Genomic DNA, 57671 nt, shown 5'->3' with positions numbered 1-57671 from the left:
CTGGCTCAAGCAACCCCGAAACGGCGATTTGTATGTTGCCGGTAAAGGAGGGATAGGGATTGAACCGCAGGCTCAGCCAGTCATCATCGCCCAAGTTGAATTGGAAATCAGCGGGCAAAAAATAACCATTCATCAACCGGCGCAATTTCGCTTCGCAGATAAGGCGCTTGGAGAAATCCGGCGCGAATTGAAAGTCGCCCCGGAAATCGCAGTCAAGGTTTCTCCGACACTATTGATTAGCCCGACCTCGAACAAAATAACCAATCGCGAAATTATCGTGACCTTGACCAATAACTCAAAAGATAAACAGACGGGAAGCCTGCAACTGAATTTTCCTTCAGGTATAAAGAGCGGTTCGTGGAGCATTTCACCGGAAAATACGGTATTTGATTTAACTCGCAAAGGTGAACAGGCTACGTTTACCTTGAACCTGAAAATTCCCGCGAATAGCCCGGTGGGGGATTACGAAATCAAAACAGTTGCAAAAACGACTGATGGCAGAAGCTTTTCAAAAGGCTATCAACTCATCGCCTATCCACATATCGAACCGCGATTGATTTATCAGGAGGCGGTAACGAAAGTAAAAGTGTTTGACGTTGCGGTCGCACAAAATTTAAAAGTGGGTTTTATCGAAGGCGCGGGTGATGAATTTGCCAATGCGCTTCTCAGGTTAGGCGTCGATGTTCATATACTGGATACCAAAGAAGTGGCATCCGGAGATTTGAATAAATATGACACTATTGTGACTGGCATTCGCGTCTATGAAGTTCGCCCTGACGTGATTGCCAATAACAAACGCTTGCTCGAATACGTTAAAAACGGTGGAACCTTGATTGTTCAATACAACAAAAATGAATATGCCACGGGAAATTTCGCGCCCTATCCGGTCAAAATGCCAACCCAGGGGTTTGAGCGCGTCACCGATGAAAATGCCCAGGTCGCCATCCTCGAACCGGCACACCCTTTATTTAACTTCCCGAATAAAATCACTGAAAAAGATTTTGAAGGATGGGGACAGGAACGCGGAGTTTATTTCTTAACCGAATGGAACGAGAATTTTAAACCGTTGCTTGCAAGCCACGATCCGGGTGAAACCGATAAAAAGGGCGGGGAAGTGATTGCGCAGTATGGCAAAGGAAATTATGTCTACACCGGTTATGCCTGGTTTCGGCAACTGCCCAACGGGGTGATGGGAGCTTATCGATTAATCGCGAATTTGGTAAGTTTGCCGAAGGCAAAAAGTGTTCAGAAAGCGGTTAAAAAATAAAAAAATTAAGTCGGATGGTTCTGCAAATCGCTTCAAGACGACAGTAATGAAATTTCGCATCAGTGATTGGCGGAGTTAAATAACCCTTTGACTCTCGGTTTATGCCATCATTTGTGAAACCGACACCAGATATTAACCAATAGGAGTATATTGTACGTTTAATCAAATAAATGATGCCGTTTGATTATTGTTTTGTGCAGTTAATAACCCCACAATGAATAATGTAGAAGTGTATTCATACATTATTTTTGGAGGGAATCACATGATGTCAACAGATGATCGGGATGTTCTTGAAGTCTTAAAAGCCGAACTTAACTTTTTGGAAAAAGGCGGATATGGGCGCTCGGTTAAAACCCCGCAAGTGCCAACCTCAATTTTTCTTGATTCGCTTAGCTGTATTAATTTTGCAGACCCGCAAAGAAGCCACCCTTGTCAGGAATGTTTGTTGATTGATTTTGTGCCGGTTGAATCGTTGAATGAAAAAGTACCCTGCCATCATATTCCGCTGAATCCCAAGGGAGAAACTATTGAGGTATTGGAGAGTAAAGACAATCAACAAGAGGTGGAGGAAGTCATGAAAGATTGGCTGAGGGCGAAAATCAGCGAGTTGGAAAAAACCGCTGAGCATTAATTGCCATCAAGCCGACAAAAATTGATTTTTGATTTTATGCTTCTGACAATCCTATACTGTGTTTGATGATTACAATTCAAAAAGCACCGGTCGAATTGTGTGGGATGACCGAAGATGAGTTGCAGGCATTTTTAATTTCACTTGATGAGAAGCCCTTTCGCGGAAGACAAATCTATTCGGCAATCTATCACCGGCGAATTACCGAATTTGATTCGATAACTGAACTCCCTAAAACCCTCAGACTAATCCTGAAAAATAAAGCCGTAATCACGCGCACCCAAATTGAGAATATCTTTACATCCAGCGATGGAACCCGACGTTACTTATTAAAACTCGCAGACGGGCAGGAGGTTGAATCGGTTTTTATGCCCGAAGAATTCCGCGACACCATCTGTATTTCCAGTCAGGTCGGTTGCCCGCTCGCCTGTGATTTTTGTATGACCGGGGTGTTGGGGTTAAAGCGCAATATGACTGCCGGTGAAATCGTTTCGCAAATCACCCTGGTTTTGAATGAGGTTTACGGCGAAGGCAACCTTCCGCCACATGGAACCAACATTGTAATGATGGGGATGGGCGAGCCGTTTTTGAATTATGAGAATGTGATGCAGGCGATTCGGTTATTTACCGATGCCGCAGGATTGGGCATCGCGCCGCGCCGAATCACGGTTTCGACGGCGGGTATCGTGCCGCGCATTTATGATTTTGCCAAAGAAGAAATCCGACCGAGGTTGGCGATTTCGCTTTCCGCTCCCAATGACGAAATTAGAAATCAACTGTTTCCTATTAACCGGAAATATCCATTGAGTGAATTAATGGCAGCGTGTCGCAACTACCCGCTTGATGAACGCGAACGATTAACCTTTGAATATGTAATGCTGAAAAATATTAACGATAGCGATAAGGATGCACACGCATTGGTTCGCCTGTTAGCCAATATCAAAGCCAAAGTGAATTTAATTCCGCATAACCCCGCGCCGGAACTTCCTTATCTCTCTTCACCGATGGAACGGATTTTAGAATTTCAAAAAATATTGGTAGCCGCAGGTTTACCTGCGTTTATTCGTCGCCCTCGCGGTCAGGATATTTCAGCGGCATGTGGGCAGCTTGCCGCCCGTCATCAGGCGAGCGGTTGAATTACCGTTTTGAAAGTAAAATCAACCCAAGTATACACAAGATGATACCTGTAACATTCCAGCGTGACAGCGATTCTCTAAACCATAGCAGACCAATCGGAATCAAAATCAAGGTTATCGCAATGTTGACATAAAGATTGGTTGAATTGATTCGCCAACCCGCGCGATAGGCGAATAAAAAACCGATTTCAATTGCCGCCGCTCCGATGCCAATCCCCACCATTGCCCAATGTAGATTTTTTAATTCAGGTAAAATCGGTTGATGGGGGTTGAAGATGAAAAAGCAGACCGTGACTACCAGAAGACTCGATAGATAGGCGATGATTAAAGCAAAAATCGGGTTCGCATCTTTTGGTACGGTTTTTTGCGCGACGTGATAGAGGATTCCACCCCCTACCGCCAGGATTATCGGAAGAAAATAATTTCGCATTTTAAATTTTCATCGGCTGTTAAATAATCAATAAATTCTGCAACCTGCGAGGTGAACATTAACAGGTTGGTATTTATATTTTCACTCATAATGTAGTGCGATAACCGGTGCGACTTTGGCTGCGCGCCTTGCCGGTAAAAAACTGGCAATCAAACCAACGATTGCCAGAGTCAAAGAGATGATTAAAAAGGTCATTTTATCTGTGGCGCTGATGCCGAAAAGTAAACTCGATAGCACAGGAGCCAATCCGAATGCGCCCAGTAAACCAACGCCGATACCGATTAGGATTAGCGCCATTGCCTGACCTACCACCAGTTTTAAAATGTCTTTTTGTTCTGCGCCAAGCGCCATACGGATGCCGATTTCATGGGTGCGCTGATTGACCCAGTATGAAATGACGCCGTAGATACCGATGATTGCAAGCAACAGCGCAAACACCGCGAACACAAAAAGTAAATACATAGCGAATCGTCTTTTCGCCAGGGAATCCGATAGCCGTTGTTCCATTGTATTTACATCATAAATCGGAAGCTCCGGGTCAATCTCTTGAATTGTAGAAGAGACAGCTTTAATTAATTCTGTGGAATTGTTTGAGGATTTAACCACCAAATAGCGGCTCCTGATTGGAAATTGGTTGATGGGATAATAAACGGTTATTGGTGGTTCGCTTTCCAGACTAAACTCTTTTTGGTTACTCACCACTCCAATCACGGTTCGCCAGGTGCCAGCGTTAGCGCGTTGGACACGTTTGCCAATCGCTTCTTCACCGGGCCAGAATCTTTGTGCGAGGTGTTCATTGACAATCGCGACCTCCTGAGCGCCTTTGATATCGCGTTCATCGAAAGGTCGCCCTTTGATTAATCGAATACCCATCGCGCTGAAATATTCCGGCGCGATGAAATTAACCGTAGAGATGATTAAATCCTCACCGGGTTTTGGAACATAACCGTCAATCACGGTCGGTTCCCATCCTGCCGAATTTGAACTGAGCGGTAACAGATAGCTTGATGCGACATTTTGGATGCCCGGTAATTCTTTTACTTTTTCATCCAGCCGTTTATAAAAAGCGATAACACTGTCAGGTGTGTTGTAACGGGTGCTTGGTAGTGAAAGTCGAAGTGAAAGGACATTTCGGGGATTAAACCCAAGATTGGCTTGTTCGATTCGCTGGTAACTGCGAATCAGGAGTCCGGCAGCAATCAAGAGAACCAATGATAAAGCGACTTCAGAAATAACCAGTAAATTGGTGAGTTTGTAATGCCCACGACCGAAACTCCCAGTACCACTCGAACTGCGTCCGCCATCTTTTAAGACGTTGTTTAAATCAACGCGTGTCGCTCTTAATGCCGGAACCAAGCCGAAAATAATACCGGTAAGAAATGAAATGAAAATGGTAAATAGCAAAACCCGTTCGTTGATTTCGATGTCATTTAAACGGGGAATATTTGCCGAGCCATAAATTTGAACAACTTTAATTGCCATATAAGAAAATCCTAAACCGATGCAGCCACCAACGATTGATAGGAGCAAACTTTCAATGAGCAATTGGCGAATAATCCGTAAGCGACTGGCACCGATTGCCGAGCGAATCGCCATCTCTTTCTGGCGTGTGGCAGCCCGCGCCAGCAGGAGATTTGCGACATTGGCGCAGGCAATTAACAGAACGCAAATAACCGCCCCGGATAAAATGTAAAGCGGCAGGCGAATATCTCCGACGACCTGTTCAAGCAAAGGAACCACACTGATGGTCAGCCCGCCATTTGACGGATAATTTTGCGGATATTGCTGCTTCATTTGTTCAGCGATGGCATTCATATCCTCTTGAGCCTTCGCAATCGAAACCCCGCTTTTCAGTTTGGCAAAAATATTAAAATCTTCGCCGTCTCTTTTGCTTCTGTCGCTTTCGTTGACCGTCAAGGGCAACAGGATGTCGGCTTTTAAAATGCCACTCACCGTTGGCATGAGTTCTTTATTCAAAACAAACTCTGCGGGCATCACGCCGACGATGGTGTAACTTTTATCGTTTAAAACGAGTGATTTTCCGATTGTATCCGCATCCCCGCCAAATCGCCTGAGCCAAAAACCATGACTGAGAATGACCGTCGTGGCTTTGCCTTTTTCATCCTCTTCGGGTGAAAAAATCCGCCCTCGAAATGGTTCAACTCCGAAAAGCGAAAATATTGATGAAGAGACCTGCGCGCCTTCAATGTGTTCGGGGATTCCATGCCCTGTGAAGTTGTAACTTCCACCAATCGTTACTGCGACTTCATCGAACACCTGATTTTCGCTTTTTATATCCAGATATTGACCCAATGAAAACCAGTCCTGGTCGATATTCAATCCGGGCGAGCGATTCCATAAAATCGCCAAACGATCAGCATCTTTATATCCCAATGAACTGAGTAACAGCGCATTGGTGACCGTAAAAATCGCGCTATTTGCGCCAATACCGATAGCCAGTGATAAAATCGCAACAATCGTCAATCCCGGTTTTTTAAGTAACGCGCGGATGCCGAAGCTGATGTCTTGTAGAACCGTCCCCATCAATTTCCTCGAGAATTTTTTGAAAATGAGAAGCTGGATTGCAGGCGATTATCCGGGATTATTTAGTAAAAATCCAGGCGATGATGAAACCACCGAAAGGAATAATAAATTTGCGGGAAGAATGGATTAAAGAAGTTTTTCCATAATCCAATCGGTTTGCATATCGTTGCCCAGTTTAAAGGGATGTTCGCCAACCTTTTGAAAACCCCATTTTTGATAAAACGACTGAGCCTTTAGGTTGTGCTCCCAAACGCCGAGGTAAATGGATTGGTGTCCTAAGGATTTGGCTTCATCCAAACACCGCTGCATTAATTTTGCGCCAACGCCTGAACCGATAAAATCCTGGCTAACATAAATACGTGCAAGTTCGATGGGGTTTTCGCTGTGAATACACTCCGGCGCATCACCTGTATGCAGTTGCGCATAACCCACGGCGATAGAACCTTTCTCAATCAGGAAAGAAATGAAACTGGCATCAGAAATCTCTACCGCCATTTCCGAGGGATTTAATGATTCCGCGAGGTAAGCGTTCATATCTTCCGGTGAATTGTCTTTAGCAAAGGTATCGTAAAAGGTTTTCGTAGCCAATTCGGATAGGACGAATGCGTCTTCAGGTTTTGCATAACGAATGGTGAATTGATTTTGGGCTGTCATAGCGATTCCTCAGTAAAATAAAACGCAGGTTGAATACCGGAGTCTCAGCGAGTTTCAGCCTGCGTTAGTCGATATAAAATTCAGTATCTCATTAAACACCGAGAACAATTTTGGCGATGGTGTTCAATTGCATGTTTGAGGTGCCCTCGTAAATCTTTCCGATCTTGGCATCCCGGTAATATTTTTCCGCAGGGTAATCTTTGGTGTAACCGTAACCGCCGTAGAGTTCAACCACCTGTGAGGTTACATGTTCGGCAACCTGCGAGGTGAACAGTTTTGCCATCGCGGCTTCTTTTACATAATCTTCACCGGCGTCTTTCAAACGCGCGGCGTTATAGACCATCAGTCTTGCGGCTTCGAGTTCGGTGGCGATTTGCGCAATTTGGAATTGCACACCCTGAAATTTGGCAATTGATTGTCCGAATTGTTGCCGTTCTTTGGTGTAACTGACGCCGTAATCGAGCGCCCCCTGGGCGAGTCCAACCATTTGCGAACCGATGCCGATGCGACCTTCATTCAAGGTTTCAATGGCAATCTTGTAACCTTTGCCAACTTCACCCAGGACATTTTCTTTGGGAACCATGCAATCTTCTAAAATCAGTTCAGTAGTGGAGCTGGCGCGGATGCCGAGTTTATTCTCTTTTTTGCCAACGGTGAATCCTTTGAAATCGCGTTCAACGATAAAACCGGTAATCCCGCGATAACCTTTGGTGAGGTCAATAGTGGCAAACACGATGAAAAGTCCGGCTTCACCGCCATTTGTAATCCAGAGTTTTTGCCCATTCAATAAATAATGATCGCCTTTATCCTCGGCGCGGGTTGCCAGCGCAAAAGCGTCGCTGCCGGAACCCGCCTCAGATAACGCATAGGCGCCGACGGTATCGGTTGAAAGTTTGGCGCAATATTTTTTCTTCTGTTCTTCGGTTCCCCAAAGCAAAATGGCGTTGTTTACCAGAGTGTTTTGCACATCAACAATGACACCTGCGGAGGGGTCAACGCGAGAGAGTTCTTCAACAGCGATAATCGCATTAAAAAATGAGCCGCCTTGTCCACCATACTCTTCGGGGATGGCGATACCCATCAACCCCAGATCAAAAAATTGTGAGATGAGTTCAGGTGAAAATTTTCCTTTTTCATCCATCTCAGAGACCAGTGGGCGGATTTGTTGTTCGGCAAATTCACGAACCGATTGGCGAAATAGATTTTCTTCTTCGCTCAGTGAGGTAAGAGGGCGAATCGTGTTATCAGATATTTTTGGCGCTGACTGTGACATAAAATTATTCTCCTGTTAATGTGGGGGTGAATGATGACGATTTGAATCTAACACGCTGAAAAAATCATCGCAAGTTTTGGAGATAATCCTTAAAATACTGGCTTTTCAACAAAAATTCGGCGGTTTTCAAGAGTGAATCGGGTCTTTGAATAATTGTTAATTGGGTGCAACCTGAATTCTGGAGTAAACGTAATCATAGGGTAATCGATCTCTTTGGAATATAAATAAAAATCCAACCAACCGATAGGTTTGAATAGGAAAGCGAGGAACTATGTTTTGTTCGACTTGTGGAGTTGAGGCAACTGTCGGAATGCAGTATTGCAATCGTTGTGGTGCCAATTTATCACCAACCAAACCAATGGAAGAACCTCTCCCGGTGGTTGCCAATGTCGGGTGGGCGTCGCTGTTTTTATCGGCGGCGGCGGTAATTATCACACTGGGCGGAATGGGAATCATTTTTTCATTCGTTACCAAACTGATGACACCTTCGTACCTTAATCCCGAACGCACCAATTTTGAACAAAATCTTCCGGTCGCGATTCCAATGATTGTATTTGGGTCATTGACGATTTTCGCGACCACTTTCCTTCTTCTACGCTTATTATCAAAATTGATGAATCTCCCACAAGAGGGAAAACGGTCTTTCCAAAATAGAAAAAAAGCGACAACCATTCAGCCTCCACCACAATTTCAACCGCCACCCATTGGCGTAACCAGCGTTACCGAACACACGACGCGGAATTTCAACCGCATGCCATTTCAAGGTGAGAAGGTTCACGAATAAGGAGCAAATATGTTTTGTCCAACTTGTGCTTTTGAAAATAATGAAGGCGTCAATTATTGCAAACAGTGTGGCGCGAATTTAAACCCGGTAAATCAAAAAACCGTTTCAGTCCTTGGGGTGGGAACATTCCTGGCAGTCATCGCTTTCATTACCATTTGTGGATTTGCCATCCCGCTAGCGGCAATGAGTGGACTTGCCCACGATAATTTCGATAAGGATGGATTGATGCTTCTGGCATTTTTCTTCGTTTCGGCAACCGTGACCATCGATGTGTTATTGATCAGATTGTTGTCGCGATTACTTGGAGTTGCCAAAAACCATCAGCGTGACTTGCATCCATTAATGACCAGAGCGCAAAAAAATCAAAACCCTATTACCTCGCCATCTCTGCCTGCACCGCCGATTGCGGTGTCAAGTGTTACCGAACATACGACCCGAAATTTTAATCCGGTGGGTTCAAGAGTTCATCAGGTGAGGGACACCGAATAATTTCTTGAATTTTGTAAATTTCCCGTATCTCATCAGGTTTGTCAGCCATTCCAAAAGCATCACGTCAAACCGAAAAATTTTAAGTGGGGAACCAGAATGAATATTGTTGAACTCAATCACGTCACCAAACGCTTCGATGAGTTTGTTGCGGTTGATGATCTCTCGTTTACGGTCAAGCAGGGAACCATCTTTGGGTTTCTGGGACCGAATGGCGCAGGTAAAACGACTTCGATAAGAATGATTGTCAACATTACCGCACCTGATGAAGGTGAGATAAAAGTGTTAGGCAATCATATCACTCCTGAAATCCAACAACGCTTGGGGTATTTGCCGGAAGAGCGCGGACTTTATAAAAAAATGAAGGTCGGTGAACAATTGATTTTTTTTGCCAGCTTAAAGGGCATTGAGGCAAAAGAAGCTGACCGCCGCGCCACTTATTGGCTTGAGCGTTTGGAAATTGGCAATTGGAAAAACAAAACGCCAGTGGAGATGTCTAAAGGGATGCAACAAAAGGCGCAGTTTGTTTCTACGATTATTCATGAACCGGATATTTTAATTCTTGACGAACCTTTCTCAGGACTCGACCCGGTTAGCACCGATGAATTAAAAAAAATCATTCTTGAGATGAAACAAAGAGGGAAAACCATCCTGTTTTCGACCCATCAGATGGAACAGGTCGAACAGATGTGTGATGACATTTGTCTGATCAACCAGTCAAAAAAGGTACTGATTGGAAGTTTGAAAGAGGTGAAACGCAGTTTCGGTAAAAATACGGTGATCATCGATTATGAAAGCGAGAGGGATTTTTTATCCGAAGAGATGATTAAACAGCAAAAACGTTTTGCGAATTATTCCGAACTGGTACTCAATGATGGTGTCGATGCGCAAATCCTCTTGCAACAGGCGGTGAGCGCCGGGGCGCGAATATACCGGTTTGAACTGGTTGAACCTTCCTTGACCGATATTTTTATCGAATCCGTTAAACGAACGAATGGGAATAAGAGGTGAATGATGAGAAATATTTTAATCATAATCAAACGCGAATATCTTACACGTGTGCGGTCAAAAGCTTTTGTTATAGGCACCTTTCTCAGCCCGTTATTTATTCTCGCGCTGGCAATCTTGCCAACTTTTTTGGCTGATCGAAGTAAAGGCAGTCGCTCGATTACGGTGTTTGATCTAAGCGGGGATGAGCAATTTTTTTCGGAAATAAAAAACCGGTTGGAATCACAAAACCGCAAATCGCTGTTCTCAACCACCGGCAACAAAAATGATGGTCAGGATGCTTCGCTGGATGAAAAACGGGGATTGGGTAACCTGCAATTCACGCTAACAAGAGTTGTCGTTCAGGAAGCTAGCCAATTGGCTGATTTAATGAGTGAACCCATTAAACGGATTGAACAAAAATCCAATGAAGCGGTTCTGGTCATTCCTAAAGAGGCATTGAGTGGACAACCGCTCGAATACTATGCAAAAAATCCCAGTGACCTGGCGGTGGCGATTGTTGAAAGCACCATCAATGATGTGATTAAAGAACGTCGCCTTGCGCAGGCGGGATTCAATAAAGCGAATCTTGAGGAATATCTGAAACCTGTACAAATGCAGAGGCGCAATCCGCGTGGGGAAGAAGAGAAAGGCATTCCACGTTTTGCAGTCGGTATGGTGATGCTGTTTTTTATCTATATTACAACCTTGTTCTACGGAATTTTTGTGATGCGCGGCGTAATCGAAGAGAAGCAATCGCGTATCGTTGAAGTTCTGATTTCCTCAGTAAAACCCTTTGAGTTAATGATGGGAAAATTAATTGGCATTGGCTTGGTGGGATTAACTCAATATGCGATTTGGATTTTATGTTTGGCATTGGTTTTGGTTTTTGGCGCTTCAGTGTTCGTCAATCAGGGCATCCCGTTACCGCAAATTCCCATCAGCCTGATTATTTACTTTGTGCTTTTCTTTATTCTCGGATACTTCCTTTATGCGTCACTTTATGCTTTGGTAGGAGCTATTGTTTCAAATGAAGAAGACGCTCAACAGGTGCAGATGCCGGTCACGCTATTAGTTGTCGTTCCGGTGATATTATTCCCTTTGGTCATGACCAATCCCGACAGTACCCTTTCAACCATTCTTTCAATGATTCCGTTTTTTGCCCCAACCTTGATGATGATGCGGGTTGCCATGATCAATCCGCCGATTTATCAAGTGGCGCTGGCGATGGTGGGAATGTTGATAACGATTCTCGCTTCAGTCTGGATGGTTGGAAGGATTTACCGAATTGGAATTTTGATGTATGGTAAACGCCCAAGCTTGATTGAACTGGGTCGCTGGATACGCTACTCATAATCCAAAGATGACCGGTAGAATGCGTGAAACCGTCGTGGGGAAGATGGAATGAAGCGTCTACTTTTATCCCTAAGCATTTCAATCTTATTTTGTGTGGAATCGGACACGCAATCGCTGACCACCTTTGAAAAATCAAACAACGGTGAGGCGCTATTATTGGGAATCGGCGAAGGGCGTCAGGCATTAGCCCTGGGTGACCTGAACGGTGATAACAAACCCGAGATCGTCGCCGTCAATCGCCAGAATAACTCAATAACCATTTTGGCGAATAACGGCAAAGGCGCTTTCGGTCTGAAAGGCAGTTATGCCACCGGTCTGGTTCCGCAAGCGGTCGTTCTGGGCGACCTCAATAACGATAAAAAACTCGATATGGTTATCGCCAATTCCGGGAGTAACACGATTTCCATTTTTGTTGGCACCGGGGATGGTCGCTTTATTAAAAAGACTGATTATTCCACGGGTGCTATACCTTTTTCGCTTGCTGTAGCCGATTTAAATAATGACCGGACTGTTGATTTAATGGTAGCCAATCGTTATGGCAATTCGGTTTCAATCTTTTTAGGAACCGGCGAGGCGACATTTCGATTATTCACCGATTACCCGACACACCCGCTCCCCAATTATTTCTCGGCTGCTGATTTTAATGGCGATGGGAAAATGGATTTTGCTGTTGCCAGCTCTTTTAACCACACCATCACGTTTTATTGGGGCAAAGGCAATGGGCTTTTCCTTAGAGGCGTTTCCCTGATGAAAAGTAAAAATCAACTGGGAGTTTTCGTGGCGGATTTGAATCATGATGGTAAGCCCGATGTCATCGAAGCGAATCGCCAAACCGGAACACTGGCGATTAGTTTTGGTTTTCAAAATGATGGTTCGGAATCGGAAAGCGCGCTGGCGTATCCATTATCCAAAGGCAGAGTTTGCGCAACGACCGGCGACTTGAATTATGATGGCATTATGGATATAGTTGTAGCCAGTTCCGGCGACTATCCAAACTATGCCGGTTCGATAACAGTTTTACTTGGCAGGAATGAAAACAAGTTTTTAATTAATAATCGTTTCCTTTCCGGGTATGCCACCCACTGCGTTTTTCTATGCGATGTAGATGGCGATAATATTCTCGATATCGTGATTGGAAATGGCGCTTATGATTTCGGCGGTGGGCTTTCGGTAATATTTGGCAATAAGGAAGGCACCTTTACGCGCAAAGATAACTATGGAATTGGGGGTTATCTTTTATGGGTTTCGTTTGAAGAAGACCGGAATCCAATAACCCAAACGAAAGATGTTTGGGTCGAAAAACAATAAGAAAAAGTGGGAATCAATTCAACTACCTTGCTCACCCGTCACCTCGCGCACACGCTATCCACTTTTTCTTAATTCATAGCTCGCAATTAACACACTAAATTTTTAATCGGCAATCATCCCAGATGCATTTCTGGAAAACAGCATTTAAGCGAATCAAAATTCAATTACCTTATTCATCCCTGGAAATACCTCCCTCCAGTCAGAAAAGAATAAATTTTGATACCGGCAGGGAATCATAAAACTACTGAAGTGCAGATTATAGGACTGCACCCGATTCAATTCATAGATTACGTTTACCCCTCTTTTTAGGTATGAACTCGACGAAGGAGGTTTCGGTATGTTACTGATTCCGAAAATCCGCTCACTGCTATTCAAACAGTTAGTTTGGCAGCGAGGGGTATTGGGTTTAAGTTTGGTGCTTGGGTTGTTTTTGATAATCCAGAGCCAAAGTCCAAGGGTGTCGGCAATCGTCACCTTCACCGTGACGACAACCAACGATAATGGGGACAATCTCAACCCCACACCGGGTTCATTAAGAAGAGCGATCATTGATGCGAATACCAATCCCGGTGCGGACATCATCAATTTCAATATTCCGGGAATCGCTCCCTTTACCATCTCGCCATTAAGCCCACTCCCGGATATCACTGAGGCAGTCACCATAAACGGAACCACTCAGCCCGGGTTTGCCGGAACTCCTGTCATCGAACTGAATGGAATCAGTGCCGGGGCAACCAGCGGGTTAACCATCACGGCTGCCAATTGTGTGGTGAGAGGATTAGTCATCAACCGCTTTAACGGAAACGGCATCGCCATCAGTGGCAATGGCAATTCCATTGAAGGCAATTTTATCGGAACATCGGTTTCAGGAAGCGTCGCGGTGGGCAACACCCTGGATGGCATCTTCATTTCAGGAGCGGGAAATTCCATAGGGGGCACCACGACTGCTGCGCGCAATGTCATTTCATCCAATCGGAATGGCATACAATTATTTGGCGCACCGGCAACCGGAAACCAGATACGCGGCAATTTTATTGGGACGGATGCCGGCGGCACGCTTGCTTTGGGTAATTCGCAAAACGGGGTACTAATCAACGGGGCAGGGAGTAATGCGATTGGCTCAGCCGCGTTGAATGCCAGTAACACCATTGCGTTTAATGGCAGCAACGGGGTTGCGGTGGTATCGGGTGTGAGTAACGCGATTTTATCCAATGCCATTTTTAGCAACAGTTCGCTGGGCATTGATTTGGGCAACAATGGAGTGACTCCGAATGACGTTGGGGATGCTGATAACGGTGCGAATAATGTGCAGAATTTTCCAGTTTTGACTACTGCAAACAGTGCGGGTGGCAGCACCTCAATCCAGGGAACCTTCAACAGTTTTCCCAATGGAACATTTAGAATTGAATTTTTTTCCAATAACTTTTCCAACCCCTCAGGATTTGGTGAAGGAGAAACGTTCCTGGGGTTCACCAGCGTAATAACTGATGCGAGTGGCAATGCCAGTTTCAATGTTACGATTCCGGGTAGCATCGCGCAGGGGAAAGTGATTACTGCAACGGCAACGGATTCTGCCAATAACACTTCGGAATTTTGTCGCGGTATTCAAGTAGGTGGCTTGGCAGGCGGACAACCTGCGGATTTAAGTGTGTTGATTACCATGCCGGTTTCGGCTCAAACCGGGTCGGAATTTACCAAAACCATTCTGGTTTCCAATGCGGGACCCAACATTGCTTCATCGGTTACGCTGACCGATTCATTCCCTTCAAACGTTTCAATCTTATCGTGTAATGCATCGGGTGGAGGCGTCTGTTCAGGAACGGGCACTAATCGAACGGTGACGTTTGCATCGTTTCCACCCGGAACCAGCGCGGTCATCACCATCGTTGCCCGATTAGGTTGTACGATTGCAAATGGCACACTAATCGGGAATACCGCAACAGTGTTTAGCGCGACAACCCCTGACCCGCTGTCGGGCAATAATATCGCCACGGTATCATTACTGGCGCTCAATCCGAATCCGACAATCACCTGTCCGGGAACCATTACCCGCTCCAATGACCCGGGACAATGTGCCGCCATCGTCCCTTATTCGGTTTTGGTCAATGATAACTGTCCGGGTGTAGCGGTTCTATGTTCACCACCTTCGGGTGCTTCTTTTGTTGTCGGAACGACGAACGTAACCTGCACGGCAACCGATTCCGGTGGCGCGACGGCAAGCTGTTCGTTCTCGGTCATCATCAATGATACGGAACCATTGAGCATCGCTTGTCCAGCCAATCTGATGGTCACGACTACATCGAGTCAATGTACGCCCGTTGTAAGTTATGCCTTGCCGAGAGCCTTCGATAATTGCCCCGGTGCGACAGTTACCTGTACGCCCCCACCCGGTTCAACATTCCCGGTCGGAACCACTTTAATAAATTGTGTGGCGACCGATGCGCGTGGCAGTCGCGCAACCTGTAGCTTTTCATTAACGGTTGTGGGACATACAGAGGCTTCGCTGATCATTGAAGGCGGTGGCGCTGCGCTTGAATATGGACCGGTAGCGGCGCGCGCCAAAAATAAAAAAGAGATTAAACAGCAGGGGCGCAATTTGACAGTGGAAAATACCGGTTGCGCGACCTTTACGCTATCGCTTGAATCCGTCAGGCGACTTGGAAACGATGTGAATAATGGGAGAATCGGCGACCCGGATGATAAAGACCTTTTCCCGGTCTATATCGTCAGCACCGATGGGGCATTAACGAAGATGGAAATTCTCAAACACCTAACCATCAATCCGGGGCAAAAGGCGAAATTCCGGGTGATTTTCAACCCGATAATCCCAACCCGGAACCGCGCGATCCGAGGTCTCCCGGCGATTCAAGTTTTACCGGATACGATTTCGTCCAGAATCACTTTTCGATTGAGTAGTGGCGCAGGAATTGAGGTTAATATTTTTGCAAGGCTGATCAAAGATGTGGTGCTCACACACCCGGAAGCGCCAAGACGTGGACCGCTGGTAACCTTCGCGCGAGTTGATGATGAATTCATTGTTGAATATACCATCTATGACCCCAACCTGGATGTGAATCGCGCCAGTTATCAATTTTTTGATAAAGATGGTCGTCTCGTGCAACAGGAATTGAGCGTTGATTTGGCGCCGCTGGTCAGCAATGGAAACTTTGTTCGAGGACAAAGTTTCACAGTCGTTCAACGATTCACCGGTGCAAAGGATAACAAAGGGATAGTTGGCATAAAGGTGACGGTGTTTGATAGTGAATCGAATGTTTCGGCAAATTCCGTACCCGGAGATACTGCCAACCTGATTCTCGAATCCGCAATTTTTCAACAAGATTGGCTTGCTAATAAATTACTTTTACCGGGAATCAATCTCACGAATTTCCCGCTAGCGCAAAAACCGGCAACCGGCAGGAAAATACGCCAGTGAGGCGAATATCGCCATATGTCAAAAGAGAAGAGGTGGAAGATGCAAACTAAACATTCACTCGTTCTATTGCTGATCGCCGCATTAACCATAATGCTAATCCCAAAACTCACCTTTGCAGATAATCGGGATGAGGAAAATCTGATACGGTTGTATGCCATAGCGACTGTTGCGCCGATTGGCGTTGTGAAAGGCGAGATCATCCGTCACAGTTCATTAACCATCAACGGTCGGCAAGTTTGGGGTGAACGAGCGATTTGGAACGGCGACCTGTTACATGGTCAAGGGCGCACACTGGTAGAGATGGATACAATCGGACAAGTAAAACTCGCCAGAGGAACGTTGGTTCGATTGGCGACCAACCATCAATCACCGAGCGAGCAAAAAGGTGGTGTATTAATTGCCTCATTGATGAGTGGAGAGATTTCTGTAGCTTTGAATAAAAATGCCACAGGGTTTATTCAAGCGGGTGGTCTGGTTTTCACTTCTACGCCGGGTGCCAGGTTTCATATCGACATTAAAGAAGGCAGGGCTTCATATGAATTAACCGAAGGGAACCTGACCGTTGAAGCCGGTTATCGGCAAAAAAAATATACCATTCAGGCAGTAGGTCGAGGTGATACTTATAAAGTGCCCTACGGACAATTGAGCAATATTCGTGTGCAGATTAGGGATGAAAATAATAAGCCGCTGGCTGAAGTGCCAGTCATGTTTTCATTAGCTCCGTCAACCGTCAAAGGATTGGGAACTTTGGGATTGGGAACGATGGCAAGCACGACTTTTTCCACATTAACCAATAACGAAGGAATTGCGACGGTTCCATTTAATGCCGGACGAACCAAAGGCACGACCTCAGTAACCGCGGTGATCGAAGCGACGGGCGACACCTGGACAGGACAAATCGAAGTCGATTCTTATTCCAATAAATCCAGAAATGGATGGATTGTGGTTGGCGTAGCTGCCGCCATCGGTGGAGGGGTAGCCGCTTATAATCTGACGCGCGAAAATGATTCAATAAAAGTCAGCCCACCAACGACGAAATAAAAATGCTCTGGAAATGTGAGTAAATACTCAACCTGAGCATTATTCAATAGAGGGGAAATAGCGATGATTCACTTTCAAAGGAAGGATTTTGTTTTATACGAAACATAACCATCGGTTGTTAAGCCGCAGTTCACAGAATGAGAAAAATTTTCACCCTACCTGAGTTATATCTGGCTCTCGTTTTAGTCGTGGCGTCGTTCTTATACATTTATTCAATTAGCCCGAACAGTTTTGGTTATTATCACGATGATAGTATTTATGTTGTAACAGCCAAAGCGCTGGCTACCGGACAGGGCTATCGAATCATCAGTTTGCCCAATGAACCTGTACAGACTAAATCGCCACCCTTGCATCCGCTCCTCCTCTCATTAATTTGGCGGATTAATCCCGATTTCCCCACAAATCTTGTTTTAATGATGAATATGTCGGTTTTGTTTGCCATTTTTTCTCTGGTGATTGTATGGATTTATTTAACGGGGTTGGGATATGCGACAAAATGGCGAGCCCTGATTATTATCGGTTTAACAGCTCTTAACTGGCGTACCATCGTTCTTTCCTGCGGTATTTATACGGAAATGGTTTATTCTGCAATTTCAATTACAGGGTTATATCTTGCCGAGAAATATGAAAAGAACGAAATATCCAGGTTCAATGGGATATTTGTTGGAATTGTCATAGGTTTAACATCTTTAACGCGGTCTCCGGGTATCGCGTTAATTGGTACGGTTGGAGCACTTTTTTTTTATCATAAAAAATTCCTTCAGGCAGGAATACCTTTAATTATTGCGAATATCTTTATTGTCAGTTGGGTGGTTTGGGGCTACTTAAACATGCCGACCTTTGCTGGCGTTAACACGGCTTATTTTGAATCCTATCTCCAAACCTTGGGCAATGTGATAGACGATGTACAACACCAAACAGGATACCCTGTAATCCTGATTTTAATAAAAATAGTTGTCAAAAATGCTATTGGTTTATTAGCAGCAATACCACTGGTGTGTATTGGGGCATCGAAAGAATATATTATGCATTTCGGTTTTGCTGCTGTTTTTGTGATCGTGAGTTTCTGTCAAACTTTTAAAAAAGAGATTCGCTTCCTCCATTTTTATATTCTCTTCTATCTGGGTCTGCATTTAATTTGGCCATATCGCGCGTATGATCGCTTTTTGATGCCATTACTTCCCTTTCTACTATTGTTTTTTATTCAAGGCATAGAAACTTTAACCTTACTTGTTCACAAAGAACTAACACTTGGAAAAACAACCCTGAATAAATTGATTGCTTTTTTCTTAGGAGTAATGCTCATCAGTATTTTGATCGTTGGATTCGTCAATTACTCGAAGGGAATTGGGGGTAGCCTGAGAAGTTCAAACAAATTAAGTAGTAGCGTGTTGGAGGATTCAGAATCCATTCGCTGGATAAAAAATCATACAGAGGTTTCTGATGTTTTGGTTTGTTACCATGATCCTCTCTACTTCATGTACACAGGTCGTAAAGCAACTCGCTCTACTCCGTTGAAGGAGGGGGGAAATTTGGTAAGCACAAATGTATCTGAAACGGAGATAGGGCAGGCGCTCTTTCGTATTATACGAGAGAACCACGCTCGATATTTAATATTATCTTCGACCGATTTTGAATTTGAAAATGACGGTGAGCTTTATAGAACAACCTACAGGAAATTAATTGAACAAAATCAGGAGACCTTTGTTCGTGTCTTTCAAACAACAGACGAACGGTGTGAAATCTACAAAATTATTGAAGAGACAAAATGAAAAAAGGGTTGCTTACAATAATGGTTGTTGCCTTTGCGATTTACATTAACGCAATCACTCCGCTTAGTTTTGGATTTTACCACGACGATGCCGTTTATGTGGCAACAGCAAAATCTTTAGCGACAGATCAAGGGTATCGAATTATCAGTTTGCCCGGAGAGCCTGTACAGACAAAATCTCCTCCACTCCATCCTTTTTTATTATCATTAATCTGGCGGGTAAACCCCACCTTTCCCGACAATATACCCGCGATGATGAGCTTATCAGCAATAGTTAGCCTGCTCTCATTTTTTATAATTTGGTATTACCTCACCAAACAAGATTATTCTTCTAAATTGATTGCTGTAATTACTATTGCCGTATTTGCCATTAACTTGCGGACGATTATTTTATCTTCGGGAATTTATGTGGAAATGTTTTATACGGCGATTTCAATAGGGGCTTTATACCTGGCAGAAGAGTATGAAAAAAAGGAATGGAATTGGGTAAAAGGAATTTTTGTTGGCGTAATCATTGGACTGGGATTTTTAACCCGGTCAACTGGTATAACGATTTTATGGTCTGTTGTCTTATATTATTTTTTTCGTGGGAAACTTCGGCGAGGGTTAATCCCCATTACAATCGGATGCGCCTTAATTGCGACTTGGGTAATTTGGGGATACATGAATAAACCTACGGACGGAGGGGCGAATGCCGCCTACTATGAAAGCTATTTCCAAACGTTGAATAATGTTATTCAAGATGCACAGGTACAGACTGGGCAATCATACGGGGTCACATTTTTATCAATTATTGGTAAAAATATTTTAATGCTTGTTGTCGTCTCAATTCCGCTAACCTGCTTAGGAATGCCTTATAGTTGGATACAAAATTACAGTCCTGAACAGATTATTCTGGTTGTCATTTTGTTGTTTCTTACTCTAATTTTCACAATAATCGGATTCATCAGGCAAATATCATCAAAGGGATTTCGGTTACTGCATTTTTATGTTTTGACTTATCTCGCGCTTCAATTGATCTGGCCCTATTCAGCCTATGATCGCTTTCTGGTGCCAATCCTGCCCTTTCTAATTTTATTTCTCATCTTGGAACTTTTAAATTTAGCGATGTTATTAAGAAAAGAGGTCAGTGCAGGGTTGACCATCTCCGGTGGAATGAGTGTTGGGGTCATCTTTATAATCATTAGTGTAATCATCGGATTTGGTGCCACTTATTATGGATTAGGCGTCTATTATTCGGTCACATCTCTAAAGAAAAAATATATTGAACGAGCCAACGAAGATTTAGAGGCGATATATTGGCTAACTGAAAATACCGAACAAGATGATATTCTTATGTGTTATCGCGACCCGCTGTACTATCTGTACACCAATCGTAAAGCAATCCGGTCATCTCCCTTAAAAGATGGAGGGAAAATTGTAGGGAATCAGTCTGATTTGGAAGAAAAAAAAGTAATAATCAATAACCTCATTACTAAAAACAATGTCAAATATTTGATACTTACATCAACAGATTTGGAATTAGAATCACAAGCGGATGAATATCAAAAAGCTTATAAATTACTTATAAAGGAATCTCCTCATTTATTTTTTCCGGTTTTTACCTCTAGTGATGGGCGGTGTGTCATTTATCTTATTCAGGCTTCTGCAAAGTAACCTTTCAGAATGTGGAAAGGGTTTAATCCTTATCATCTTTGGGCAAAAAAACAACATCTTTATGCTGAATTATGAGTCCCTGATTTTTGGGAGTATCTTTTAATAAAATGTTAGCCGTGGTGTCGGCATAAACCAGTTTCCATTTCCCGCTTGCTATGAGCAGTTGGCAGATGGGTGAATTGGCATTGAACATGACCCAACTTATATCATACTTATCCAATACTTCTTCATATCCGAGTTGAGCAGTTGCGACTTTGACGTATTCTTTAAGCAAAGGGACGCCGTACATATCTGAACGCCCATCCATGAACACTTTATAGTTGGGGTAGCTTTTATAAATGATATAGCCACCCCAACTATCATTGTTGAACATCCTTCCGGGGATTTCATTTTGTAAGACAAACTCCATCGCTTCTACAGGGAAACGGCTTTTGTCGTGTTGAAAAGCCCACAGTTGTTTGCCTCCTAATTTTCCGCCGTTTAATGCAATTGCCAAACACCCCAGAATGCCAACCCATATCCAGAGATGTTTATTAAAGCGGGTTTCCAATGAGGTAATGTTGGCAGAAATTTTTAAGAATATTTCTCGCAATTCACCAATTAATTTAACTGATGTTACATAATTGATAAGTCCGTCAAAAACTTCAGTAAATCGTATGGCAGCCATCGGGGTGACAATTAGCCCTAGAAGTGGAATGTATCTGGCTGAGTAAAGAGACATATGAACAAGCAGCAAAACCAGCAAACTTTCGATTAACCCCGGCTTTCGTTTTGAAAAAATTAAAATTCCAAGATAAAAAAGCAATACAAATTCAAATACACCATGTTTGTGAAAATTTGGCGATAACCATTCAGCCACATTATCCATAATGAATTGCCGTCCGATGAGATGAAATGGAAAATAGAGAATCGCCGGTCCCTGTGGATTGCAGAAGGTAGCCAGTAACGTAATGCCAAAAATCATGGCGAGTGACTTGCAGGATTTTTTGGCGGCTTCACGCCTTTCTGAAATGGTAAGAGCAATAATTAAATTGCCACCCAGATAAATTCCCACCAGCATCAATCCGAAGATATATCCACCATGCAGGTTGACCCAAACCAACATTAAAACCGGTAAAAACTTTAAATAATTTATTCCCTCACGCTGATGCAGTTCCAAAATGATGAAAAAAGCCAAGGTAAATAAAAAAGAGAAAATATGCGGACGCGCCAACCAGTGCAGTGAAGATGCCCACGCGCCGATTGCCGTAAAAAATACGGCGATCATCGGACTGACTTTTCTAAAGAGCAAAAAGCGATAAAGCAGAAAGTAGGTTAAAGCGATTAGAATAGCCGAAAATATCACCACTCCATTTAATCCCATCCATCGATGGATGAAAGCAAAAATAACTTCGGCTAACCATTCGTGGGCTGTCCATGCAGTTTCAGGTAAGGTGTGCGAGTAGGGGTCGTGAAAAGGAATTTGCCAGGTCTTTAAAATATTTTCGCCGGTTATCAAATGCCAGCCGGTATCCCCATCGTATAACAGCGCCGTTCCAACCGTAAGAATATTGAACAATATTCTTAAAAAGAGGACATCCCCAATTGATGGCATCAGCCAGATAAAAATTTTATTTTTCATCATGGATTATAGATGTTTCGCCAGTTAAAATTCTCAAGCCTATCCCGGACATTCGCCACCGAATACTTCACCTCGATTATTTAACTCGTCGATGTTTTGCCTGATGAAGGTTTTCATCAATCAACAAAAGCGATGTTCTCATCCTGTTGAGTTCAATACATTCTGGGGGAGGGGTTGCCAACGTGAATATGGGGACCGGTGGCTGAACCGCGCACGGCGCTACGAAAGACAATAAATGGCAAACCTTTTCCGCGTAAGTAGGTGATAATGGTTCGCCCTTCGGCGCTGTCCGGATGCACGGCAATATCGAATGAATTCCGGTGGTCATAATTCAAGCTCGTATGTAGAACGGTTTGACCGAAGGCGCTTACGGGAAGGGTTCGCCCATATTTGGAAATGAACAATTTATCCAATTCGTGTTTGACTTCGGTTTTACGAATCGGTATCCACACTCTGCGATTTTCTTTTTTGGCGTCGTTGGGTTTAATTTCTTCGGGCTTCACCTCTTCCGGTGGCGGGGGTGGCGGCAGATATTGCCAGGCAGTTAATTGCGTGTCAGGATTGCGCTCTAAAAAAACATCGCGCACATATCCGGTCACTTTTACTTGAGCAACCTCACGAACGCCACACCAGGTTCCCTCCATGCTGACAATCTCTAAAGCGATAATGACCACATCTCCCTTTTTCAGAGATTTAACCACGGCACTTTGAGTTGAGGCTTCGGTGTAGATGTTCAGTGAATCCGTTTTGACGATGGCTTGCCAATCGTTTTGATTATCTTGCATCAATGCACCCTTGGTGATTTGGGTGAACCCTAAGATAATCACCAGAAAAAGAAGACCGATGAGCCAGCGTGAAATAACGACCGGAATATTTTTTGCTTCCCACAATTTCATGAGATCGGTTTGTGCTTTACCCTTCCACAACGAACCAGGCATTGCCCAATCGCCTGGGAATTTCAAATCATCACTTCCTTATGGTCTACCCGTTCGCTGATGATAATATCAACAATCATTTCCCAGGGAATATGATGAGTATGTTTCACATTCGGCGTCGATATATCAGGAACAAATTTGTGAACCAGCAAAAAATCTTCCTGGGAAATATCCAGAGCGATGTCGAAGTTGGTCTCCGTCAATGAACAGTAACCGCTTGGGGAAGCGGGTTCGAGATTTTGCGAACGCATGCTGAACTCCCCGCCACCAAGTAGTATGTTTACGGTTATTCCTTTATTCGGTCTGTAGATGTGTTTCTCTCCGTTGACTGTGGACATATTTTTTTTGATTAATTTCTCCCATTTGGCTTTCATCATACTGCTACCACCTTCTTAGCCGCATTCAGCGGGATTTAATCAGTTCGGTTTATTGTCAAAAATGTTTGATGTGCCTCCAATCGCTTTGATAAGTTCTGCCAGTTTGAAACCAGCGATTAATCGGCAATTCATTGGTGCAAAAATTTATGGCTTCAACCCTTGGCAGTTTTAGTCACAAGGCGCTCGGCATTGGCAATGCGCTTGAGCATCAATAGCGCATCGCGTCGCTTTGTAGCATTGCCATAAGCGACCACGCGACTGAATGCCAGGCGAGCTTTCGCTTTGTCGCCCAAACCCCAATAACATTCGCCTATCCAATATTGGCAAACGCTGACGGTTTCCGGCTCGGAATATTGTCTGAGAAGCCAATTGAACATTTCCAACGCCTCTGCATAACGACGGTTTTTCAATCTTGCAACCGCATCATGAAAGGCAATGGAGACACGGTTTGTAGAACCGGATAGGGCGAGGGGCTTGGGTTTAGCGCGGGTCTCGACCTTTTCTCCGATGACCTGTACACCTTGTTTGAATTGACCGGAAGCAATGGTTTGACTGGTACTGGGTTTTAAGTGAACGATTCCGCTGCTGGTTTCTGAAAATGGTTTCAACTCAATTACCGTCGGTGAAGGAATGCGTTTTTCCGCTTCGATAAGATTCTTTCGCGCTTTTTGATAGGTCGGGTCAATGGCTAACGCTTGGCGAAACGCCTTGCAAGCATCTGCCCATTGACGTTGTTCCATATAAACAACCCCTAAATTATTCAATCCGGCGACCCGTCCATTGGCAATCGTGAAAGCTCTCAGCGCGTTTGGATAATCGCCGAGATGTCCCAGCGTGATGCCCAGATTATTTTGCGCTTCCGGGAGAAACGGTTCAAGATTTACCGCTCGTTCCAGGTAATACCGTGCCGGTTGAAAATCACCCCGCGCAAGGTACACATAACCGGCGTTGGCATAGAGTGAGCCATTATCGGGTGCAAGCTGGATGGCTGATAAAAAGCTTGAAATCGCGCCATCGAGATCATTGGTTTGCAATTTTATTTTGCCCAGCAATTCCAAACCCTTGACCGAATCGGGAGCTAAGCGCAAAGCTGCTTCGGCGTGTTGAGAAGCCAGCGCGTAATCGCCCCATTCATTCCATATTTTTGCTAACCCCAAATCCGCAATCGGGTCTTGCGGAGCGATGGTTTTGATTTCCTGATAAAGTTGAAAGGCATGTCGATGAAGCCCTGCTTTAAAGTAGGCTTCAGCAAGTAGAGTTCGAGATTGGATGTCCCGCGCATTGGCACCGGCGACCTGAATCAAAGCCACCAGTTGCGGTTTGGCTTTTAACAACTCAGCCAGTTTTTCTTCCGAGGCAACCGTATTTTCCTGAGATATTTTTAAAACGGTTCTGATGTACTCCGATAAATCCGCCGGATCAGCGGATTGATAAGGGGTGGTCGCCGCAGGGGCACGAGGGGTTATGGCAACCGACTTGCGTTTCTTACATCCCGACAAAAGCCCGAAAACAAGCGCCATAATTAGCATTCCGGCAATTCCAAAACGTTTCATGTTACCCTCCTTCAGCGTTGGTTTCGCTGATTTCCAAAAGGTCTCCCACAGCCGTTTGGGTTAGTGCCAAAACTCCTGCTGGCAATTCGATGACGCTTCTGGCTGCCGATTTCAGGGCAGCTATCCGAAAGGGCGACAGTTGCTGATAAAGGTGTACCACACGAAATTTTGAATCCAGGTAAACCACATCAATCGGAAACTTCATGCCGATGGTGTGAACCCCTTGCGAAGGCAAAATCCATAATCCTTTACCAACGGAAAATTCATCCGCCCTTCGACCAAGCAAGCCTTTTATGCGGCTCCAGGAGGTCGCGGCTTTTTCGACCTCCAAAGCCAGAAGCGTATTTTTGGTGCGATTAAAAACTCTGAATCTGGACACCGATGATTTAGCCGTCGTCAGATTAACTTCTTGATTTGCTGCGCCGACGGACGATGATAATCATCAGCACGAATGCAGCCAGGATTAAACAGATTACTTGAAATGTTGACATGTACGTTTCCTCCAATTTAGATTGAATGACCTGCTAAACTGCAATTTAATGCCCACCGATTTTCGGTAATAAATCACGAATGATTGCCAGGAATGCCGGGAATACCACCACGATAAAGATGGCGGGAAAAATAAAAAACACCAAAACCGGAACCATTTTCACAGCGGTTTTCGCGGCGCGTTCTTCAGCCCGTTGACGACGCTTGGTGCGCAATGAATCCGAAAACACGCGCAGCGATTGGGCGATGCCGGTTCCGAAACGGTCGGTCTGGATGAGCACCGCGACCAATGCCTTCAAATCATCGACATTAGTTCGATGGGCTAAATTTCGTAGCGCATCGGCGCGGCTTCGACCGGCACTAACTTCCAAATTATATAATCGTAATTCTTCGCTCATTGCCGGGTGAACCAAACGAAGTTCATGCCCAATTCGCAGCAACGATTGGTCTAACCCTAAGCCCGCCTCTACACAGACCACGGTTAAATCAAGGACATCAGGAATCGCCAGTTGGATGCGTTCCTGACGGTTTCGACTTTTCGTAGAAAGCCAAATATCCGGGATTGCTGCGCCTAACAATAGCGATAGAAGGATTCGTAAAATGATGGAGTCAGGATAGCTGGTCAGATTGAAGGTTATAAAAAGGATAATCGCCAGCGCCAATTTGACCCCGTAAAATAATACGGGCCCATCTTTGTGACGAATGCCAGCGTGCATAAGCCGTTTTTCCTGGCGCGACATCTCTTCGGGGGAACGCGGAATGATGTCGCCAAGCGGTTTAAACAATCCTTCAGCCCGTTTCATGTAGTTGCGCCAGTCGAATCTCCGTTGGTTCGATTGTGGAAGACTTTGCCCGACGCGCTCTTCCAGGTTTCGCCGCTTGCTGAAAAGCAGCATGGCTAAACTGAAAATAATGAGAAATGCCAGTACCCCTAAAATAACGGCTAAGAGAGTAAGACTCATCGTGGTCACCTCTAAACTTTAATACGGATAATTTTTCGGATAATTAAAAACCCGATGATTTGCAGTATCACCCCGACTGCCAAGGCTTTTTGACCGAGCGGGTCGGTAAACAATCGTCCGACATATTTGGGGTTTCTCAGATACATCAGGAAAGTGAATCCCGGCGTTAGCGCCATCAACAGGTAAAGCGTCATGCGTCCTTGGGCGGTCACCACTCTAACCTGGCGCAAAATTTTGAAGCGTTCACGAATGACGTGTGAAAGATTATCGAGAATTTCCGCCAGATTGCCGCCGGATTCCCGTTGGATTTGCAGCGCGGAAGTGAAAAAAAACACATCGGTCAACGGCATCCTTACGGTTAAGTTGTGTAAAGCTTCTTTCAGCGGCATTCCCAGATTTTGTTGTTCAAAAGTGATTTTGAATTCGCCCGCCAATGGCTCAGGCATTTCCCGCGCGATGAGTTCAAAACTGGTGGTGAAGGCATGTCCGGCGCGAACCGCGCGCGCCAGCATATCGATGGCATCCGGGAAAAGTTCTTCAAATTTTGAAAATCGGCGTTGTCGATAAAAAGCCACGACCGCAAACGGAATCGCGCCGCTCAGTAAGGCAAGCGCCAGCCCGACTAACATTGGTAAGCTGGCAATAAAGCTCACGAGTAAAAAAACGATAACGGCAACCGCCATCGCAATCATCAACAGCGTTTCGACGGTAATCTTCAATGCCGATTGTTCGATATACAGTTGTAATTTGCCGGTGATGGGAATCTTCATCAACAGACGACTGAAGATGGGAATCTGATTTAAAACGGCATCCCGAAGCAATACGACTTCAGGGTTGGGTGAAGATTGAAATGCCGATTCTTGAATCGCTCCTAAACGCATTTGCATTCTTTTTTTGGCTGCGGGTATTTCAATGAAAAAATACATTCCGCTCAGGAGGAGACTGAGCGTGATAAAAAAAATCAACACTGTCAAAATTGCAATCATAACCCCTTACCTCTTCAATCAAATCAGTCTGCTGCATTGAGCAAATTGGTTTCAAACATATCCATTGGCAACCGTATTCCGGCAGCCAAAAGTTTTTCGCTAAATTTGGGGCGAATTCCCGTAGGTCTTAATCTGCCACGCACACGATTATTGGCATCGTACCCTTGCCGCTCAAAAATAAATAAATCCTGCATGGTTACGATTGCGCCTTCCATCCCGGTGATTTCCGAAATACTGGTTACTTTGCGGGTGCCATCGGTCAACCGGGTAATTTGCACGACAAGATTAATTGCCGAAGAAATTTGCTGGCGTATCGCTTTATCCGGCAAATTCAGGTTTGCCATTGCCACCATAGTTTCCAATCGGCTCAAGGCATCACGCGGACTGTTGGAATGGATGGTAGTCATCGAACCTTCGTGCCCGGTGTTCATCGCCTGCAACATATCGAGCGCCTCTTCGCCGCGAACCTCACCAACCACGATGCGGTCTGGACGCATACGCAAGGTATTGATAACCAGTTGCCGTTGTTTTACCGACCCTTTGCCTTCGATATTGGGCGGACGAGTTTCCAGGCGCACGACGTGTTCCTGTTTTAATTGGAGTTCGGCAGCATCTTCTATAGTGATGATGCGCTCTTTCTCAGGAATAAACGCAGAAAGCACATTCAGCAACGTGGTCTTTCCCGCGCCGGTTCCACCGGAAATCAGAATATTAAGTTTGCCAATGACCACAGCCTTTAATAATTCGAGCATCGGCACACTGAGCGTTCCGTTGCCGAGTAAATCGTCTGCGGTTAACGGGTCTCGACCAAATCGGCGGATGGATAGGGTTGGGCCGTCGAGAGCAAGCGGGGGGATAATCGCATTGACACGTGAACCATCCGGTAACCGCGCATCGACCATCGGTGAAGATTCATCAACCCGCCGACCGACTCGCGAAACGATACGCTCGATGATGCGCATCAGATGTTGGTCATCATTAAAGGTAACATCGGTTTTTTCCAACATACCATTGCGCTCTATATAAATGATATTTGCGCCATTCACTAAAATATCGGCAATCGAGGGATCATCAAGCAAAGGTTGAATCGGGCCATAACCGAATAATTCATCTAAAATTTCGCGCACGATTTTTTCCCGTTCGGTTTGCGAGAGCGGGGTTTTTTCGCGTTGTAACATGTCGCGAATAATCAACCCGACCTGCTCGCGCCCGGCTTCTTCGCCGGAGCGATTTAAACTCTCAAGGTCAATCTCATTGAGGATTTTAGAATGTAAATTCGCTTTGAGTTCTCGATAATCTGTGGCAAACATGGTCGTTCCCCTCCTGCATCAGCGATGAAGCTGCAACTTATGAGAAAAATTTTAAGAACCCGGTTTTCTTCTCTGGCAGTGGAAGTTCCGCCAGTTGATAAGCCAATGTACGATAACTGGAGGCGAGGTCAGAGTGGTTTGCGGTGACCACCGGCTCGCCGGTATTGATCGCTTGAATTGCGCCTTTATAATTATTCGGCAATTTCCAATTCACCGAACGTTTCAAGGCTTTTTCAATTTCACTTTCGGAAATTTCATCCGATTTTCGTTGACGATTTAACACCACTCGCAATTTATCGGTTGCCCCGATGGATGATAAAAATCTGAGCAATCTTTCGGTGCGCATAATGGCGGGCAATTCCGGGGTGAGCACCACCACCACTTTCGACGCCATGCCGGTGATGATTTGTAAATAATCTTTATTCAATGATGATGACAAATCGATAATCGTCTGGGTGTAGGTTTGCGTGGCGACATCCAACACTTTGCCGATGGCATCGACGCTATACAAAATATTGGGATTGAATTCGCGAGGACCTGCCAGAACCGAAACCCCATTGGCACGCGATGTGAAACTCTCCAATAAAACCGGGTCTAAACGGGAAGCTGATTGCAACACGTCGGTGATGGTAAATTGGGGTTTCAAATTCAGGTTGGTGGCGGCATCACCAATCGGGCCACTTAAATCAATCAAAGCGACATGGGCGTCGGGATTGACTGCCAACGAGGTTGCGATGTTAATGGATAAAGCGGTAGCGCCAACGCCCCCTTTAGCCGAGGTCACACAATATATTTTTCCTGCCTCTTTGGTGCGTCGTTGTTGTTCAGAGATGTAACGTCCGATAGCTTGCGAAAGATTGCGTGGGTGCAGCGGTTTGGCGAAAAACTCGCGTACCCCGGTTCGCATGGTTTCGATAATCAGTTGCGGGTCGTTGGACGTGGAAAGCACGAATAGCCAGGTATCGGGTACAGCCTTATGTAAAAAATGTAAGGTTTGCAATGCCGATTGGGTGCTATCCATATCCACGATGATGATGTCGGGTGACGCTTCGAGTAATTGCCGCGAAGCCCGGTCACCGATGGTCAAGCAGTATTGTTCCAACTCGATTTTGACCGTAGCTAATCCGGTCGCCCCCACTTGAATGCGTAACGTCTCTCTGGTCTCCTCTGATGGAGAGATAATTCCGATAGTGATTTCTGTAGCTGTCATACTTCTGTTTTACTTCCGAACCTTATGAGTGCAAAAAATCAATTTGATTGAATAAATTTAGGGAACCCTGACTAAACGCAAGGGAATTGCGTAGGGTCCGGTTTCCGTAGGGTCAATGCCCCCGCCGCCACCGCCACCGCCATTGCCTTGGCATCCCCAAACCCCAACCACTCGCCCGACGGCATCATTGCCATTACAACTCGGTGCTTGATTGGCATTGTTTTGAAAGCCTTCCAGGAAAATTAAAGCAAATCCGATTATTTGTAATTGAGGTTGTGTGCCTCCCGGAAAATCAGCAGTTGGGCAAAAAGGAGTGCCTCCAAAAGAGGCGTTGCAAACATCCCAAACCGGCGCGGTAAACAACGCTCTGCTGGTGCTGTAAATATTTCCATCGGGTCGTCGGTATTGTCCCGGTGCGACATAAATATCCCGATTATCTACATTCCCCTGTCCGCAACCGATCATAGTGCTAATTCCCTGATTGACGGGACCAACATGATTGCCAGTCAGCACCGAATAGGTGGTATCACAAAATCGCGGGTCTGAAATAAAGCTGGAGATAATCTCATCAAGATCGCCCGGCTGCGTACCCCCAAAATCAATCAGGTAAAATTGACCTGGTCGCAAGGCATTCCCCGGATTTTGCGGTTTGACTGTAAAACGATTGTTACCGGAGGCAATTTGAGTTAATGCCCAGTTTGTCGTTTGGCGCGTTTGCGGATCAATGAGAATGTTAGGCGGACTTGTTGTACATGGCGTACAAGCCGTATCACTTCCGTTGTTTGAAACATAGAGAGCGGTGTTGGGAATAAAGAAGGGTTTGACGTTGCCTGAACCGGTCGCGCTATTGGAGGCTTCGGCAATCCCGGTGGCGCTGATGTTGGTTGTCGATTGCCCCAGTGCATCTGCGAAATAGGTGCTTTGGGAATGGGCAATGGTCACTGTCACTCTTCGATTATTGGTATCAACCGCAACCGTCACCTCGCCTGCCGCAATCGGGGTTCCCAATATCACATTGTTGATTGCCGTTTCTGTCGCCGCGTTCGTTGCGGTTGCCGGTTGCGTTGCGGTTGGCGTATTGATAAAGGTAAACGCTCCGGCAAGGGCTGCGGCATCGGCGGCACGTTGCGCCTGGGTGCGCGCGCTTGACGCGATGCTGACATCAACTGCTAATCCCGCAAATCCCAAGAATAAAAATAAACAAGCAGCAACCACCACTAAGGTATATCCGCGTTCATTTTGATGTTTGGGCATGGTACAACTCCTTCCCGATGGCAATTCCTTTAACCGTTAATTGTTTTTCGGTGGGGGAACGCCCACTTTCCCATCAAATTTGTCCTTGTCCAAAAAGCTTTTCGGAAAGGTTGGCAATGATGGCACTTGCCCGGGTGATAAAGGCTTCACCAATTTCGGGGTCACCATAACCAATAATTCCGTGTTACTGCGATTGACGCTTTTGCTTTTGAAAAGTTTTCCAATAATCGGTATATCGCCGAGACCGGGGATTTTTGAGCTGATTTCGGTCAACCGATTATCAATCAAACCGGCGATGGCGAAACTCTGCCCGTCGCGCAATTCAATTTCGGTTTCTGCGCGACGCGATGAAATTGCCGGAACCAGAAAACCGGAAATCGTCAAGGCATTGGCAAAATCAAGGGCGCTGACTTCCGGCGCGACTTTCAATCGAATCTTGCCGTCGGGCAAGATATTCGGGGTAAATTTCAAGCGCACACCGAATTCTTTAAAGATGATGGTTACGGCATTCAGCCCGGTTGCGGTTTGCACGACCGGGAAGGGAAATTCACCACCGGCGAGGAAACTGGCTTCCCGACCATCGAGCGCCATCAAATTCGGTTCGGCGAGAATCTGTAACAGATTGCGCTGTTGCAAAGCGCGCAAGGTTATCCCCAAATTCAAATCCGGTCGAAAAATAAACACATTTAAAAGGTCGCTTAGCGTGAAGGTGCTTTCAAAACCTTCACTTTGACCAGGGATTCTGCCGGTGACATCGGCAGCCCGGGTCTGACCGAATTGTTGAGTAGAAACCGTTCCTACGGTTTGACCAGCGCCGGTGCTGAACACATTCAATCCCAGTTGTTGAATGGCTGAGCGGTCAACTTCGGCAAACCGCACCTGTAACAATATCTCTCCCTGAGTTGCCGGAATGCCAAGCACATTGACGACGTTCTTCACGCGCGTTTGGGCAAGCGCCACGGCGCGGTCTGCGACCTCTTTTGAAGACACGATGCCGGTGAGAATGATTGACGAATCAGCCTGACTGACTTGAATATTTTCACCCGGAAAAACTTGTTGAAATACTTCCCGCAAACCGCTGATGTCGAGTTGCACTTGTAAATCAAAAGAGCGTGTGCGTTCTTTATCGTCCCAGAGAATGAGCGTGACATTGCCGGGCGTCAGTCCATGAATCAAGACTTGATTGGGTGACACAATGATTGCCGAAGCAATTGCCGGGTCGGTAACCGAGACCCGTTTCAAGGGTTCGGGCGAGCGTAAGACCAGAGATTTATTGGCGAACACCCTTAACGTGATGGGTTCTTCCGCGCCCTGCAAATTGATTTCGTTGGCGCTGTTGATATGTGGTCTGTTGACGGTTCGGGTGCGCTGTTGGGATATTTCCACGCCGGGTGATGATTGCGCCATTCCCACAGAAACCGTGAACAGATGTATTAAGATGAGGATAACACCTGTGCGTTTTTTCATAGGCAGATATTTTCTCCTTTTGCAGCGTGTTTCCTGCGCTAATTATTGGGTGGCTGTTTTTCAAAAATCCGAGTCTCTCGCTTGTCTCCCTTTATCAGTTCCACCTCAACCGTAATTTTGGTTGGCTGGGGTGGAGGGGTGGCGGCGGTTGTCGGTGGCGGTATCGTCACCACAGGTTTGGGAGCGACAGGTTTTCTCGGCGCGACTCTGACCACAACGGGTTTGTATTTAACCGGAGCCGGCTCGGTTGTTGGTGCAGCAGCCGGTGACGAAGATGGCGATGAGGTCGTCGAACTCCCCGTATAAATGCCGGTTTTGCTTGAGGCAATCGGATTGGCTTGTTCAGTATCGAGTGGATTGCGAAGCGCCAAACGGATACGACTTTCAACCGAAGCCAGCACCAGTTTTTGAGCATCAGCCGGAGTCACCAACAAGGTGACCACTTGAACGTTATTGAGTGGTTTGCCTTGAGCATCTCTTTCGACATTTTGTCCTGCTGCCAGCACCTCGATGTTCTCCAGAAAAACTTTCGATAGGTCGCCATCACGACCTTCAACCGAACCGACAGCGATGACATCAACATGAGTTCCGGGAGTCACGAAACCAGCGACTCCGGTCACATCATCAACTTTTACGGAAACAGCACGCATCCCTTCAGGAATTACCGTAGTCAACCCCGCGCCGGCTTCTTTGGGTGCGAGTTTGGTTTCCAGTATCGGTTCGTTGGCGGTTAATGGAACGATGACACCGCGTCCGATTAACTGTTGCGGGTCTTTAAAACTGCCTTCCGGTGAAGCATTCGCGGGCCAGGTCGTAAGCCGCAATTGCTGTTCGGTGAGCCGGGTTCCAACCGGAATCTTTTCCAATGCGACAATAATCTGAATGGTATCTTGAGAGGGATCAAAGCGATTCTGGAGCATACGATAGGCGAGGAAAGCCACCACGACACTCATCAGGATGGCAAACAAAGCTAAAATTATCATGCGATTTCTATTCATAATCATGCCTCCTGTTCTCCAAAAATGGTGAGGAAAACTTCAATATAAATTCCGAAAAACTGCGCTTCCGCGAAGGTTGACGGCATTGCCTTGTAAAAAGAAAACATCCTCAATCAATAATGGGCGATTATGAGTAACGACGATTTCTGATGCGGTTGAGAACACCCCACCGATTGAGATGGTATAGCCTTGATTCACCGTCACATCATTTTCAGTTATCGTAATGCCTTCCTGACTGAGATAAGTTACAACTCTGGTTTTTATTGAAGCGGTGATTTGCGCCTGGGTTTGACAATTCGCGGCATTGCAACCACCCAGGCAATCACTACAATTTACCGGACGACAGGCAATACAGTTTTGGGGCAAGGAAGAGAAACGCGCACCCTCACGCGCGGCATTTTGAAGAATTTGATACTCTCGAATCAGTAGTCCTAAATCAACAATTACCACAAACAAGACCAGGAGAAACGGCAGGATTAAGGCTAATTCAATCACCATCGCGCCGCGTTCCCCGCGCCAATTTCTATTCACTTGTTTAAGGACTGGTTTCATTGCGCATCAATGAGGTTCCTCTAATGTTCAAACTGATATTGCCCAGTAGCGGCAAAGACAAAAAGCTATAAGGGACAGACACCTGAACTTTGGTAAATTCGATTCCGTTGATAACCACAGGGGTAGCTATCCCGGCTCCGTCATTGATGGTTATCGTTGCCCCTTCGATAGAAGAAGATTGCATGAAAGCGGTTACACGAGTACGAATATCTGCGTCCGGTTGGAGGGTTGAAGTACCGGTATTGGGAACCACTGCATAGCGCGCGCCTTCACGCGCGGCATTGGTGACAACATTTTGCACATTGAACATGCGCCCGGCTTCGATGATGGTAAAAATCAAAGTAAAGAGCAGCAGTAAGACCAGCGCGCCTTCGATTACCGAAGCGCCGCGTTGCCTGGATTTTTGCGTATATCGGTTCATTATTGCCTTCCAAAAAAGACAAATAACCAAGTCGCAAAAGTCACCGAGACCCCAAAAGGAATTTTCAAAGCGTGGTCATTATCAATGTTCAACTCTGCGTGAGGTTTCAGGCGACCAAGTAAAACATGCTTGCCTAACCTACCCATATTTTTAACCGTTTTAAGCAGGGCTTTTGACCATATTGCCTGAAAGATTGCCATTATTCCGGCAATGATGGCAGAAATCACAAACAGGGTAAAAATATGTTTAAAGGTAACTGCCGCTCCAAGCGCGCCCATCAACTTAACGTCCCCGGCACCAATTCCGCGCATTAAATATATGGGAAAGAGGAATGCCAGTCCGACAATCAAGCCGAGCGAACTTGTCCACAAACCAGATAGCCCATCATGAAATGAATGCCAGCTTAGAGAAAGCAAAACCGTCAGCACGATGAGCCAGTTGGGGATTCGCCGATACCGCAAATCCCAAATGCCTGCCGCTGTCACACTTGCCAGTATGAAAATTTTTATCACTGGGTTCGCCATTGGGGGATTGAGTAATAGCCCAAGGCTAATACCCAATCCAATGGTGAAGCTTGGTGTCGTTCTCTCGTAAAGTTTATTTACAATGCGAGGGAACTGACAGCAGCCGAGAAGACGTTACTTACTGCGCTATCCACACCAGGTGTCAAACCAGCAACAGTTAAGGCGACCAGAACAATCATGAGCGCATACTCAATAATATCCTGACCTGAGTCTTCTGTGAGGAATCGGATAATCAGGTTTTTCATGTGGGGGTACTCCTTTTCACTAAAATGATTTTCAGGAATTTAACTATCTCGCATTAAATGCGGTAGTGAATGTTCCGAACCAATCGAAAGGGATAAGCTAAGAATCATTCCAAAGATTACGCATCTATGGTGGTAATCAAATAAAAATGAGCGAAGTAACAACTCAATGCTCGTGCTGTGCTGTTGGAGATATAGGTAAAATGAGCGATTGAATCCTGAAAAATTCAGTGGATTGAGCTGAGTTGTTAATGTATTTTTGGGGGACATACCCTGCAACCCCCTTCTCGTTTTAATGGTAATTCAGCCTCTGTGGGCGATTCGTCCTAGCTAGCGGGAGGCAGTATACGTAGGAGAGATTTTGTATACGACCAAGATAAATGGGAGGTAATTTGTCTAAGCTAGCAGCGGGAGTATACTCGAAAATAAACCCACAATCAACCACCTGTTTGGGTTATTTGTTAAAGTTTTTCGGGGGATTTCGGTGAGGGGAAGTCACCGCTTACACTTGCCCCTCACCCGGATTATCCAACCGATTAGTCTATCGCTTCTTTAATTTTCTCGGAGCATAATAAGGTTTACCGGCTGATTGTTGTTTTTGAACTTCCTTGCCCCAGTTGGTTCCGTAATCCCGTTCAGCATTGGTAAGCGCCCACGCCTGCCGTTTATAGTTCCAGTTATCGGGGTTCAGACGTTGCGCCTCCTTATAGTGCGCAATCGCATCCTCAGCCAATCCTTTATGCGATAAATATTCGGCAAGGGCAAATTCTGCCGATGCCAGCGCGTGTTCTACCTTTTGCGGAGCGAGTCGCTCTTTCAACTCTGCCTCGCTGAATACGAATTCGCTTTTGTCGCCATTACTTGCCCAATCACGTATGGCATTCAAATATTCTTCGGCATCCAACCCGGTCATCACTTTATAACGATTATCGACATAGGCAACTTCATTGGGGCGAACGATGCGACCCTCTTCGTTTATCCACACGGCGGTTGGCACATTGACCATGTCGAAAAGTCTGGTAATCAGGTGCGTCTCATCAATCAGGACGGTGTATTCAAGCGGGGTTTTGGTTATCCACGGGGCGGCGTCTTTTGCCCCGCCAGTGTCTTGGGCAACGGAAATAATTTCAAAATTTTTTTCTTTCAATTCGGCGTAAAGTTTTTGCCAGCCTGGCAAATCGAACCGGCATCCTCACCACGAAGCCCAGGTGATGAGCATTACCTTTTTGCCGCGAAAATCGGTGAGCGAATGTTTTTTACCGTTTAAATCGGGCAAAGTGAAATTTGGCGCTTCCAAAGATTCGAGATGAGCATTCTGGGCGTCCGGTCTGGGACCGAAATAATAGACCGAATGTTTTTCGTCGAAGGCGACCGGTTGTTTAACCAGGCGCGCAAATTCTGAAACATTGAACCATTCGGTTTTGCCCTGTTTCATGACAAATTGCGTCTTGCGATTTTTAGGAATCGGGAAACAGAGTTCATCACGACAAATCCCTTGGGGTTTAACAACGTAACGGGTCGCCAAGGTTAAATCCTTCATCGTGACCCAAACATCTTTCGTTGGTGAAATCATCACGTTTACCGTTGTCGGCTTTTCGTCAAATATGATGGTCATAGGTTTAGTCTCTGCAAGCACGCGGTAACTTGCCAACAAGCCAAGTAACCAGGCGAGCGAAAAGAGAATCAGTTTTCGCATATCTGCTCCTTTAAAGTTTTGAGTGGGATATATCTCTTACGGATGAAATTGTTGAATCGGTTTCAATTTTTAATGGATACGTTTGGTTTGTCGCCGCACATAATCCATCAAAATATATTGCCCCAGGGTCATCGTGGTTGTGAAATAAGCCTTGCCGCGACAAATCTCGGTGATTTTTTTAACGAATTCGATTAAATAATAATCATCTGCAAGCATAAAGGTATTGATTAAAATTCCGCTGCGACGACAATTGGCGACCTCTTTAAAGGTTTCTCTTAAAATCATCGGGTCAAGCCCCATCGAATTTTTATAAATCCGCCCGTCTTCCATAGTCATCGCCGAGGGTTTGCCGTCGGTAATCATGATGATTTGCTTCATATCTTTCCGTTGCCCGTTGAGGATACGCCTTGCCAGTCGCAAACCTTCGAGCGTGTTGGTGTGATAGGGACCGACCTGAACCCGCGCAACCTGTGACAAGGGGATTTCTTCGGCGGAATCATGAAAGAGAACTACTCGAAGGGAATCGCCGGGATATTGCGTGCGAATCAAATGTGACAAAGCGACGGCAACCCGTTTGGCGGGCGTGAAGCGGTCTTCACCATACAGAATCATCGAATGCGAACAATCAAGCATCAACACCGTGGCGCAGGAACTTTTATACTCGGCTTGATGCACCATCAAATCCCCGTACTCCAGATTGATTGGCACACCTAAGCCTTCGCGACCAATAGCCGATTTCAAAGTGGCGCTGACATCCAGGTTTAACACATCGCCGAATTCATAGCGTTTTGCGGCATCACTCGCTTCAATATCAGTTGCCAGGTGATTGGTATCGTGACGACCGAATGAGGCTTTGCCAAGCGAGGCAACCAGTTCTTTTAAAGTTTTATAACCGAGAAAATCCAAACCTTTGTCGGTGACTTCAAATTGGATGGATGCGTCCTGCGCTTTACCCGTCTGCCCGCCTTGCGAAGTGACCTGGGTTTCCTGCGGCGTGCCTGACGATGGTTGTTCTGTGCGAATGTAGCCTTCATCAATCAAGCGTTCAATCAATTTATCGATGAGTTCGTTCAAGGCATCCATTTTGAGATTGCCCTTTTCATCATAAAACTGGTCGAGTTCTTCCGGCGAAAGCAAGCTTTCGTTGAGCAGCGCGTCCATAATCGCTTCACGCAAAGCATCAAGCGAGGTGTCCTGTTCATTGCCATACATAAAATAGGGGTCATCAAACCCGCTCTGCATGAAAAATTCCGAGAGCTTATCCATCAAATCATTCAGGTCTAACGACTCCCAATCCACCCCATTCCATTTTGAATATTTGGTAAACGGCATAACGATAGCTATCTTTCGGCAATCTGTGACAAATGATGCTTCAAATGTTTCAGGTAATCTTCGATGATATAAGCGAGCGATAATTTTCGCTCATCGGATGTGAGCCAGATGTTTTCCAGTTTGGTTCGATCAACTTTTTCTATGATGTGCAGCAGGTGAAGGTTGTAAAGCCGCCAGAATGCCAATAAAAATTCCCAGCTTTCGTTTTGATAATCGTTGATGCGGACGAAATCGTCTTGTTGATAAAAAGGGAATTCGATGGCATCAAAAATTTGCAGACGAACAATGCGTTGGTGATTATTGGATGCTGAGTCAAGCAAATGACCGATGAGTTCTTTGATTGACCATTGATCGGCTTCGGGTTTGGCGGCGGCTTGCGCTTCATCAATTTTTCGCAACCCTTCATAAGCCTGCGAAATGGTGTTTCTGAAATCGTTGATAAATTCAGGTGTCATTGCATACCTTGTTATGTAACTCTAAATTTCAATTTCCATTGATTTCTATTAAATCCTCGCCTCCTTCTAAAAGCTCAATGGCTGTTTCTAAATGCTTTTCTAAAATTTCTTTCAACCTTGCGTTTGATGTATTTCCACAAGTGAGCCAAATAACTTTTGGAGGCGAACCTAATTCATTAATCAATCTCAAAAAATCACTATCTTTAGTGATAATCAATGCCTTGGAATTCTTGGCTTCAAGAAATATTTGGCGACCAGTTGAATCGCGCAGACCCAAATCCCGCAATGCGTATGCTGTAATTCCAAATCGCAAGCGAAGCCAGTTAGCAATGGCAGGCGATAATTGTGCATCAACCCAAATTGTCATGCTGCAATAATTGGATGATCAATTTTTTGGGAGGCATAATGCAATGCCGCTTTCAAATCATCAGCTTCAAGGTCAGGCATTTCTGCAAGGATTTCATCTGCACTTAGCCCTGCAGCAAACAAATCCAATATATCAATCACACGGATTCGCATCCCGCGAATACAAGGTCGCCCTCCGCATTGCTCGGGATTTATGGTTATCCGCTCAAGTAAATTTGTCATCCTTTTTCTCCGAAACTTGTTAATTCTTTGGAAAAATTCTACTCCATAAACCCTGAATCCTGAATCCTAATTGATTCTTCTTGACCGGTTGAACGGTTCATAATTTTGTGAGCGGGTTTCTTTTTTAACCGCGCGATAGCCGCGTTCTTCGCTCCGGGAAATTTTCTTTTGCGCATGTAAGCCTTCAAGGATTAACTCGCACACCGCAACCGTCACGTCTTTGTTGGTTGCCATACCGGATTGTGTAGCAGCATTGATTAAACCGGAAATTCTGCGAAGCCCCGATAAACAGAGTTCCGTGCTGTCTGTATCGCCAACCCTAAGCGCCCCGCCATCGTTGAACCAGGCAATGATTTCGCTGCAATCGATGTGGTCGAAATAGGTTTCAAAAGTTTTGCCGACGGCGTTTTTAATCAACTCGCGAGCAATGTTGGCTGCGCCTTTTTGTTCGCCTTCATATTCGAGTTCGAGTTTGCCGGTGATTGCCGGTAAAGCCGCGAAAATATCGCTGATGCGGGGGACGATTTTTTCTTCGCGATTGATGAGCGCGCGCCGCTCGGCATTGGAAATGACATTTTCCATCACCGAGATTGACAGGCGTTGACTCACCCCTGAGCGTTTATCAACGCGCTGGTCTTTGCGCGCTTCAAATGCGATTTGTTCAATTGTGCGTGAGATAAATTCCGGCAGGTGAATTCTCTCGTCGCGATGCGTCCAGGCTTCCTGCCGGGTGATTTCCATACCTTCTTCAACTGTCACCGGGTAATGCGTAACGATTTCGGAACCGATGCGATCTTTGAGCGGTGTGATGATTTTGCCGCGTGCTGTGTAATCTTCGGGGTTAGCGGAAAACACCAGCATTACATCGAGCGGCAAACGAATCGGGTAGCCTTTAATTTGAATATCGCCTTCCTGCATGATGTTGAATAGTCCGACCTGCACTTTGCCGGCGAGGTCTGGCAATTCATTGATGGCGAATAATCCGCGATTGGCGCGCGGCAATAAGCCGTAATGAATCGTCAGTTCATCAGAGAGCAAATGCCCGCCGCGTGCCGCTTTAATCGGGTCGAGGTCGCCGATTAAATCCGCGATGGTGACATCCGGGGTTGCCAGCTTTTCAACATAACGGGCATCTCTATCCAACCAGACAATCGGCGTATCATCACCCAGCGAATTAACAATGGTTTTTCCATATTTGCTGATTGGCGAAAATGGATTGTCATTGATTTCACTGCCTTCAATTGCCGGGATACGGTCATCCAGCAGGTTCGTCAGTTCGCGCAGAATGCGGCTTTTGGCTTGTCCGCGAAGACCCAGCAAAATGAAATTATGACGTGAAAGAATGGCATTGATGATTTGCGGAACGACAGTGTCGTCATAACCGACAATTCCCGGAAAAATGGGTTCGCTGCCTCGCAGTTTGATGATTAAATTTTGGCGCATCTCATCTTTTACCGAGCGGTGCCGGTAAAGATTGACGAGGGAAGGTTGTTGTTTTAATTCTCCGAGGGTTGCAGGCAATGTCATTTGATTTAACCTCAAATAAAAATCGACTGGGAATAATACTCACAAAAGTTATAACTTCGTAAAGACAGCCTGTAAACCCGCTGGATGAAGGCGCTCAGGAATGACATACAGAAATCCCTCCGCTATACTGCTGCTGCCACAACCTTATTTATGATTTTTCGGGAAAAAATTTTAACCGCTTTAGAAAATTCCGTCGGTCAATTTGTGCTCTATCAACGGGAATTGAATGAGCAAATTGCCACCTATCGGGCAGCACTCGAAAATCTGGTTGGAATGAATAAGGAAACCATCACGGAATTGCTGGCGGAAACCAATAGACCATCGGGAGCCATCCCAACCGAAGAGTTTTATTCCGCCGAATCAATGGTGCTTGCTTTTGAAAAATCATTTGCTAACCGGGAAGAAGCGCGGGAATGGGCTTATGTTACGTTGTTGAATCACACAACCTTCGCAGCCGATGGCAGTCAATTAATGCCCACCAAAGATTTTTCAATACCGCTTGCGGCTGTACAAACCGGCTGGTTTGAAAATCCGCATCGAACCGAAGGCACATACATCAAAGACACGACCTTTGAGATTTTATCGCCCGATGAAGTGATGGTGAGAACCGCAGGCGATATAGAGGCATCCTTTCAAGCCGTGCAACAACGCCGCTATGCCTTGGAAATCGAAGCGATTAAAAAATTCATGACGAAAACCTTGGAAAGTGGTTTTGACGCGACCCAACCGCCGGTGGTTTTTTTTGATAATTTATTGGTCATCTCTTTTGCTGAATTGTTGCCCGAATCGCAACGCGATTTTTATGTGAATGAAATCATCGCGTTACTCGATAAATCCAAAGAAACCGGCATTCCGGTCATCGGTTACATTGACACGAGTATGGCGCGTGACCTGGTGAATTTGTTAATCACAATTTTTCCCGACTTAAATGAATCGCCGAAATTGCAGGACGCAGCGCTTTTAACCCGGCAGATGAAATGGGGTGATCGAACGCCTTTGTTTCGCTGCGCCAGAGCCGGGATTCTCGAACAGTATGGTGAAACCTGGCGACGAGACCTTGGATTTGTTTACTTGAAAACCACTGCTGATGCTCCACCCTCAAGAATCGATGTGCCAATGTGGGTTTATGAAAAAGGGTTGCTGGAATATGTGTTGAATATCATTAGAGGTGAAGTGATTGTGGGAAACGGTTATCCCTATGTCATCGAAGCGGCGGACGCGACAGCGGTCATCACCCAGCAAGACCGTGAGAGGTTTTATGCGATTTTTCAAGAGTTCGCCGAACGCAACGGATTTCAATTCACCCGCGCGCGAAAAGCCATCAGCAAATCACAACGGCGTTAAAAATAATTTGTCTTGCAGCCAGTCGGTTATCAAATATAATCGTGTCGTTGTACCGATTATCCGATTTATCTTCCATTGCCCCTGAATCAAAAAAAACAGAAAGACTAAACTTTCAATTTATCGCCTAAATCTTAGCGACTTTCTGCAACTAAAAAGTTCTTAAAACCTGAAACAGGTTTGCACGAACGCCTCATCGGAGTGAACCATGATAAACCTCACCTGCTGCAAACGGATTCGATTATTCAGCAAATACTTATTGGTCGGTTTTTTATTGTGCGGTTTCCCGCTTCAAGCATTCAGCCAGGAAGGCGCGGAAAAAAAGGAACGTCCGAAAGGGAACGCAACCATTCAGGTTGATGTCAAAAAGAACGGCAATTACCAAATTCATTTTAGTGTTTGGGTATTTGATGCCATAACCGAAGAGCAAAAACAAGCGATTCAGGATGCTACGGGAGTTCAACTTAAAGAGGGCAATCGTCCTTATTTTGACGATGAAGACTATACTGACGAAGAGTTGGAAGCGTTGGATGAAGCGGGTTTAGAAGAAAGCGAAAATGGGCAACCCCCGACCGATGATAGTAAAAAGGGCAAGATTTATTACTTAAGCGGTAGCGCGAAGCGAGCCTTTTCACAAGAAGGCTATTTAATAAAAGGCGAACTGGAATTTTCGGCGTTGCAAAAAGTTCTTGCCGGGATGGGCATTCAAAACCTTTCGGTTGGCGTCACCCACCCCGAAACCGATTACACAGATTGTACACGGGATGAGTATCGGGAACACCCACTGTTGGTTCCCGACGGGCAGCATTATTACCTACTGTCAACCGCCGGCGATGATGTACCAATGAAAACCATCTCAATAGCTTTCGGGTATCCGACGATCTGGATTGTCAAACGTTGCCTCGCACTGGGCTTGCTGTTTTTTTTACCCATACTGTTTGTGATATGGAAACGGCGAGCCATTTTGCGTTCGGGGTGCGAAGCGATGGCGGCGCGTTACGCGGCATTTCACATCATCAACGCATTATCATTCACTTATCCGTTCGTCTGGTGGATTGGCGGTTCATTAATTGGCTTTCGCGCTCTCTGGGCATTCTTTGCCAGTCGTAGCGCACCGGTCAATATGGTTTGGTATTTTATGCTCTATCTTCTGCCGCCGACCACTTGTATTTTGATTTGCAAAGCGGCGCTCAATCGGTTTCTGGAAACCGAAGAAGCAAGCCCGAATAAAGAAGGCAAACTGAAAAAGTTTATCAGAGAGAGCCTTGCCATGACCTTTGGCACTTTGTTGCCGCTGGTTTTGTTGTTTGCGGGAATCGGCGAAATCGTTGCGGGAAACTGGAAAACTGCCATTGCTTATTTTGCGATTGGGCATTTTTTCAAAATCGCAACGAAACCATTGCAAGGGAAAGGTGATAGCCCGGAAGCTCACTCGTTGATTGTTGCGCCGCTCAGAGACAGGATTTATGAAATTGCCATGCGGGCAGGGGTCAATTTGAAAGAAGTTTATGTGGTTCCCGAACAAAAAAATAAAACGGCGAATGCCTGCGCCACGATAAATAACACCGTCTTTTTGAATGAGTTTTTATTAAAGCGACTCAGTAAACGCGAAGTGGATGCGGTGGTGGGACACGAAATCGGCCATTTGCGATTGCATCATCCGCGCATCCTAACCATCATCTGGCTTGCCACCATTCTGATTCCCATGTTCTTATTGCCGATATTGATAACCGCTGTTACTTCTTTTGCCGTCACTTCTCCGCAACTTTATCTGGCGATTTATTCGATTCAGCGTTCGGATTTAGCGGTTCCCATCTGTATGGCGATAGGTTCATTGCTGGTTTTGATGGTCTCGCGGCGAATGGAATATTCCGCCGATGCTTTTGCAGCAACCGTAACCGGCGACCCGGAAGCGATGATAACCGGATTAGTAAAGTTATCGCGGTTAAGTTTATTACCGATGAATTGGAGCAAGGCAGATGAAAATTTGTTGACTCACCCGTCCAGTATGCAACGCATCAATGCGCTTGCGAAAAATTATATGATTTCGCAGGAGCGTGTGGACGCGCTGCTCAATGTTCCTGACGAAGCCGATGAAATGTATTCGATGACGGCAACCGTTGCATCAAGTAACCAGGCTTTAACGGCTGATGCAAAATCCGCATCGCCGGTGCAGCAATTTGTTAAACCCTCAGGCGCGACCAAGAAAAAACCGCTACCGGTATTCAACTTACCTTTGCAAAAAGCGTTTATCGGTTTGGTCGGTGGCTACATCGTGGCGGCATTTTTTCTACACAAACAATTGATGCAATATCACATTCCCAAACCGTTATTCGCAATGGCGACCGGCGTCGTGGTTTTCCTCTGGTCGTGTTATTCGTTTAAGCAAAAACTAGGGAAAGGTTCGCCGACGCATATCAAAATCATTCAGACGCAGGCAGCGGATTTTCCCGGTTTGGATTTAGCGGAATATGAGCGGTACACGGCGGAATTGACTGCATTGGGGTTTGAGTTTTGTCAGGATTATTCGACCGAAAATGATGTTGAAATGACACTCAAAGGGGTCGGTCGACTATTCATTCATCCAACCGAAAGATGTTATGCAGAGGTGGTGCAATGTGCTTCGCAGGGTTTGAGTGTGACACCGGTCTATTGCTCTATATCCAGTCTGGTCGGCACTGATTGGACTATGACGACATCGAATATGGAGCCGAACGGGGTGATATGCGCGCGACGCATGCCGCGAAGAATTGGCGAGTGCAAACCCGATTCGGGAGTTGAAGAACTTTTTGACGCTCATATAAATTTCCGCGAGGAAGCTGTTGCTTATCTTGGGAACGGGGTGGTCTTTGAAAATTCGATGGAAAGTTATTTTCAATCGGTGATTCAACGGCACCACGAATCCAGAGCATTCATTGCCCGGAGAAACCCGGTTGCTTACCTATACGATATTCATCGTTATGACCGCAGACCGATATTCAAATGGATGGGGGAACTCTCATCAAACGTTTACAGGGAAAGAAAATTACCTCAACCAATTTACAAAAAGGCATAGCGGGTGAGGCTTCAGCGAGATAACGGCGTTGAGTTTTGGGTTAATCAGAAAGTAGAATGCTGATTTAGTAAAACTCTAATTCGGATTAACCCAAGACAAATGAAGATAGCAAAAATTGTAAAGTCAAATTCCCACGTTGATTATGTTGCGCGGGTATTGGATGGCTTGGAATCCGCTGTGCCTCCAGAGGTTGAAGATTACCATTTTGCCCGTTTCGTTTTTATACCCAGCGAACATTCGACGACCTACGGGTTGATTTATAATTCGCAATTGGTGAATCCCGAATTCGGCAGGCTCGGGCCGCGGCTTTCCGGGTCGCTTAATATGAACGCGGTATTCAGCCCGGATTTATTGAATGAACAAGGGGTGCTGATTGGCATTTTGCTCATCGGCTGGGTAGATGAAAACGGCGAAATCAAACAAGGCATACCGCGTTCGGTGGTGCCGGTTAATTCAGAAGTCTTCACCATGAGCGACGCCGATATTAAATCCTTTCACTGCGGACGCGAAGATAAACTGGTGTTGCACTACTATTCGCAAGTGATCACGCATGGGCGACAATTCGCGCCGCAACTTCTTCTTGCGGTGCTAGATAAACTCGAAGAATTATTTAGCGAGACCTCGCTAGCCGAGATTCGTCTACTGCGCCGCACTTTAACCTGGCAACAGGTTTTTCAAAATAAGTCGTTATAGATTAAAATTCCTTGCACTTTTATAAACATATGATCGAAATTGACGGAGCATCTTTAACCCTTGAACAAACTGAACTGGTTGCCGACGGAGCCGATGTAAGGCTTGCGCCATCGGCTCGCCCGCGTATTGACCGGGCGCGTAAATTTGTCGAAGACATTGTCTCTCGTGGCGATGTGGTTTATGGCATCAACACGGGTTTTGGCAAACTAGCGGATGTTTCCATCCCTGCTGATAAACTTCGCGAATTACAAATCAATCTCGTCCGTTCGCATTGTTGCGGCGTTGGTGAACCGCTCAGTGAACGAATTGTTCGCGCCATGATGCTGCATCGCGCCAATGTTTTAGCCAAAGGTTTTTCAGGTTGTCGTGCCTTGGTTATTGATACCATTTTGCAAATGCTGAATGCCGGAATCCACCCTATTGTTCCATCGCGAGGTTCGGTTGGTGCCTCCGGCGACCTTGCCCCGCTTGCCCATCTCGCTATCGTGGTCATCGGTGAAGGGGAAGTCATCTATCAAGGAAAGAGAATGGCTGCGCGTGAGGCGCTTTTTGCGGCTGGCATTCAACCGCTCACGCTCGAAGCGAAAGAAGGGATTGCCCTTTTAAATGGCACCCAAGCCATGACAGCAGTAGGTTCATTGGCATTGCTTGCCGCCGAAAGACTAACGGATGCTGCGGATGTGACCGGCGCATTATCGCTTGAAGCCTTAAAGGGAACGCCGGTGGCGTTTGATTATAAAATTCAAGCGGTTCGTCCACATCCGGGACAGATGAATAGTGCCAGGCGGTTACGCGAATTGGTTGAAGGAAGCGAGATTCGCGAATCGCACCGTGACAAACACGTTGATCCGCGAGTTCAGGATGCGTATTCATTGCGTTGTATGCCACAGGTTCACGGCGCAGTTCGCGATGCCATCAATCACGCGCGACGGATTTTGGAAATTGAAATCAATAGCGCCACCGATAATCCTTTAATTTTTGCGGAATCCGAAGAAGTGATTTCCGGCGGAAATTTTCATGGCGAACCAATTGCCTTGACCTTGGATTATGCGGCAGTGGCAGTGGCGGATTTGGGAACCATTGCCGAACGCCGGGTTGAGCGTCTGGTTAATCCGGATCTTTCGGGGCTACCGGCATTTTTAACACCGAAAGCCGGAACCAATTCGGGGATGATGATTGCGCAGGTTGCAGCCGTTTCACTGATTGCCGAAAATAATGTCCTGGCGCATCCCGCATCAGTGACCAACCTTCCGACTTCGGCAAACAAAGAAGACCACGTCAGCATGGGTATGACTTCGGCTTTAAAGTTCGCTCATATCGTTAAGAATGTTGAAACCATTTTGGCTATTGAACTATTGTGTGCCGCCCAAGGGTTGGAATTTTTGCGCCCCTTAAAGACCAGCCCCAAACTCGAAAATGTGGTTTCTCAAGCGCGTAAAATTGTGCCCTTTATTGAAAAAGATTGTGTGTTGGCTGATTATATTGAATCTCTAAAACCACTGATCCAGAAATTGAATGGTGATGTAGATAATCTTTAAAAAACCATAGGTTCATCACCTTACCGATAAGTTCAGATTTTGAAGATTTAAAATTATTTGAGGAAATTTATGAAGCGTTAAATAGGCTGAGGAATAAAATTCTAGTCTGTTGCCCCTTGTCTTGGGGGCAAGAAAGTGATGATCACCTTAAAGCATTGAGCGGCTGCTAATCATCATCAGGGAGCAACAGACTACAAATCGGTTTAACCAAACAAAATAATCATTGAATGGTAAACACAGAGAAGAGAATAAAGCCCGACAGCCGTTTGGATGCCGATTCTCGCGGCTTTTTTATGAGAAAAACGATAAAAGACGTACATGCAAAAGGTGGTTATCGCCATTTTAACGAAGAAAAAAAGCAGCGCGCTTCGTTCAATCAGCGATTCCATCAACGGATTGCCTTCGGCTGCAACCCCGCGACCAATGTGCTGCATGGTGGCAACGGCATCATAACCGGACATGATGATAACCAGAATGACATAGAAGAAAAGTCTGCGATCTAAAAATAGTTCTCTTGTGGGGGTCATAACATTTACCTCTTCAACTCAATTTTTTGTAACGCAATCGCTGTGATGAGGTTTCCAAAATATTTTCGATTTCAATGCTATCCGATGTAAAGATACTATTAAAAAAACGTAGAATCAATTCCCTATAAGGGTGATTTTTTTCATGAAACGGGGTCTTAAATATGCACGACAGAAAAAAAGTGAGCGCGCCACGCGGCAGCCGGATCAGTTGTAAGGGATGGCACCAGGAAGCGGCACTGAGAATGCTCATGAATAATCTCGACCAGGAGGTAGCCGAACGCCCTGATGATTTAATTGTTTATGGCGGTGTCGGGAAAGCGGCGCGTAACTGGCAGGCATTTGATGCCATCGTTCAATCACTTCGTGAACTGGAAAATGATGAAACCTTGCTGGTTCAATCGGGTAAACCCGTAGGTATTTTTCGTACCCATGAATATGCGCCGAGAGTGTTGCTGGCGAATTCCAATCTGGTTGGACAGTGGTCGAATTGGGATGAATTTCATCGACTCGAAAAATTGGGTTTGATGATGTACGGGCAGATGACTGCCGGGAGTTGGATTTATATCGGCAGTCAGGGCATCGTTCAGGGGACGTTTGAAACTTTCGCGGCGTCGGGAAAAAAACATTTCAATGGGTCGCTAAAAAATAAATTGATTGTTTCGGGTGGCATGGGCGGGATGGGTGGCGCTCAACCGCTAGCGGCTACGATGAACGGAGCGCGGTTTTTAGGAATCGACGTTGACCCGCAGAGAATTGAAAAAAGATTGAAAACCGGTTATTGCGATTTGATTGCTTATTCATTGGATGAAGCATTGAATCTGTTAAATGATGCCGAAAGTCGTGAAGAAGCCATCTCGGTCGGCTTGGTTGGCAATTGCGCTGACATCTTACCGGAATTGGTGCGGCGCAATATCGTGCCCGATATTTTGACAGACCAGACCAGCGCCCACGATGCGCTGAATGGCTATGTTCCCAATGGGCTGGCGCTTGAAGATGCCGAAGAACTCAGGAATTCCGACCCGGATGAGTATATCCGCCGTTCGATGAATGCGATGGGTGAACACGTCCGCGCTATGCTTGAATTACAAAAGCTGGGGGCGATAACTTTCGATTACGGCAACAATATCCGCACTCAGGCAAAACAGGTTGGCGTTGAAAATGCTTATGACATTCCGGGCTTTGTGCCTGAATATATTCGTCCGCTTTTTTGTGAAGGTAGAGGTCCATTTCGTTGGGCGGCGCTTTCAGGCAATCCCAAAGATATAGAAATCACCGACAATCTCGCGCTTGAACTCTTCCCCGATGATGAAGTGTTGGCAAGGTGGTTACGCCTGGCGCGCGAGCGCGTCAAATTTCAAGGATTGCCGGCGCGTATCTGCTGGCTAGGCTATGGTGAACGCGCGGAATTCGGAGAAGCGATAAATGATTTAGTAAAAACCGGCAAAATCGAAGCCCCTGTGGTGATCGGTCGTGATCATTTAGATACCGGTTCGGTCGCCTCACCTTTCCGCGAAACCGAAGCGATGTTGGATGGTTCGGATGCCATCGCTGATTGGCCGCTTTTAAATGCTTTGTTGAATACCGCATCCGGGGCGAGTTGGGTTTCGATTCATAACGGCGGCGGGGTTGGCATCGGGTATTCCCTACATGCAGGGCAAGTGAGCGTAGCCGACGGCACCGCAGATGGCGCAAAGCGATTGAACCGGGTTTTAACCAATGACCCGGGGATTGGTGTGGCGCGTCATGTAGACGCCGGATACGAAGACGCAAAGAAAACCGCCCAGGAAAAGGGCATAAAAATTCCAATGATAGAGCGCACAAAGTAGCCGGTTTTCTATTTGAAAAGATGATGAAACTTCGATTAAGCAAATTGATTTCTATAACCTCATTGTTGGTTTTAGTGAGTCAGTTTTCGATAATGGTTTCTGGACAAAACGGCAATTGGACGGGTTGGCGAGGGAATGATGGTAGTGGTATATCAACCGAAACCAATCTGCCGACAGAATGGAATGCGACAAAAAACATCGCTTGGAGAACGGCAATTAAAGGGCGCGGACATTCATCGCCAATCGTCTGGGGCAACCGTATTTTTTTAACGACCTCTATCGAAGGGCAAATCATTCCGGGTGCCGAAGCCATTCGCCACATTCATAAAGGGCAAGAATACCGTCATCCCGATAGTGTTGGCGCTGACCATAGTCATGCGATCAAACTGATTTGTCTCGATAGCGAATCAGGAAAAGTCATCTGGGATAAAACGGTTCACGAAGGTAGAGTTCTCGATAATCGCCATCGGAAAAATACCTATGCCTCGACCACTCCGGTTACTGATGGGAAATTTGTGTACCTGTCATTAGAGGCTGAAGGGCTATTTTGTTATGACTTTGAAGGAAAACGTGTGTGGAAAACCGCTTTTGGAAACATTGCCAAAGGCGGTCTGGGACCTGGGACTTCACCGGTTTTGTTTGAAAACCTTGTGATTCTTCAATGTGACCAGGAATACGGGGAGACTTCATTTCTTGCCGCTTTTGATAAACAAACCGGCAAGCCAATCTGGCGAGTGCAGCGAACCCATCGTAGAAGTTGGGCGACACCTTTAATCATTAAAGTTGAAAATCACTTTGAACTGGTGACCAGTGGCGCGGAAAGTGTGATCGCTTATGACCCGGCGACGGGTAAAGAAATATGGCGCGCACCGGGTGTTGAAAGCAATGCCATTCCCAGTCCGGTCACGGGTCACAATATGGTTTATGTTTCGGCAGGCAGCGAAGCCAAACGCGCCCTTGCGATTCGGTTGGGCGGAAAAGGCGATTTAGCCAATACCCCAAATCTTGTCTGGCAATTCGATAAAGCAACCGCCTACGTTCCTTCGCCGATTCTCTATGGTGAATATTTATATCTGGTTACTGATACAGGAGTGCTCACCTGTCTTGAAGCCAAAACCGGAAAATTGATTTATCAGGCGAGGTTGCCGATTGCCGCTCAATTTACCGCATCATTAACCGCTTTTGATGAAAAGCTGTTAATGATTAGTGAAGATGGCGATGCGTTCATTTTAAAAGCCGGTGCCTCACCCCAGGTCATCAGTGTCAATTCTATTGATGAACCGGTTTATGCTTCACCGGCAATAGCCAATGGAAAACTTTTTTTGCGTGGGGAAAAAAATCTCTATTGCATCAAAAAGTTATCGGATAAATGAGAACGATAATCGAAAAACTTCGCGGTTACATTGACGAGGTTTTTCGCCGGTAAGCTTTCAAGAAGAAAATCGGGTCACCGATTTGCAAATCCTGATTATCGACGGGTCCTAAAACTTCACTCTCTTCATAATGGTCTTTAATCCATTGCATTAATCGTTGATTGTAATCGCGACCAAAACGGATTGGCCCGAATTCCGAAGTTGCGCGATTGGCAATCAAGATTAGTTTGGTTTGAGTTTCGGCTAACCTTTTAATGGTTCGCTCCTCACCTTCGGCGTCCAGAAAACCCGGGGTAGTGATTTCTTCTCTCAATGGATTGGCGCGTCTGGTAAAGAAATTTAAAGAAGTTCCTTCAGGCATCACCGCCACATAATCATTTTCATCGGATTCGCGGTTGATATATTCGATGGCTTTATCAAAGGCGATTCCCAAATCGTTGACGGCGACAATGGTTCCGCGTTCAGTAATAATCGGATAGGTATTTTTCTGCCGGTAGCGATACGCCAATAAAAATGAGGTCAGAATCGCATCACTCAAAATCAAGGCTATGGTGATATTGCGGGCGATTATTCGGGTTTTGGGATTCTTGATTAATCCGGGCAGTTGATATGCCAGAATATAGGTAAATAAGATTACCGAAACCGGAAGTAGATAGGAACTGTAAGCTCCGCCACTGCGCACCCGTAAAATGACACGCGATAAACTGATGAGCGCATACCCGGAGAAGAGGATAACAATTAAGGTGTGCTGGTGGGCAAAACCTCTGGCGGAAATTTCTTTCAGATAACCTTTAATGATGATGACCATCGACCCGATTAAGAGAATGGGCATCGCTAAATAGGGTCCGTTATCCCATTGCATGATGCCGGTAAATGACAGCGTAAAAATAACCGTTATTGATAAAAATAGGAGTCCCCACAGATAGATGATTTGAACCTGTCCGGCATCTGCGAGCGGGATATTTGCCGAGGCGCTCTGTTTATCCTTTTTATAGGTTATCAATTGACTGACGATGACGATGGCAACAGCTAAAAAGGCTAAACGCAACAACGAACCGATGATTGAAATAATTGAATCCAGTGGTTTATCCAGCCCCGACATGCGCCGGTTAAAATAGACCAACTCCGGCGGAACATGTTGAAAAAAGATGAAATTTTCATTCGAGACAACCTGCCAACCTACCTGGGCAATAAAAAATCCATAAACCCCTGAGATGATGAGTAAGGCTGGGAAAAAAAAGCAGGCGATTGATTTTAGCGATTTATTCAAATTGGGATAATTCAGTATTCCCCCGGCAATGATACCTGTGGCGACGGCAGCAATCCCCATTTCGGTTTTTGCCAACAGCGTAAACCCTGCAAACACCCCGGCTAAAAATAACCAGACGAGGTGGTTTGAAAAAAATCTGCGGGTCAGGATTGATTGATGTTTTTCAGATTCCTTGGTTGGGGCAGTGGTTTTCACCGCATTTACCAGGAAAAAAAGTGAAATTAATCCCAGGGCGCAAGCGTGCAGTGCTCCGTAGGAGTAAGGCAAAAAATAATTTCCCGCCTGTTTAAACCCGCATAACCACATAATCGCCAGCGTGGAAGCCAAAGCCGCAATCCGACTCATGATTTGACGCGAGAGCCAGTAACTCAAAAATATAATAATTAAAGCCGTAATGATTCCCGATGTGTAAAGCACATTCAGCGACGGTGAAAAGATTTTAAACAGTAATGCATTCAGATAAGGCGAGAAAGGTCCGTAGATATGCCGGATATCTGAATAGAGCATTTGCCCTTCGGCAATGCGCAACGGTTGATTCATCTCTCGTCCACAGTCTACGAGCGGGTTGCCCCAACGTTGCCAGGAAAAGGTTAATCCAAAGACAAAAGAAGCAACGATAAATAAAAGATATGGAATCTCGCGTTTGTTAGTTGGCGTGGTCACTGCGAAGGGCGATTATAGGTGATGATGGACAATACTGACAACAAGCGACCGAAATCGCCCTTATAAATAATTTTCTTTTACCAATTGTTCCCGTTTAAATCCGTGATAGGCGCGATAGGCGAGCGAATAGAACCACAGCGATTTCAATTCGTGAGCATGGCGGTATAAATCAAGTCCGAGATGCAATCCATAACCAACAAAAAAGCCAATAAAAAAGGGCGATTTTATCGAAAATAGCAGGACAGTGAAGAGCAACAGGAATTCGTATCCATGAAAAATTAACGGCAGCCGTAATAATTTTCTTCTGCGCAAAAATTTGATGTAGAGAGTTTTTAAACTGAATTGTTTGGGTGACATCTCAGGAATCTTTTTCATATGTGGTGAGTGGCGTTTGATTGACCACAATTGATCCACAATATGATCGGCATCGATTAAAAATCCACCAACCAGTGCGCCTGCAATTGATGTCCAGGAACCACTCAAAAGGTAAAGCCCACTACCGGTCAATAGCGATGTCCAAAAATGATGTTTAGCTTTCATTGGGGTTAAAGGTCAGGAAAAACTTCATCGAAACTATAAATCATCGGGTGATGGTTAAAAGTGAAAACCGGAGAGTTTCCCGGACGAACTGAACAACTTGTTGGTAATCCACTTGCTCTTGCGGCATCAAGTTCTTCAATCACATCGGAAATGAACAGAAGCCTATCAGGGGGAACTTTTAAACTCCGGAGGATTTGTTGGTAACTCGCTGTCGCCTTTTTCCCGCCGACAGCGGTGTCGAAATAATTTGATATATATCGAGTCAAATCGCCGTACCGAGTATGTGAAAAAATTAATTTTTGAGCGAGCACACTTCCTGATGAATAAATGCAGATGGCTTTCGATTGGCTGTGCCAGCGTTGAAAAGCAACTGGAACATCGGCAAACACCTCGCCGGTTAACTCGCCGTTTCGGTAGCCGGCTTCCCAGATTTTTCCCTGCAAAGATTTCAACGCCGGGGATTTTCTATCTCTGTCCATCAACCAAATAAGATAACGAAACACTGAGTCAATCGCATAACTCTGATTTTCAAGATGAATTTCCGGAGGGGCAAGGTTTTCATTGGTGTCATTCAGTTGTTCCTGATGCAACCGCTTCAGGTCGTCTTGAATTTCAGGGTTCAGAATATTCTGCTCAAGATAGGATTTAAAATGCTTTCGAGCGAAAGGGAAAAGGGTTTGATAGACAAAATCAACCGGTGTCGTCGTGCCTTCAATGTCCAGAAGAATGGTATTGATGGATTGACTAAAGGTTTCGCGGTTCATCAATCAACTCGCATTCGGGATGGGTAGATACGCGACGCCGAAACAGACCGGTTCGTATCTGGCATCGATTCCGCTCTCGGTATAATTGGGTGTCCACCCGGACGGGTCTTGAAATAAACGGATGGCGCGAATTTCTCGTTCGGCGCAAAGGTTGAACCAATGCAAAGTGCCTCTGGGCACGCGAAGCAAATCTCCAGCCTCGACTTCGATTGCCACCACCGGCGCATCCTGCGGTCTGATGTGGAATAAACCTCGACCATGAATGATAAACCGCACTTCATCTTCATCATGCCAATGTTCGCGATTGAATTTCGCAAGCATCGCTTCAATGCCCGGTGTTTGCGGGGTGATGTTAATGACATCAGCCGTGACATAACCGCCTCTGACTTTCAGATTTTCAATTTCGGCTTCATAAGCGGAAAGTATCTCATCATTGGTTGGGTTTTCAGGAAGCGGATGATTCGGTGTCCATTGTTCAAATTCAATTCCGACGGTTGCCAGATATTCTTTGATTTCCAAAACCTCATTAATCGTCAGGTTATTTTCCGGAATCGTTAATATTGCCATAACCGTTTGCCTCCTTTATTGCTGACTTCTGCCCTTAACTTCAAATAAAAATTCAAAGATTTCAATATGGCGTTTGGCTTCCGCCAGATTATTTCCCCAGGTGTAAAGCCCATGTTGGTGCAACAGAACACCATGACAGGCAGGATGTTCAATTAAAGTTTTTTCCAACGTATCAGCTAACTCAGAGTAGTTTTGCGAATTTTCAATTATCGGCAACCATTCTTCATGCTCATGGGTGGTGACGCCACTTAACCCTTTTAACATTTCAAATCCCTCGAATTTGATGCCTCGATTTTCTCGAAAAGTATTTGAAAGAATCGTGCTCCAAACGGAATGAGTATGTAAGACAGCTTTCGCATTTTTTAGCTCAACGATTTTCAGGTGTAAAGCGGTTTCAGCCGAAGGCGACCCGGTTCCCGAAATTACTTCACCCTCGGAATTGATAACTAAAAATTTGTTCACATCTAAATCGCCTTTATCAACGCCGCTTGCGGTAATCATTATCTCCAAAGGTTCATCGCATAAAACGGTGCTGAAATTACCGCTGGTTCCCAATACCCACCCACGCTTATAAAAATTGCGCCCGGTCTTCTCCAATAACTTGGCTAAGGTATTTTTTTCGAGAACCGACATTCTATCCAAAAGCCGGTTTTTCAGTTTGTTATTTTTGGTCATAGACAGGTCATTGATATGCTTTTCAAAAGCGATGCAATTTACCAATTCAAGAAGCGATTGTATGATTAACATTCTTAAATCCGCAAATAGACTTGTAATAAAAAATCGAGGTGAAAATGTCTGAACTCATAACCAAAAAATCCGATGACTTGTTTGAACGCGCTCAACATAAAATTCCCGGTGGGGTCAATAGCCCGGTTCGCGCCTTTCGCGCAGTCGGCAGAAAACCGGTCTTTATCAAAGACGCCGACGGGGCATTGGTGACAGATGTTGATGGCAATCGCTACATTGATTATGTAGGTTCCTGGGGTCCAATGATTCTGGGTCATTCGCATCCAGCGGTGATTGATGCCCTGCATGAAGCTTTAAGGCATGGCACCAGTTATGGTGCGCCGACGGAAATCGAAATTGAAATTGCCGAAATCATTTCTGAGGCATACCCGGCAATCGAAAAGGTTCGTCTGGTTAGTTCAGGAACCGAAGCGACGATGAGCGCGATTCGTCTGGCTCGTGGTTATACCGGACGCGATAAAATCATTAAATTTGAAGGCTGCTATCACGGTCATTCTGACAGCCTGTTGGTGAAAGCCGGTTCGGGATTGGCAACCTTTGGCACCCCGGATAGCGCAGGCGTTCCCGCAGATTTTGCCAGGCACACGATTGTTGCCCAATTTAATGATGAAGCGGAATTACGCGAAATATTTTCCGAGCAGGGAAATGAAATTGCCTGTGTGATTATTGAACCGATTGCCGGAAATATGGGCTGTGTCCCACCACGGCAAGGATACTTGAAAGCTGTCCGGGAAATTACCGCTCAATATGGGGCGCTGTTAATTTTTGATGAGGTGATGACCGGTTCCCGTGTGGCTTTTGGTGGCGCGCAGGCGCTTTATAACGTGAAACCCGATTTAACTTGTCTCGGAAAAATCATCGGTGGAGGACTGCCAGCCGCTGCCTTTGGCGGGAGAAATGAGATTATGGATTTTGTGGCTCCAACCGGCGGAGTTTATCAAGCCGGTACGCTTTCAGGAAATCCCTTAGCGGTTACGGCAGGTTTGGTCACTTTAAAATTATTGAAAGAGTTAAACCCTTACGATTTATTGGAACGACGAAGCGCACAACTTGAAGCGGGATTAAAAGATGCTGCAATGCAAGCGGGGATTGCGATGACCAGCAATCGTGTAGGTTCGATGATGACCGCCTTTTTCGCTAATGAACCGGTGGTTAATTGGAATACCGCGAAACTTGCCAATACCGAACTTTACGGGAAGTTTTTCCGTGCCATGCTCGAAGAAGGCGTTTACCTCGCGCCTTCGCAATTTGAATGTGCATTCATTTCAATTCAGCATTCAGAAACGTTGATTGAAAGAACCATTGAAGCCGCACAAAAAAGTTTTCAGGCGATATTAAAATAGCAGCGTCAGTTGCCTGAAAAAAATTGTTTGGATTTTTAATCGTTACTTAACCTGAGTATTGAGTTGAAAAAGTTGAAAGGGATGTTTTGAACCGTAGTTGATAAAATCATTTTGCCAAATTCAATTACGGAGGACATCCCTGATGCCATCTATGATACACCAATTGACCAC

51 protein-coding genes (1 of these 51 running past the window's edge) are annotated in these 57671 nt (G+C 45.6%); 18 read left to right on the top strand and 33 right to left on the bottom strand.

Annotated features, from left to right (window positions below):
• The 3 genes from AB1757_28330 to rlmN all read left to right on the top strand — a co-directional run.
• Window positions 1-1267 carry the final stretch of a PIG-L family deacetylase gene (locus tag AB1757_28330; GenBank protein MEW6130972.1) on the top strand. It extends 1484 nt beyond the left edge of the window, so only the last 1267 of its 2751 coding nucleotides appear in the window; the start codon falls outside the window, past its left edge; its stop codon occupies window positions 1265-1267.
• Window positions 1268-1481: 214 nt separating this feature from the next.
• Window positions 1482-1898: a hypothetical protein gene (locus AB1757_28325; protein ID MEW6130971.1), complete on the top strand. Its 417-nt coding sequence runs from the start codon at window positions 1482-1484 to the stop codon at window positions 1896-1898.
• Window positions 1899-1963: 65 nt separating this feature from the next.
• Window positions 1964-3031, top strand: coding sequence for a 23S rRNA (adenine(2503)-C(2))-methyltransferase RlmN (gene rlmN / locus AB1757_28320; protein MEW6130970.1), 1068 nt, complete (start codon window positions 1964-1966; stop codon window positions 3029-3031).
• 1 nt (window position 3032) lies between these two features.
• On the opposite strand, the gene AB1757_28315 is transcribed toward rlmN, so the two are convergent.
• The 5 genes from AB1757_28315 to AB1757_28295 all read right to left on the bottom strand — a co-directional run bounded on the left by AB1757_28315 (window position 3033) and on the right by AB1757_28295 (window position 8604).
• Window positions 3033-3461, bottom strand: a complete 429-nt coding sequence (locus AB1757_28315; protein ID MEW6130969.1) for an EamA family transporter — start codon at window positions 3459-3461, stop codon at window positions 3033-3035.
• A gap of 81 nt (window positions 3462-3542) precedes the next feature.
• Complete coding sequence (locus tag AB1757_28310) at window positions 3543-6005, bottom strand: ABC transporter permease (GenBank protein ID MEW6130968.1); 2463 nt, start codon at window positions 6003-6005, stop codon at window positions 3543-3545.
• 126 nt (window positions 6006-6131) lie between these two features.
• The gene (locus tag AB1757_28305) at window positions 6132-6659 is read right to left on the bottom strand and encodes a GNAT family N-acetyltransferase (protein ID MEW6130967.1); all 528 of its coding nucleotides are present in this window, start codon (window positions 6657-6659) and stop codon (window positions 6132-6134) included.
• A 91-nt stretch (window positions 6660-6750) separates the two neighbouring features.
• Entirely contained in the window at window positions 6751-7932 is a 1182-nt protein-coding gene (locus AB1757_28300) for an acyl-CoA dehydrogenase (protein ID MEW6130966.1), read from the bottom strand.
• 156 nt (window positions 7933-8088) lie between these two features.
• Entirely contained in the window at window positions 8089-8604 is a 516-nt protein-coding gene (locus tag AB1757_28295; GenBank protein ID MEW6130965.1) for a hypothetical protein, read from the bottom strand.
• Window positions 8605-8725: 121 nt separating this feature from the next.
• Here AB1757_28295 and AB1757_28290 point away from each other — a divergent pair, with 121 nt between their 5' ends.
• From AB1757_28290 to AB1757_28255, 8 genes are all read left to right on the top strand, one after another.
• The gene (locus tag AB1757_28290) at window positions 8726-9205 is read left to right on the top strand and encodes a zinc ribbon domain-containing protein (protein ID MEW6130964.1); all 480 of its coding nucleotides are present in this window, start codon (window positions 8726-8728) and stop codon (window positions 9203-9205) included.
• Between the two features lie 96 nt (window positions 9206-9301).
• Window positions 9302-10213 carry an ATP-binding cassette domain-containing protein gene (locus AB1757_28285; GenBank protein MEW6130963.1) on the top strand — a complete coding sequence of 304 codons (912 nt, stop codon included), beginning with the start codon at window positions 9302-9304 and terminating at the stop codon, window positions 10211-10213.
• Window positions 10214-11545: an ABC transporter permease gene (locus tag AB1757_28280; GenBank protein ID MEW6130962.1), complete on the top strand. Its 1332-nt coding sequence runs from the start codon at window positions 10214-10216 to the stop codon at window positions 11543-11545. It abuts the gene before it with no gap.
• A gap of 48 nt (window positions 11546-11593) precedes the next feature.
• A complete protein-coding gene (locus tag AB1757_28275; protein MEW6130961.1) occupies window positions 11594-12853 on the top strand; it encodes a VCBS repeat-containing protein in 1260 nt (419 codons plus the stop codon).
• 337 nt (window positions 12854-13190) lie between these two features.
• On the top strand, window positions 13191-16286 hold the full coding sequence (locus tag AB1757_28270; GenBank protein ID MEW6130960.1) for an HYR domain-containing protein: 3096 nt from the start codon (window positions 13191-13193) through the stop codon (window positions 16284-16286).
• 90 nt (window positions 16287-16376) lie between these two features.
• Window positions 16377-17327: a hypothetical protein gene (locus AB1757_28265; GenBank protein MEW6130959.1), complete on the top strand. Its 951-nt coding sequence runs from the start codon at window positions 16377-16379 to the stop codon at window positions 17325-17327.
• Window positions 17328-17464: 137 nt separating this feature from the next.
• Window positions 17465-19099, top strand: a complete 1635-nt coding sequence (locus AB1757_28260) for a hypothetical protein (protein MEW6130958.1) — start codon at window positions 17465-17467, stop codon at window positions 19097-19099.
• Window positions 19096-20754, top strand: a complete 1659-nt coding sequence (locus AB1757_28255; GenBank protein MEW6130957.1) for a hypothetical protein — start codon at window positions 19096-19098, stop codon at window positions 20752-20754. Before AB1757_28260 ends, AB1757_28255 begins: the two co-directional genes overlap by 4 nt.
• Before the next feature lie 22 nt (window positions 20755-20776).
• Here AB1757_28255 and AB1757_28250 read toward each other — a convergent pair whose 3' ends face one another.
• The 22 genes from AB1757_28250 to AB1757_28145 form a co-directional block, all read right to left on the bottom strand.
• Window positions 20777-22378 carry a hypothetical protein gene (locus AB1757_28250; GenBank protein ID MEW6130956.1) on the bottom strand — a complete coding sequence of 534 codons (1602 nt, stop codon included), beginning with the start codon at window positions 22376-22378 and terminating at the stop codon, window positions 20777-20779.
• Between the two features lie 149 nt (window positions 22379-22527).
• Entirely contained in the window at window positions 22528-23271 is a 744-nt protein-coding gene (locus tag AB1757_28245) for an SH3 domain-containing protein (protein MEW6130955.1), read from the bottom strand.
• 62 nt (window positions 23272-23333) lie between these two features.
• Window positions 23334-23687: a hypothetical protein gene (locus AB1757_28240; protein ID MEW6130954.1), complete on the bottom strand. Its 354-nt coding sequence runs from the start codon at window positions 23685-23687 to the stop codon at window positions 23334-23336.
• 152 nt (window positions 23688-23839) lie between these two features.
• Window positions 23840-25240 (bottom strand): tetratricopeptide repeat protein, encoded by a 1401-nt coding sequence (locus AB1757_28235; GenBank protein ID MEW6130953.1) that lies wholly within the window; start codon window positions 25238-25240, stop codon window positions 23840-23842.
• A gap of 1 nt (window position 25241) precedes the next feature.
• Entirely contained in the window at window positions 25242-25619 is a 378-nt protein-coding gene (locus tag AB1757_28230; protein MEW6130952.1) for a DUF192 domain-containing protein, read from the bottom strand.
• Between the two features lie 157 nt (window positions 25620-25776).
• Window positions 25777-26691, bottom strand: a complete 915-nt coding sequence (locus tag AB1757_28225) for a type II secretion system F family protein (GenBank protein MEW6130951.1) — start codon at window positions 26689-26691, stop codon at window positions 25777-25779.
• 11 nt (window positions 26692-26702) lie between these two features.
• The gene (locus AB1757_28220) at window positions 26703-27578 is read right to left on the bottom strand and encodes a type II secretion system F family protein (GenBank protein ID MEW6130950.1); all 876 of its coding nucleotides are present in this window, start codon (window positions 27576-27578) and stop codon (window positions 26703-26705) included.
• 122 nt (window positions 27579-27700) lie between these two features.
• Window positions 27701-28987, bottom strand: coding sequence for a CpaF family protein (locus tag AB1757_28215; protein ID MEW6130949.1), 1287 nt, complete (start codon window positions 28985-28987; stop codon window positions 27701-27703).
• 37 nt (window positions 28988-29024) lie between these two features.
• Entirely contained in the window at window positions 29025-30197 is a 1173-nt protein-coding gene (locus tag AB1757_28210) for an AAA family ATPase (protein MEW6130948.1), read from the bottom strand.
• 57 nt (window positions 30198-30254) lie between these two features.
• The gene (locus AB1757_28205) at window positions 30255-31451 is read right to left on the bottom strand and encodes a pilus assembly protein TadG-related protein (protein ID MEW6130947.1); all 1197 of its coding nucleotides are present in this window, start codon (window positions 31449-31451) and stop codon (window positions 30255-30257) included.
• Window positions 31452-31487: 36 nt separating this feature from the next.
• A complete protein-coding gene (locus tag AB1757_28200) occupies window positions 31488-32918 on the bottom strand; it encodes a type II and III secretion system protein family protein (GenBank protein ID MEW6130946.1) in 1431 nt (476 codons plus the stop codon).
• A gap of 38 nt (window positions 32919-32956) precedes the next feature.
• A complete protein-coding gene (gene cpaB / locus AB1757_28195; GenBank protein ID MEW6130945.1) occupies window positions 32957-33916 on the bottom strand; it encodes a Flp pilus assembly protein CpaB in 960 nt (319 codons plus the stop codon).
• A gap of 39 nt (window positions 33917-33955) precedes the next feature.
• A complete protein-coding gene (locus tag AB1757_28190) occupies window positions 33956-34468 on the bottom strand; it encodes a TadE family protein (GenBank protein MEW6130944.1) in 513 nt (170 codons plus the stop codon).
• Entirely contained in the window at window positions 34452-34889 is a 438-nt protein-coding gene (locus AB1757_28185) for a TadE/TadG family type IV pilus assembly protein (protein MEW6130943.1), read from the bottom strand. Before AB1757_28185 ends, AB1757_28190 begins: the two co-directional genes overlap by 17 nt.
• Window positions 34889-35401, bottom strand: coding sequence for an A24 family peptidase (locus tag AB1757_28180; GenBank protein ID MEW6130942.1), 513 nt, complete (start codon window positions 35399-35401; stop codon window positions 34889-34891). Before AB1757_28180 ends, AB1757_28185 begins: the two co-directional genes overlap by 1 nt.
• An 89-nt stretch (window positions 35402-35490) precedes the next feature.
• Window positions 35491-35658, bottom strand: coding sequence for a hypothetical protein (locus tag AB1757_28175; GenBank protein MEW6130941.1), 168 nt, complete (start codon window positions 35656-35658; stop codon window positions 35491-35493).
• 538 nt (window positions 35659-36196) lie between these two features.
• Window positions 36197-37351, bottom strand: coding sequence for a TlpA disulfide reductase family protein (locus AB1757_28170; GenBank protein ID MEW6130940.1), 1155 nt, complete (start codon window positions 37349-37351; stop codon window positions 36197-36199).
• 69 nt (window positions 37352-37420) lie between these two features.
• Window positions 37421-38683 (bottom strand): VWA domain-containing protein, encoded by a 1263-nt coding sequence (locus AB1757_28165; GenBank protein MEW6130939.1) that lies wholly within the window; start codon window positions 38681-38683, stop codon window positions 37421-37423.
• Window positions 38684-38691: 8 nt separating this feature from the next.
• Window positions 38692-39138, bottom strand: coding sequence for a DinB family protein (locus AB1757_28160; GenBank protein MEW6130938.1), 447 nt, complete (start codon window positions 39136-39138; stop codon window positions 38692-38694).
• Between the two features lie 28 nt (window positions 39139-39166).
• On the bottom strand, window positions 39167-39505 hold the full coding sequence (locus tag AB1757_28155) for a DUF5615 family PIN-like protein (GenBank protein ID MEW6130937.1): 339 nt from the start codon (window positions 39503-39505) through the stop codon (window positions 39167-39169).
• Entirely contained in the window at window positions 39502-39726 is a 225-nt protein-coding gene (locus tag AB1757_28150) for a DUF433 domain-containing protein (protein ID MEW6130936.1), read from the bottom strand. The genes AB1757_28155 and AB1757_28150 overlap by 4 nt, the downstream gene beginning before the upstream one ends.
• A 66-nt stretch (window positions 39727-39792) precedes the next feature.
• On the bottom strand, window positions 39793-41253 hold the full coding sequence (locus AB1757_28145; GenBank protein MEW6130935.1) for a magnesium chelatase: 1461 nt from the start codon (window positions 41251-41253) through the stop codon (window positions 39793-39795).
• Between the two features lie 150 nt (window positions 41254-41403).
• On the opposite strand from AB1757_28145, the gene AB1757_28140 reads away from it, so the two are divergent.
• The 4 genes from AB1757_28140 (at window position 41404) to hutH (ending at window position 47880) form a co-directional block, all read left to right on the top strand.
• A complete protein-coding gene (locus AB1757_28140) occupies window positions 41404-42597 on the top strand; it encodes a DNA double-strand break repair nuclease NurA (GenBank protein MEW6130934.1) in 1194 nt (397 codons plus the stop codon).
• A 205-nt stretch (window positions 42598-42802) separates the two neighbouring features.
• Entirely contained in the window at window positions 42803-45649 is a 2847-nt protein-coding gene (locus tag AB1757_28135) for a M48 family metalloprotease (GenBank protein MEW6130933.1), read from the top strand.
• A gap of 99 nt (window positions 45650-45748) precedes the next feature.
• Window positions 45749-46342 (top strand): hypothetical protein, encoded by a 594-nt coding sequence (locus tag AB1757_28130; GenBank protein ID MEW6130932.1) that lies wholly within the window; start codon window positions 45749-45751, stop codon window positions 46340-46342.
• 29 nt (window positions 46343-46371) lie between these two features.
• Window positions 46372-47880, top strand: coding sequence for a histidine ammonia-lyase (gene hutH, locus AB1757_28125; protein ID MEW6130931.1), 1509 nt, complete (start codon window positions 46372-46374; stop codon window positions 47878-47880).
• Between the two features lie 203 nt (window positions 47881-48083).
• Here the strand turns inward: hutH and AB1757_28120 are convergent, their stop codons facing one another.
• A complete protein-coding gene (locus AB1757_28120) occupies window positions 48084-48407 on the bottom strand; it encodes a DUF5658 family protein (GenBank protein ID MEW6130930.1) in 324 nt (107 codons plus the stop codon).
• Between the two features lie 161 nt (window positions 48408-48568).
• Here AB1757_28120 and hutU point away from each other — a divergent pair, with 161 nt between their 5' ends.
• Window positions 48569-50233 carry a urocanate hydratase gene (gene hutU / locus AB1757_28115; protein MEW6130929.1) on the top strand — a complete coding sequence of 555 codons (1665 nt, stop codon included), beginning with the start codon at window positions 48569-48571 and terminating at the stop codon, window positions 50231-50233.
• 92 nt (window positions 50234-50325) lie between these two features.
• Entirely contained in the window at window positions 50326-51606 is a 1281-nt protein-coding gene (locus AB1757_28110; GenBank protein MEW6130928.1) for a PQQ-binding-like beta-propeller repeat protein, read from the top strand.
• A 25-nt stretch (window positions 51607-51631) separates the two neighbouring features.
• Here the strand turns inward: AB1757_28110 and AB1757_28105 are convergent, their stop codons facing one another.
• The 5 genes from AB1757_28105 to mtnB all read right to left on the bottom strand — a co-directional run bounded on the left by AB1757_28105 (window position 51632) and on the right by mtnB (window position 56157).
• Window positions 51632-53416, bottom strand: coding sequence for a hypothetical protein (locus tag AB1757_28105; GenBank protein MEW6130927.1), 1785 nt, complete (start codon window positions 53414-53416; stop codon window positions 51632-51634).
• 183 nt (window positions 53417-53599) lie between these two features.
• The gene (locus AB1757_28100; protein ID MEW6130926.1) at window positions 53600-54079 is read right to left on the bottom strand and encodes a hypothetical protein; all 480 of its coding nucleotides are present in this window, start codon (window positions 54077-54079) and stop codon (window positions 53600-53602) included.
• A gap of 5 nt (window positions 54080-54084) precedes the next feature.
• Window positions 54085-54843 (bottom strand): acireductone synthase, encoded by a 759-nt coding sequence (gene mtnC / locus AB1757_28095; GenBank protein MEW6130925.1) that lies wholly within the window; start codon window positions 54841-54843, stop codon window positions 54085-54087.
• Window positions 54844-54846: 3 nt separating this feature from the next.
• A complete protein-coding gene (locus AB1757_28090) occupies window positions 54847-55410 on the bottom strand; it encodes a cupin domain-containing protein (GenBank protein MEW6130924.1) in 564 nt (187 codons plus the stop codon).
• Between the two features lie 15 nt (window positions 55411-55425).
• Window positions 55426-56157 (bottom strand): methylthioribulose 1-phosphate dehydratase, encoded by a 732-nt coding sequence (gene mtnB, locus AB1757_28085; GenBank protein ID MEW6130923.1) that lies wholly within the window; start codon window positions 56155-56157, stop codon window positions 55426-55428.
• 44 nt (window positions 56158-56201) lie between these two features.
• On the opposite strand from mtnB, the gene hemL reads away from it, so the two are divergent.
• A complete protein-coding gene (gene hemL / locus AB1757_28080; GenBank protein ID MEW6130922.1) occupies window positions 56202-57500 on the top strand; it encodes a glutamate-1-semialdehyde 2,1-aminomutase in 1299 nt (432 codons plus the stop codon).
• The last annotated feature ends 171 nt before the right edge of the window (window positions 57501-57671 follow it).

The sequence above is a fragment of the Acidobacteriota bacterium genome (assembly GCA_040754075.1).
Lineage (GTDB): Bacteria > Acidobacteriota > Blastocatellia > UBA7656 > UBA7656 > JBFMDH01.
Note: the sequence above shows the minus strand (reverse complement) of the source record. Positions and strands in the feature narration are given on the sequence as shown.

Coding starts and splice junctions, on each gene's coding strand:
- AB1757_28325 (MEW6130971.1), top strand. CDS start 1,482: ATGAATAATGTAGAAGTGTATTCATACATTATTTTTGGAGGGAATCAC.
- rlmN (MEW6130970.1), top strand. CDS start 1,964: ATGATTACAATTCAAAAAGCACCGGTCGAATTGTGTGGGATGACCGAA.
- AB1757_28315 (MEW6130969.1), bottom strand. CDS start 3,461: ATGCGAAATTATTTTCTTCCGATAATCCTGGCGGTAGGGGGTGGAATC.
- AB1757_28310 (MEW6130968.1), bottom strand. CDS start 6,005: ATGGGGACGGTTCTACAAGACATCAGCTTCGGCATCCGCGCGTTACTT.
- AB1757_28305 (MEW6130967.1), bottom strand. CDS start 6,659: ATGACAGCCCAAAATCAATTCACCATTCGTTATGCAAAACCTGAAGAC.
- AB1757_28300 (MEW6130966.1), bottom strand. CDS start 7,932: ATGTCACAGTCAGCGCCAAAAATATCTGATAACACGATTCGCCCTCTT.
- AB1757_28295 (MEW6130965.1), bottom strand. CDS start 8,604: ATGGTTGTCGCTTTTTTTCTATTTTGGAAAGACCGTTTTCCCTCTTGT.
- AB1757_28290 (MEW6130964.1), top strand. CDS start 8,726: ATGTTTTGTCCAACTTGTGCTTTTGAAAATAATGAAGGCGTCAATTAT.
- AB1757_28285 (MEW6130963.1), top strand. CDS start 9,302: ATGAATATTGTTGAACTCAATCACGTCACCAAACGCTTCGATGAGTTT.
- AB1757_28280 (MEW6130962.1), top strand. CDS start 10,214: ATGATGAGAAATATTTTAATCATAATCAAACGCGAATATCTTACACGT.
- AB1757_28275 (MEW6130961.1), top strand. CDS start 11,594: ATGAAGCGTCTACTTTTATCCCTAAGCATTTCAATCTTATTTTGTGTG.
- AB1757_28270 (MEW6130960.1), top strand. CDS start 13,191: ATGTTACTGATTCCGAAAATCCGCTCACTGCTATTCAAACAGTTAGTT.
- AB1757_28265 (MEW6130959.1), top strand. CDS start 16,377: ATGCTAATCCCAAAACTCACCTTTGCAGATAATCGGGATGAGGAAAAT.
- AB1757_28260 (MEW6130958.1), top strand. CDS start 17,465: ATGAGAAAAATTTTCACCCTACCTGAGTTATATCTGGCTCTCGTTTTA.
- AB1757_28255 (MEW6130957.1), top strand. CDS start 19,096: ATGAAAAAAGGGTTGCTTACAATAATGGTTGTTGCCTTTGCGATTTAC.
- AB1757_28250 (MEW6130956.1), bottom strand. CDS start 22,378: ATGATGAAAAATAAAATTTTTATCTGGCTGATGCCATCAATTGGGGAT.
- AB1757_28245 (MEW6130955.1), bottom strand. CDS start 23,271: ATGAAATTGTGGGAAGCAAAAAATATTCCGGTCGTTATTTCACGCTGG.
- AB1757_28240 (MEW6130954.1), bottom strand. CDS start 23,687: ATGATGAAAGCCAAATGGGAGAAATTAATCAAAAAAAATATGTCCACA.
- AB1757_28235 (MEW6130953.1), bottom strand. CDS start 25,240: ATGAAACGTTTTGGAATTGCCGGAATGCTAATTATGGCGCTTGTTTTC.
- AB1757_28225 (MEW6130951.1), bottom strand. CDS start 26,691: ATGAGTCTTACTCTCTTAGCCGTTATTTTAGGGGTACTGGCATTTCTC.
- AB1757_28220 (MEW6130950.1), bottom strand. CDS start 27,578: ATGCAAATGCGTTTAGGAGCGATTCAAGAATCGGCATTTCAATCTTCA.
- AB1757_28215 (MEW6130949.1), bottom strand. CDS start 28,987: ATGTTTGCCACAGATTATCGAGAACTCAAAGCGAATTTACATTCTAAA.
- AB1757_28210 (MEW6130948.1), bottom strand. CDS start 30,197: ATGACAGCTACAGAAATCACTATCGGAATTATCTCTCCATCAGAGGAG.
- AB1757_28205 (MEW6130947.1), bottom strand. CDS start 31,451: ATGCCCAAACATCAAAATGAACGCGGATATACCTTAGTGGTGGTTGCT.
- AB1757_28200 (MEW6130946.1), bottom strand. CDS start 32,918: ATGAAAAAACGCACAGGTGTTATCCTCATCTTAATACATCTGTTCACG.
- cpaB (MEW6130945.1), bottom strand. CDS start 33,916: ATGAATAGAAATCGCATGATAATTTTAGCTTTGTTTGCCATCCTGATG.
- AB1757_28190 (MEW6130944.1), bottom strand. CDS start 34,468: ATGAAACCAGTCCTTAAACAAGTGAATAGAAATTGGCGCGGGGAACGC.
- AB1757_28185 (MEW6130943.1), bottom strand. CDS start 34,889: ATGAACCGATATACGCAAAAATCCAGGCAACGCGGCGCTTCGGTAATC.
- AB1757_28175 (MEW6130941.1), bottom strand. CDS start 35,658: ATGAAAAACCTGATTATCCGATTCCTCACAGAAGACTCAGGTCAGGAT.
- AB1757_28165 (MEW6130939.1), bottom strand. CDS start 38,683: ATGCCGTTTACCAAATATTCAAAATGGAATGGGGTGGATTGGGAGTCG.
- AB1757_28160 (MEW6130938.1), bottom strand. CDS start 39,138: ATGACACCTGAATTTATCAACGATTTCAGAAACACCATTTCGCAGGCT.
- AB1757_28155 (MEW6130937.1), bottom strand. CDS start 39,505: ATGACAATTTGGGTTGATGCACAATTATCGCCTGCCATTGCTAACTGG.
- AB1757_28150 (MEW6130936.1), bottom strand. CDS start 39,726: ATGACAAATTTACTTGAGCGGATAACCATAAATCCCGAGCAATGCGGA.
- AB1757_28145 (MEW6130935.1), bottom strand. CDS start 41,253: ATGACATTGCCTGCAACCCTCGGAGAATTAAAACAACAACCTTCCCTC.
- AB1757_28140 (MEW6130934.1), top strand. CDS start 41,404: ATGATTTTTCGGGAAAAAATTTTAACCGCTTTAGAAAATTCCGTCGGT.
- AB1757_28135 (MEW6130933.1), top strand. CDS start 42,803: ATGATAAACCTCACCTGCTGCAAACGGATTCGATTATTCAGCAAATAC.
- AB1757_28130 (MEW6130932.1), top strand. CDS start 45,749: ATGAAGATAGCAAAAATTGTAAAGTCAAATTCCCACGTTGATTATGTT.
- hutH (MEW6130931.1), top strand. CDS start 46,372: ATGATCGAAATTGACGGAGCATCTTTAACCCTTGAACAAACTGAACTG.
- AB1757_28120 (MEW6130930.1), bottom strand. CDS start 48,407: ATGACCCCCACAAGAGAACTATTTTTAGATCGCAGACTTTTCTTCTAT.
- hutU (MEW6130929.1), top strand. CDS start 48,569: ATGCACGACAGAAAAAAAGTGAGCGCGCCACGCGGCAGCCGGATCAGT.
- AB1757_28110 (MEW6130928.1), top strand. CDS start 50,326: ATGGTTTCTGGACAAAACGGCAATTGGACGGGTTGGCGAGGGAATGAT.
- AB1757_28105 (MEW6130927.1), bottom strand. CDS start 53,416: ATGAATCAACCGTTGCGCATTGCCGAAGGGCAAATGCTCTATTCAGAT.
- AB1757_28100 (MEW6130926.1), bottom strand. CDS start 54,079: ATGAAAGCTAAACATCATTTTTGGACATCGCTATTGACCGGTAGTGGG.
- mtnC (MEW6130925.1), bottom strand. CDS start 54,843: ATGAACCGCGAAACCTTTAGTCAATCCATCAATACCATTCTTCTGGAC.
- AB1757_28090 (MEW6130924.1), bottom strand. CDS start 55,410: ATGGCAATATTAACGATTCCGGAAAATAACCTGACGATTAATGAGGTT.
- mtnB (MEW6130923.1), bottom strand. CDS start 56,157: ATGTTAATCATACAATCGCTTCTTGAATTGGTAAATTGCATCGCTTTT.
- hemL (MEW6130922.1), top strand. CDS start 56,202: ATGTCTGAACTCATAACCAAAAAATCCGATGACTTGTTTGAACGCGCT.